Origin of the sequence: Chryseobacterium culicis (assembly GCF_002979755.1) — a bacterium.
GTDB lineage: Bacteria > Bacteroidota > Bacteroidia > Flavobacteriales > Weeksellaceae > Chryseobacterium > Chryseobacterium culicis_A.
The window spans coordinates 634,387-690,805 of sequence record NZ_PCPP01000002.1 but is presented as its reverse complement, the minus strand read 5'-3'; the positions used below and the strand labels follow the sequence as shown (position 1 = coordinate 690,805).

At 36.6% G+C, this 56,419-nt stretch carries 63 protein-coding genes (2 of these 63 running past the window's edge); 18 read left to right on the top strand and 45 right to left on the bottom strand.

Annotation, left to right across the window (positions count from 1 at the left end):
* The 23 genes from infA to CQ022_RS16105 form a co-directional block, all read right to left on the bottom strand.
* Nucleotides 1-86, bottom strand: the 5' end (the start) of a protein-coding gene (gene infA / locus CQ022_RS16215; protein ID WP_034684855.1) for a translation initiation factor IF-1. Its footprint begins 130 nt before the window's first position; only the first 86 of its 216 coding nucleotides appear in the window; it begins with the start codon at nucleotides 84-86; its stop codon lies beyond the left edge, outside the window.
* A gap of 3 nt (nucleotides 87-89) precedes the next feature.
* Nucleotides 90-1,469, bottom strand: coding sequence for a preprotein translocase subunit SecY (secY, locus tag CQ022_RS16210; protein ID WP_105683339.1), 1,380 nt, complete (start codon nucleotides 1,467-1,469; stop codon nucleotides 90-92).
* Nucleotides 1,470-1,478: 9 nt separating this feature from the next.
* On the bottom strand, nucleotides 1,479-1,928 hold the full coding sequence (rplO, locus tag CQ022_RS16205; RefSeq protein WP_105683338.1) for a 50S ribosomal protein L15: 450 nt from the start codon (nucleotides 1,926-1,928) through the stop codon (nucleotides 1,479-1,481).
* A gap of 21 nt (nucleotides 1,929-1,949) precedes the next feature.
* On the bottom strand, nucleotides 1,950-2,126 hold the full coding sequence (gene rpmD, locus CQ022_RS16200) for a 50S ribosomal protein L30 (protein ID WP_027371710.1): 177 nt from the start codon (nucleotides 2,124-2,126) through the stop codon (nucleotides 1,950-1,952).
* An 11-nt stretch (nucleotides 2,127-2,137) separates the two neighbouring features.
* Nucleotides 2,138-2,659, bottom strand: coding sequence for a 30S ribosomal protein S5 (gene rpsE, locus CQ022_RS16195; RefSeq protein ID WP_045491132.1), 522 nt, complete (start codon nucleotides 2,657-2,659; stop codon nucleotides 2,138-2,140).
* A 19-nt stretch (nucleotides 2,660-2,678) separates the two neighbouring features.
* The gene (rplR, locus tag CQ022_RS16190; RefSeq protein WP_034694689.1) at nucleotides 2,679-3,032 is read right to left on the bottom strand and encodes a 50S ribosomal protein L18; all 354 of its coding nucleotides are present in this window, start codon (nucleotides 3,030-3,032) and stop codon (nucleotides 2,679-2,681) included.
* 15 nt (nucleotides 3,033-3,047) lie between these two features.
* A complete protein-coding gene (gene rplF / locus CQ022_RS16185) occupies nucleotides 3,048-3,593 on the bottom strand; it encodes a 50S ribosomal protein L6 (RefSeq protein WP_105683337.1) in 546 nt (181 codons plus the stop codon).
* Between the two features lie 17 nt (nucleotides 3,594-3,610).
* Nucleotides 3,611-4,009: a 30S ribosomal protein S8 gene (gene rpsH / locus CQ022_RS16180; protein WP_047376575.1), complete on the bottom strand. Its 399-nt coding sequence runs from the start codon at nucleotides 4,007-4,009 to the stop codon at nucleotides 3,611-3,613.
* Nucleotides 4,010-4,154: 145 nt separating this feature from the next.
* Nucleotides 4,155-4,424 (bottom strand): 30S ribosomal protein S14, encoded by a 270-nt coding sequence (gene rpsN / locus CQ022_RS16175; RefSeq protein WP_002983233.1) that lies wholly within the window; start codon nucleotides 4,422-4,424, stop codon nucleotides 4,155-4,157.
* A 3-nt stretch (nucleotides 4,425-4,427) separates the two neighbouring features.
* Nucleotides 4,428-4,979, bottom strand: a complete 552-nt coding sequence (gene rplE / locus CQ022_RS16170) for a 50S ribosomal protein L5 (protein ID WP_105683336.1) — start codon at nucleotides 4,977-4,979, stop codon at nucleotides 4,428-4,430.
* Between the two features lie 11 nt (nucleotides 4,980-4,990).
* Entirely contained in the window at nucleotides 4,991-5,317 is a 327-nt protein-coding gene (gene rplX, locus CQ022_RS16165) for a 50S ribosomal protein L24 (RefSeq protein ID WP_105683335.1), read from the bottom strand.
* A 21-nt stretch (nucleotides 5,318-5,338) separates the two neighbouring features.
* Nucleotides 5,339-5,707 (bottom strand): 50S ribosomal protein L14, encoded by a 369-nt coding sequence (gene rplN, locus CQ022_RS16160; protein ID WP_002983226.1) that lies wholly within the window; start codon nucleotides 5,705-5,707, stop codon nucleotides 5,339-5,341.
* Nucleotides 5,708-5,709: 2 nt separating this feature from the next.
* Nucleotides 5,710-5,964 carry a 30S ribosomal protein S17 gene (gene rpsQ, locus CQ022_RS16155; RefSeq protein ID WP_027371715.1) on the bottom strand — a complete coding sequence of 85 codons (255 nt, stop codon included), beginning with the start codon at nucleotides 5,962-5,964 and terminating at the stop codon, nucleotides 5,710-5,712.
* A 12-nt stretch (nucleotides 5,965-5,976) separates the two neighbouring features.
* Nucleotides 5,977-6,162: a 50S ribosomal protein L29 gene (gene rpmC, locus CQ022_RS16150; RefSeq protein ID WP_034694678.1), complete on the bottom strand. Its 186-nt coding sequence runs from the start codon at nucleotides 6,160-6,162 to the stop codon at nucleotides 5,977-5,979.
* A 12-nt stretch (nucleotides 6,163-6,174) separates the two neighbouring features.
* Nucleotides 6,175-6,600 carry a 50S ribosomal protein L16 gene (rplP, locus tag CQ022_RS16145; protein ID WP_029297776.1) on the bottom strand — a complete coding sequence of 142 codons (426 nt, stop codon included), beginning with the start codon at nucleotides 6,598-6,600 and terminating at the stop codon, nucleotides 6,175-6,177.
* 98 nt (nucleotides 6,601-6,698) lie between these two features.
* The gene (rpsC, locus tag CQ022_RS16140) at nucleotides 6,699-7,448 is read right to left on the bottom strand and encodes a 30S ribosomal protein S3 (protein ID WP_034694675.1); all 750 of its coding nucleotides are present in this window, start codon (nucleotides 7,446-7,448) and stop codon (nucleotides 6,699-6,701) included.
* 7 nt (nucleotides 7,449-7,455) lie between these two features.
* Entirely contained in the window at nucleotides 7,456-7,854 is a 399-nt protein-coding gene (gene rplV, locus CQ022_RS16135) for a 50S ribosomal protein L22 (protein ID WP_047096818.1), read from the bottom strand.
* Between the two features lie 2 nt (nucleotides 7,855-7,856).
* Entirely contained in the window at nucleotides 7,857-8,135 is a 279-nt protein-coding gene (gene rpsS / locus CQ022_RS16130) for a 30S ribosomal protein S19 (RefSeq protein ID WP_034702850.1), read from the bottom strand.
* Between the two features lie 2 nt (nucleotides 8,136-8,137).
* Complete coding sequence (gene rplB / locus CQ022_RS16125) at nucleotides 8,138-8,959, bottom strand: 50S ribosomal protein L2 (protein WP_105683334.1); 822 nt, start codon at nucleotides 8,957-8,959, stop codon at nucleotides 8,138-8,140.
* A 22-nt stretch (nucleotides 8,960-8,981) separates the two neighbouring features.
* On the bottom strand, nucleotides 8,982-9,272 hold the full coding sequence (gene rplW / locus CQ022_RS16120) for a 50S ribosomal protein L23 (protein WP_105683333.1): 291 nt from the start codon (nucleotides 9,270-9,272) through the stop codon (nucleotides 8,982-8,984).
* Nucleotides 9,273-9,275: 3 nt separating this feature from the next.
* Entirely contained in the window at nucleotides 9,276-9,905 is a 630-nt protein-coding gene (rplD, locus tag CQ022_RS16115; RefSeq protein WP_105683332.1) for a 50S ribosomal protein L4, read from the bottom strand.
* Nucleotides 9,896-10,519, bottom strand: coding sequence for a 50S ribosomal protein L3 (gene rplC, locus CQ022_RS16110; RefSeq protein WP_105683331.1), 624 nt, complete (start codon nucleotides 10,517-10,519; stop codon nucleotides 9,896-9,898). Before rplC ends, rplD begins: the two co-directional genes overlap by 10 nt.
* A 249-nt stretch (nucleotides 10,520-10,768) precedes the next feature.
* Nucleotides 10,769-11,533, bottom strand: a complete 765-nt coding sequence (locus CQ022_RS16105; RefSeq protein WP_105683423.1) for a DeoR/GlpR family DNA-binding transcription regulator — start codon at nucleotides 11,531-11,533, stop codon at nucleotides 10,769-10,771.
* Between the two features lie 116 nt (nucleotides 11,534-11,649).
* Between CQ022_RS16105 and CQ022_RS16100 the strand changes: the two genes are divergently transcribed.
* The 7 genes from CQ022_RS16100 to CQ022_RS16070 all read left to right on the top strand — a co-directional run bounded on the left by CQ022_RS16100 (nucleotide 11,650) and on the right by CQ022_RS16070 (nucleotide 20,849).
* A complete protein-coding gene (locus CQ022_RS16100) occupies nucleotides 11,650-13,248 on the top strand; it encodes a glycerol-3-phosphate dehydrogenase/oxidase (protein WP_105683330.1) in 1,599 nt (532 codons plus the stop codon).
* Between the two features lie 10 nt (nucleotides 13,249-13,258).
* Nucleotides 13,259-14,755, top strand: coding sequence for a glycerol kinase GlpK (gene glpK / locus CQ022_RS16095; protein ID WP_105683329.1), 1,497 nt, complete (start codon nucleotides 13,259-13,261; stop codon nucleotides 14,753-14,755).
* A 5-nt stretch (nucleotides 14,756-14,760) separates the two neighbouring features.
* The gene (locus CQ022_RS16090) at nucleotides 14,761-15,510 is read left to right on the top strand and encodes an MIP/aquaporin family protein (RefSeq protein WP_262497586.1); all 750 of its coding nucleotides are present in this window, start codon (nucleotides 14,761-14,763) and stop codon (nucleotides 15,508-15,510) included.
* A gap of 6 nt (nucleotides 15,511-15,516) precedes the next feature.
* A complete protein-coding gene (locus CQ022_RS16085; protein WP_408914964.1) occupies nucleotides 15,517-16,329 on the top strand; it encodes a hypothetical protein in 813 nt (270 codons plus the stop codon).
* A gap of 191 nt (nucleotides 16,330-16,520) precedes the next feature.
* A complete protein-coding gene (locus CQ022_RS16080; protein WP_105683326.1) occupies nucleotides 16,521-16,943 on the top strand; it encodes a hypothetical protein in 423 nt (140 codons plus the stop codon).
* Nucleotides 16,944-17,074: 131 nt separating this feature from the next.
* The gene (locus CQ022_RS16075) at nucleotides 17,075-18,052 is read left to right on the top strand and encodes a hypothetical protein (RefSeq protein WP_105683325.1); all 978 of its coding nucleotides are present in this window, start codon (nucleotides 17,075-17,077) and stop codon (nucleotides 18,050-18,052) included.
* Between the two features lie 76 nt (nucleotides 18,053-18,128).
* Nucleotides 18,129-20,849: a hypothetical protein gene (locus CQ022_RS16070; RefSeq protein WP_105683324.1), complete on the top strand. Its 2,721-nt coding sequence runs from the start codon at nucleotides 18,129-18,131 to the stop codon at nucleotides 20,847-20,849.
* A 61-nt stretch (nucleotides 20,850-20,910) separates the two neighbouring features.
* Here CQ022_RS16070 and CQ022_RS16065 read toward each other — a convergent pair whose 3' ends face one another.
* The 9 genes from CQ022_RS16065 to rpsL all read right to left on the bottom strand — a co-directional run bounded on the left by CQ022_RS16065 (nucleotide 20,911) and on the right by rpsL (nucleotide 31,869).
* The gene (locus CQ022_RS16065) at nucleotides 20,911-23,163 is read right to left on the bottom strand and encodes a zinc-dependent metalloprotease (protein WP_105683323.1); all 2,253 of its coding nucleotides are present in this window, start codon (nucleotides 23,161-23,163) and stop codon (nucleotides 20,911-20,913) included.
* Between the two features lie 147 nt (nucleotides 23,164-23,310).
* Complete coding sequence (locus tag CQ022_RS16060; protein WP_105683322.1) at nucleotides 23,311-23,805, bottom strand: low affinity iron permease family protein; 495 nt, start codon at nucleotides 23,803-23,805, stop codon at nucleotides 23,311-23,313.
* A 106-nt stretch (nucleotides 23,806-23,911) separates the two neighbouring features.
* A complete protein-coding gene (locus CQ022_RS16055) occupies nucleotides 23,912-25,108 on the bottom strand; it encodes a PepSY-associated TM helix domain-containing protein (RefSeq protein ID WP_105683321.1) in 1,197 nt (398 codons plus the stop codon).
* A 272-nt stretch (nucleotides 25,109-25,380) separates the two neighbouring features.
* Nucleotides 25,381-25,998, bottom strand: a complete 618-nt coding sequence (locus CQ022_RS16050) for a hypothetical protein (protein ID WP_105683320.1) — start codon at nucleotides 25,996-25,998, stop codon at nucleotides 25,381-25,383.
* Between the two features lie 18 nt (nucleotides 25,999-26,016).
* Nucleotides 26,017-28,188 (bottom strand): TonB-dependent siderophore receptor, encoded by a 2,172-nt coding sequence (locus CQ022_RS16045; RefSeq protein WP_105683422.1) that lies wholly within the window; start codon nucleotides 28,186-28,188, stop codon nucleotides 26,017-26,019.
* Between the two features lie 321 nt (nucleotides 28,189-28,509).
* A complete protein-coding gene (gene rpsJ / locus CQ022_RS16040) occupies nucleotides 28,510-28,815 on the bottom strand; it encodes a 30S ribosomal protein S10 (protein WP_002661363.1) in 306 nt (101 codons plus the stop codon).
* 16 nt (nucleotides 28,816-28,831) lie between these two features.
* Nucleotides 28,832-30,949, bottom strand: a complete 2,118-nt coding sequence (gene fusA / locus CQ022_RS16035; protein WP_105683319.1) for an elongation factor G — start codon at nucleotides 30,947-30,949, stop codon at nucleotides 28,832-28,834.
* 6 nt (nucleotides 30,950-30,955) lie between these two features.
* Nucleotides 30,956-31,432, bottom strand: coding sequence for a 30S ribosomal protein S7 (gene rpsG, locus CQ022_RS16030; RefSeq protein WP_034694654.1), 477 nt, complete (start codon nucleotides 31,430-31,432; stop codon nucleotides 30,956-30,958).
* 23 nt (nucleotides 31,433-31,455) lie between these two features.
* Nucleotides 31,456-31,869, bottom strand: coding sequence for a 30S ribosomal protein S12 (gene rpsL, locus CQ022_RS16025; protein ID WP_002983146.1), 414 nt, complete (start codon nucleotides 31,867-31,869; stop codon nucleotides 31,456-31,458).
* A 458-nt stretch (nucleotides 31,870-32,327) separates the two neighbouring features.
* Between rpsL and CQ022_RS16020 the strand changes: the two genes are divergently transcribed.
* From CQ022_RS16020 to CQ022_RS16005, 4 genes are all read left to right on the top strand, one after another.
* Nucleotides 32,328-32,804 carry a Dps family protein gene (locus CQ022_RS16020; protein ID WP_105683318.1) on the top strand — a complete coding sequence of 159 codons (477 nt, stop codon included), beginning with the start codon at nucleotides 32,328-32,330 and terminating at the stop codon, nucleotides 32,802-32,804.
* Between the two features lie 96 nt (nucleotides 32,805-32,900).
* Complete coding sequence (gene pncB / locus CQ022_RS16015; protein WP_105683317.1) at nucleotides 32,901-34,079, top strand: nicotinate phosphoribosyltransferase; 1,179 nt, start codon at nucleotides 32,901-32,903, stop codon at nucleotides 34,077-34,079.
* Nucleotides 34,080-34,203: 124 nt separating this feature from the next.
* On the top strand, nucleotides 34,204-34,674 hold the full coding sequence (locus CQ022_RS16010; RefSeq protein WP_105683316.1) for a YciI family protein: 471 nt from the start codon (nucleotides 34,204-34,206) through the stop codon (nucleotides 34,672-34,674).
* Nucleotides 34,655-35,422, top strand: a complete 768-nt coding sequence (locus CQ022_RS16005; protein WP_123864450.1) for a hypothetical protein — start codon at nucleotides 34,655-34,657, stop codon at nucleotides 35,420-35,422. Before CQ022_RS16010 ends, CQ022_RS16005 begins: the two co-directional genes overlap by 20 nt.
* 37 nt (nucleotides 35,423-35,459) lie before the next feature.
* Here the strand turns inward: CQ022_RS16005 and CQ022_RS22995 are convergent, their stop codons facing one another.
* Nucleotides 35,460-35,627, bottom strand: a complete 168-nt coding sequence (locus CQ022_RS22995) for a bacteriocin-like protein (protein ID WP_165791672.1) — start codon at nucleotides 35,625-35,627, stop codon at nucleotides 35,460-35,462.
* Between the two features lie 259 nt (nucleotides 35,628-35,886).
* On the opposite strand from CQ022_RS22995, the gene CQ022_RS16000 reads away from it, so the two are divergent.
* Nucleotides 35,887-36,120, top strand: coding sequence for a hypothetical protein (locus CQ022_RS16000; protein WP_105683314.1), 234 nt, complete (start codon nucleotides 35,887-35,889; stop codon nucleotides 36,118-36,120).
* 66 nt (nucleotides 36,121-36,186) lie between these two features.
* On the opposite strand, the gene CQ022_RS15995 is transcribed toward CQ022_RS16000, so the two are convergent.
* Entirely contained in the window at nucleotides 36,187-37,587 is a 1,401-nt protein-coding gene (locus CQ022_RS15995; protein WP_105683313.1) for an MAC/perforin domain-containing protein, read from the bottom strand.
* A 141-nt stretch (nucleotides 37,588-37,728) separates the two neighbouring features.
* Between CQ022_RS15995 and CQ022_RS15990 the strand changes: the two genes are divergently transcribed.
* Nucleotides 37,729-38,484, top strand: a complete 756-nt coding sequence (locus tag CQ022_RS15990) for a DUF5995 family protein (RefSeq protein ID WP_105683312.1) — start codon at nucleotides 37,729-37,731, stop codon at nucleotides 38,482-38,484.
* 61 nt (nucleotides 38,485-38,545) lie between these two features.
* Here the strand turns inward: CQ022_RS15990 and CQ022_RS15985 are convergent, their stop codons facing one another.
* From CQ022_RS15985 to CQ022_RS15965, 5 genes are all read right to left on the bottom strand, one after another.
* Nucleotides 38,546-41,644, bottom strand: a complete 3,099-nt coding sequence (locus CQ022_RS15985) for an efflux RND transporter permease subunit (RefSeq protein ID WP_105683311.1) — start codon at nucleotides 41,642-41,644, stop codon at nucleotides 38,546-38,548.
* Nucleotides 41,644-42,759: an efflux RND transporter periplasmic adaptor subunit gene (locus tag CQ022_RS15980; RefSeq protein ID WP_105683310.1), complete on the bottom strand. Its 1,116-nt coding sequence runs from the start codon at nucleotides 42,757-42,759 to the stop codon at nucleotides 41,644-41,646. The genes CQ022_RS15985 and CQ022_RS15980 overlap by 1 nt, the downstream gene beginning before the upstream one ends.
* Nucleotides 42,760-42,762: 3 nt before the next feature.
* Complete coding sequence (locus tag CQ022_RS15975; RefSeq protein ID WP_165791671.1) at nucleotides 42,763-44,037, bottom strand: TolC family protein; 1,275 nt, start codon at nucleotides 44,035-44,037, stop codon at nucleotides 42,763-42,765.
* 307 nt (nucleotides 44,038-44,344) lie between these two features.
* The gene (locus tag CQ022_RS15970) at nucleotides 44,345-45,709 is read right to left on the bottom strand and encodes a sensor histidine kinase (protein WP_105683308.1); all 1,365 of its coding nucleotides are present in this window, start codon (nucleotides 45,707-45,709) and stop codon (nucleotides 44,345-44,347) included.
* Nucleotides 45,710-45,711: 2 nt separating this feature from the next.
* A complete protein-coding gene (locus CQ022_RS15965; RefSeq protein WP_105683307.1) occupies nucleotides 45,712-46,386 on the bottom strand; it encodes a response regulator transcription factor in 675 nt (224 codons plus the stop codon).
* Nucleotides 46,387-46,602: 216 nt separating this feature from the next.
* Between CQ022_RS15965 and rmuC the strand changes: the two genes are divergently transcribed.
* Nucleotides 46,603-48,108, top strand: a complete 1,506-nt coding sequence (rmuC, locus tag CQ022_RS15960) for a DNA recombination protein RmuC (RefSeq protein ID WP_105683306.1) — start codon at nucleotides 46,603-46,605, stop codon at nucleotides 48,106-48,108.
* A gap of 145 nt (nucleotides 48,109-48,253) precedes the next feature.
* Entirely contained in the window at nucleotides 48,254-49,021 is a 768-nt protein-coding gene (locus tag CQ022_RS15955) for a TrmH family RNA methyltransferase (RefSeq protein ID WP_105683305.1), read from the top strand.
* A gap of 118 nt (nucleotides 49,022-49,139) precedes the next feature.
* Here CQ022_RS15955 and CQ022_RS15950 read toward each other — a convergent pair whose 3' ends face one another.
* A complete protein-coding gene (locus CQ022_RS15950) occupies nucleotides 49,140-49,469 on the bottom strand; it encodes a hypothetical protein (RefSeq protein ID WP_034694620.1) in 330 nt (109 codons plus the stop codon).
* Between the two features lie 183 nt (nucleotides 49,470-49,652).
* On the opposite strand from CQ022_RS15950, the gene CQ022_RS15945 reads away from it, so the two are divergent.
* Together CQ022_RS15945 and CQ022_RS15940 are read left to right on the top strand one after the other, a co-directional pair.
* Complete coding sequence (locus tag CQ022_RS15945) at nucleotides 49,653-50,834, top strand: hypothetical protein (protein ID WP_105683304.1); 1,182 nt, start codon at nucleotides 49,653-49,655, stop codon at nucleotides 50,832-50,834.
* Nucleotides 50,818-51,399, top strand: coding sequence for a hypothetical protein (locus CQ022_RS15940; RefSeq protein ID WP_105683303.1), 582 nt, complete (start codon nucleotides 50,818-50,820; stop codon nucleotides 51,397-51,399). The genes CQ022_RS15945 and CQ022_RS15940 overlap by 17 nt, the downstream gene beginning before the upstream one ends.
* On the opposite strand, the gene CQ022_RS15935 is transcribed toward CQ022_RS15940, so the two are convergent.
* Both CQ022_RS15935 and CQ022_RS15930 read right to left on the bottom strand, forming a co-directional pair.
* On the bottom strand, nucleotides 51,348-51,923 hold the full coding sequence (locus tag CQ022_RS15935) for a 5-formyltetrahydrofolate cyclo-ligase (RefSeq protein WP_105683302.1): 576 nt from the start codon (nucleotides 51,921-51,923) through the stop codon (nucleotides 51,348-51,350). The two genes, CQ022_RS15940 and CQ022_RS15935, sit on opposite strands and share 52 nt — an antisense overlap.
* A gap of 71 nt (nucleotides 51,924-51,994) precedes the next feature.
* Entirely contained in the window at nucleotides 51,995-53,356 is a 1,362-nt protein-coding gene (locus tag CQ022_RS15930) for a rhodanese-related sulfurtransferase (RefSeq protein ID WP_105683301.1), read from the bottom strand.
* A gap of 362 nt (nucleotides 53,357-53,718) precedes the next feature.
* On the opposite strand from CQ022_RS15930, the gene CQ022_RS15925 reads away from it, so the two are divergent.
* Complete coding sequence (locus CQ022_RS15925) at nucleotides 53,719-55,248, top strand: trypsin-like peptidase domain-containing protein (protein ID WP_105683300.1); 1,530 nt, start codon at nucleotides 53,719-53,721, stop codon at nucleotides 55,246-55,248.
* Between the two features lie 67 nt (nucleotides 55,249-55,315).
* Here the strand turns inward: CQ022_RS15925 and CQ022_RS15920 are convergent, their stop codons facing one another.
* The 3 genes from CQ022_RS15920 to CQ022_RS15910 form a co-directional block, all read right to left on the bottom strand.
* Entirely contained in the window at nucleotides 55,316-55,771 is a 456-nt protein-coding gene (locus tag CQ022_RS15920) for a hypothetical protein (RefSeq protein WP_105683299.1), read from the bottom strand.
* Nucleotides 55,771-56,151, bottom strand: a complete 381-nt coding sequence (locus CQ022_RS15915) for a RidA family protein (RefSeq protein WP_034694591.1) — start codon at nucleotides 56,149-56,151, stop codon at nucleotides 55,771-55,773. The genes CQ022_RS15920 and CQ022_RS15915 overlap by 1 nt, the downstream gene beginning before the upstream one ends.
* Before the next feature lie 141 nt (nucleotides 56,152-56,292).
* Nucleotides 56,293-56,419: the 3' end of a putative LPS assembly protein LptD gene (locus CQ022_RS15910; RefSeq protein ID WP_105683298.1), read on the bottom strand. The gene runs 2,459 nt beyond the window's last position; the window shows 127 of its 2,586 coding nt (coding positions 2,460-2,586); its start codon lies off the right edge, out of view — the gene reads right to left on this strand; its stop codon occupies nucleotides 56,293-56,295.

Sequence of the window (56,419 nt, the reverse complement as noted above, 5' to 3'; positions counted from 1 at the left end):
CCATTTTCAAGTTCTACACGGAACTGAGCGTTCGAAAGTGCTTCCGTTATAACGCCGTCTTGTTCAATATGTTTTTGTTTTGCCATAAATTAATATCCAGTCGTTCTAGACAGTTTAGACTGCATTAAACCATCATAATGATGATTCAGCAGATAAGTATTAATCTGTTGAACTGTATCTAAAATTACACCTACCATAATTAATAGGGACGTTCCCCCGAAAAATAGGGCAAACGCATCTGTCTGAACAAAGCTTCCATGCACAATTGCCGGAAGGACTGCAAAGATAGATAAAAAAATTGCACCTGGCAAGGTAATTTTTGATAAAATATCATCTAAGTAATCTGCTGTCTCTTTACCGGGTCTTACTTTCGGTACTAAACCTCCATTTCTCTTCAAATCATCAGCCATCTGGTTTACCGGAATTGTAATTGCAGTATAGAAAAATGAGAAGATAATAATTAATAGCGCAAACAATACATTGTACTGCCAGCTAAAAACATTCTTGAAACCTGCAAGAAAAGTGTTAGACTCATCGAATTTTGTTAATAATCCTGGTACGAACATCAATGCCTGAGCAAAGATAATCGGCATTACACCAGCAGCATTTACTTTCAATGGAATCCATTGTCTCGCGCCCTGCATAAGATTTTTGTTTACACCTCCTCTTGCTTGAGCTCTGCTTACATACTGAATTGGAATTTTTCTAACAGCTACTGATAAGATTACTGCGAGAAGAACTACCACCATCCAGAATAATACTTCAATAAGGATCATGATAGATCCCATTCCTCCTTTACCGTTCTGCACGGCCATCTCCTGTACGAATGCCTCAGGTAATCTTGAAAGGATTCCCACCATAATAAGGATAGAAATACCATTTCCGATACCTTTATCGGTAATCTTTTCACCTAGCCACATTGCAAATACTGAACCGGCAACCAAAATAACGATACTTGGTAACCAGAACATGATTGAATTTGGCTCTACATAGTATGCAGACTGGAACTGAGCATATGGTAAGAATAATTGAGTAATAGAAGTTAAGTAAGAAGGTGCCTGTACCAGACAAACTCCAATCGTTAACCATCTTGTAATTTGGTTCAATGTATTTCTACCTGACTCTCCATCTTTCTGAAGCTTCTGAAGATAAGGAATAGCCATCCCCATCAACTGAACAATAATAGAAGCAGAAATATAAGGCATGATCCCTAACGCCATTACGGAAGCGTGGCTGAAAGCTCCCCCCGTAAACGACGAAAGCAAGCCAAGGAGACCTGCTCCTTGCTTGTTACCGCCTTGATTTTTATAATGCTCTAAGAGATCTCCCACTTCTGCAAGGTTAATTGCTGGAAGTGAGATATAAGATGCGAATCTATACACAAGGATAATACCTAAAGTGAAGAGAATTTTATCTCTCAATTCTTTAAGACTCCAAATATTTTTAAGTGTTTGTATAAATTCTTTCATTAGTAAGTATTATAAGGTAATTGCTTTTCCACCTGCCTTAGCAATAAGCTCTTCAGCAGATTTCGTGAATTTATCAGCAGAGATTGAAATCGCAGATTTCAATTCTCCTCTACCCATAATTTTCACTAATTCGTTTTTAGAAACGATCCCGTTTGCTACTAAAACTTCTTTCGTGATCTCTCCAGTGATGGATTTGTTCTCGATTAAAGTTTGGATAGTATCAAGGTTAACACCTCTAAACTCTTTTCTGTTTACGTTTTTGAATCCGAATTTAGGTAATCTTCTTTGTAAAGGCATCTGTCCACCTTCGAAACCGATCTTCTGAGAATAACCAGCTCTAGCTTTCTGACCTTTGTGTCCTTTTGTTGAAGTACCTCCTTTTCCTGTACCTTGACCTCTACCAATTCTTTTTGAGTTGAAAGTAGATCCTGCAGCAGGTTGTATGTTATTTAAATTCATTTTAATTTCTCTTTTATAAAATTATTTTTGAACTTCTAGTAAGTGACCTACAGCAGCTATCATTCCTAAGATAGAAGGAGTAGCTTCGTGCTCTACAACTTGGTGAAGTTTTTTTAATCCTAATGCTTCAAGCGTTCTCTTTTGGGTTTTTGTTCTACCAATAGCGCTTCTTACTTGCTTTACTTTAATTGTTGCCATTGTTTTTATTATTAACCGTTAAACACTTTACTTAGAGAAACTCCTCTCATTCTAGCGATCTCTTCAGGTCTTCTGATATCCAATAACGCTTTGAAAGTAGCTTTCACCACGTTGTGAGGGTTAGAAGATCCTTTAGATTTTGAAAGGATATCGTGAATACCAGCTGATTCCAATACCGCTCTTACCGCACCACCGGCGATAAGTCCTGTACCGTGAGAAGCAGGTCTTAAGAAGATATCTGCACCACCGTATCTAGCAGTAGTTTGGTGAGGAATAGTATGGTTCATTACAGGAACTTTCACAAGGTTTTTCTTAGCGTCTTCAACTGCTTTAGCAATTGCAGAAGCAACCTCTTTAGATTTTCCTAAACCGAAACCGATAATACCTTCTTCATTTCCTACTACAACAATAGCAGAAAATCCGAAAGCTCTACCCCCTTTAGTTACTTTTGTTACTCTGTTAACAGCTACGAGACGATCTTTTAATTCTAATCCTCCCGGTTTTACTCTTTCTATATTATCTAGTCCTAACATATTTTCCGAAATTTAATGATTAGAATTTAAGTCCTCCTTCTCTCGCACCATCAGCTAGAGCTTTTACTCTACCGTGATATACGAAACCGTTTCTGTCAAATACAATACTTTCGATTCCTGCAGCGATAGCTTTAGCAGCGATAGCTTTACCAACAGCAGCAGAAACTTCAGTCTTAGTACCTTTAGCGTCTACACCTTTCTCTCTTGAAGAAGCTGATGCTAAAGTTTTACCATTTTTATCGTCGATTAACTGAGCGTAAATTTCCTTATTACTTTTGTATACAGATAATCTTGGCAATTCAGAAGATCCAGAGATTTTCCCTCTTACTCTTCTTTTGATTCTTATTCTTTTTTCTAATTTACTTAATGCCATAATACTTATAATTTATTAAGCAGATTTACCAGCTTTACGTCTAACAATTTCTCCTACGAATCTTACACCTTTTCCTTTGTATGGCTCAGGCTTTCTGAAAGAACGGATCTTTGCAGCTACCATTCCTAGAAGTTGGTTGTCGTGAGACGTTAAAGTAATAATTGGGTTTTTACCTTTTTCAGTCAATGTATCAACTTTTACTTCGCTAGGAAGTTCTAATACGATACCGTGAGAGAATCCTAAAGCTAACTCAAGTTTTTGACCTGCGTGTGAAGCTCTATATCCTACCCCTACTAGTTCTAGTTTCTTTTCGAAACCTGTATTTACACCAACAATCATGTTGTTGATTAACGCTCTGTATAAACCGTGAAGCGCTTTGTGTTGTTTAGTATCAGATGGTCTGTTTACATTCAGTTCGCCATCTTTTTGTTCTACAGTAATTCCTGCTGTAAGCTCTTGAGAAAGTTCTCCTTTAGCTCCTTTTACAGTTACTACACCGTTGTTTTCAGTGATTGTAACTCCTGCTGGAATTGTTATAATTGCTTTACCAATTCTTGACATTTTCCTCTGATTAAAAATTAATAAACATAGCAGATTACTTCACCGCCTACTTTCTCTTCTCTAGCTTTCTTGTCAGTCATTACTCCTTTAGAAGTAGAGATGATAGAAATACCCAAACCGTTTAGTACTCTTGGAAGTTCAGTAGAACCTTTGTACTGTCTCAAACCTGGTCTAGAAGCTCTTTGAATAGACTTAATAGCAGGTTTGTTAGTTTGCTTATCGTACTTTAAAGCGATTTTGATCACTCCTTGAACAGCGTTATCTTCAAACTTGAAGTTTAAGATATACCCTTGATCAAATAGGATCTTAGTAATCTCCTTTTTGATTTTCGATGCAGGAATTTCCACCACTTTGTGGCCTGCGCTTTGTGCGTTCCTTACTCTTGTTAGGAAATCTGAAATTGGATCTGTTACCATTTTTCTTTTATAAATTATTGGTTAAAGAACAATCAGTATTGAAAAGACTTGAAGAGAAAAATATCAGACTTCAGAAAACTTCGGTCTGATATTTATTCTTTAGTATCTTGACAACTTAATTGTCCCGATTTTTAATTAGTAATTATTACCAACTAGCTTTTCTTACACCTGGGATAAGACCGTTGTTTGCCATTTCTCTGAAAGTTACTCTGGAAATACCAAACGTTCTCATGTATCCTCTTGGTCTACCTGTTAGTTTACATCTGTTGTGTAATCTTACAGGAGAAGCATTTTTAGGTAATTTTTGAAGTCCTTCGTAATCACCAGCTTCTTTAAGAGCTTGTCTTTTAGCAGCGTATTTAGCAACTAGTGCTTCTCTTTTGCGCTCACGCGCTTTCATTGATTCTTTAGCCATTTCTTAGTTCTTTTTAAATGGTAAACCGAAGTGAGTTAGTAATGCTTTAGCTTCTTTATCTGTTTTCGCAGTCGTAACGAAAGTGATGTCCATCCCTTGGATTTTTTTCACTTTGTCAATCACGATTTCAGGGAAGATAATCTGCTCAGTAATACCTAAGTTGTAGTTACCTCTACCATCAAAACCGTCAGCTTTGATTCCAGAGAAATCTCTGATACGAGGTAAAGCAGAAGCAGTAAGTCTGTCTAAGAACTCATACATTCTGTGAGCTCTCAACGTTACTTTTGCACCTACAGGCATACCTTTTCTAAGTTTGAATGCAGCCTCATCTTTCTTAGAGATAGTTCCTACTGCTTTCTGACCTGTAATGTTTGTCAATTCTTCTACAGCATAATCAATAATTTTCTTATCTGCAGTAGCATCTCCTAAACCTTGTGATACAACGATTTTCTCTAATCTAGGTACTTGCATGATTGACTTGTACCCAAATTCTTCCATCATTGCAGGAACAATTTGCTCTTTGTATATTTTTTTGGGTCTTGCTATAAATTCCATGTTAATTCAAATTATAAAGTTTCACCCGTTGCTTTGTTAACTCTCACTTTCTTATCTCCTTCGATTTTGTAACCGATTTTGATAGCTTTTCCGTCTTTACCAACTAAAGCTACGTTTGAGATATGAATAGAAGCTTCCTTTTCAGTAATTCCTCCTTGAGGATTTGAAGCTGAAGGCTTAACGTGTTTTTTAACGATGTTAAGTCCTGCAACGATTACTCTAGGGTCTTTTCCTTCTTTCTTGATCACTTCAATAACTTCACCAGTCTTACCTTTGATATCTTTCTTACCAGTAGTAATGATTACGTTATCTCCTCTTTTTATTTTTAACTTTGACATTTCTTTAAAAAATTTTAAAAATTAAAGTACTTCAGGAGCTAATGAAATGATTTTCATATATTCTTTGTCTCTCAACTCACGAGCAACTGGTCCGAAAACACGCGTTCCTCTCATTTCTCCCGCTGCGTTTAGTAATACACAAGCATTGTCGTCGAATTTGATGTATGAACCATCTTTTCTTCTTACTGCTTTTTTAGTTCTTACTACTACAGCTTTAGATACCTGACCTTTTTTAGCGTTTCCTGATGGTGTAGAATCCTTGATAGTAACAACGATTTTATCACCAACTGAAGCATATCTTCTTCTGGTTCCTCCCAGAACTCTAATAACTAGTACTTCTTTAGCACCTGTGTTATCAGCAACTTTTAATCTTGATTCTGTTTGTAACATTATTACTTAGCTTTTTCAATGATTCTTACTAATCTCCATCTCTTGCTCTTGCTCAAAGGTCTAGTTTCTTGGATAAGAACTGTATCACCTTCTGTGCATTCGTTGTTCTCGTCGTGTGCAGTATATTTTTTCGTTTTCAAAACGAATTTACCGTACATCGGGTGCTTTACTCTTGTAGTTTCACTAACAACAATAGTTTTTTCCATTTTATTGCTGGAAACCACTCCGATTCTTTCTTTTCTTAAATTTCTATCCATTGTAAAATGAAATTATTGTTTGTTAGTTAACTCAGTGTTTAGTCTTGCGATTGTCTTTCTCAAATCTCTGATTTGAATCGGGTTTTCAATTGGGCTGATTGCATGAGCCAATTTCAATTTAGAATATTGAGCTTTTGCTTCAGTTAATTGAGCTTGAATATCACCCGCGCTTAAATTTTTAATATCAGCATTTTTCATTGTATTCAAAGATTATAGAGGTTTAACAAAATCGTTAGCAACGATGAATTTAGTAACTACTGGTAATTTTTGTGCAGCAAGTCTTAAAGCTTCCTTAGCGATATCGTAAGGTACCCCTCCGATTTCGAACATAATTTTACCTGGTTTTACTACAGCTACCCAATATTCAACAGCACCCTTACCTTTACCCATACGTACTTCCGCTGGTTTTTTAGTAATTGGCTTATCTGGGAAGATTTTGATCCATAGTTGACCTTCTCTCTTCATGTATCTTGTTGCAGCGATACGAGCTGCTTCAATTTGTCTCGCAGTGATCCAAGCTCCTTCCGTTGCTTTGATCCCAAAAGTTCCGTAAGCAAGTTGACTACCTCTTTGGGCATTCCCCTTCATCTTCATCTTGTGAACTCTACGGAATTTGGTTCTTTTTGGTTGTAACATAATTTCTAAATTTTAGATTTTAGATTTTAGATTTTAGATTTTTTTTAATTTTAAAAAAGTAACGGTAATTTAAAATTCAAAATTTCTAATCTAAAATTTTAATTATTATTGTTATTGTTGTTGTTTTTTCTAGGTCTTCTGTTGTCTCTGTCTCCTCCTCTGTTTCCTCTGTCTGACTGACCTCCTTTTTTCTGTTGTCCCACTAGTGGAGAAAGTTCTCTTTTACCGTAAACTTCACCTTTCATGATCCAAACTTTTACCCCTAATCTACCGTAAGTAGTGTGAGCTTCTGCCCAGTGGTAATCGATATCAGCTCTGAAAGTTGACAATGGAATTCTTCCTTCTTTGAAAGATTCTGATCTTGCCATTTCAGCTCCGTTCAATCTACCAGAGATTTGAACTTTGATACCTTCAGCACCCATTCTCATAGTACTTGCCATTGCCATTTTAACAGCTCTTCTGTAAGAAATTCTGTTTTCAATTTGCTTAGAAATACTATCAGCAACTAGTACAGCATCTAATTCAGGTCTTTTGATTTCGAAAATATTGATTTGAATATCCTTACCTGTAAGTTTCTTCAATTCTTCTTTCAATTTATCAACTTCCTGACCTCCTTTACCGATGATAAGTCCCGGTCTAGCAGTAGTGATTGTAACTGTTACTAATTTAAGTGTTCTTTCAATATAGATTTTTGAAATACCACCTTTAGATAATCTAGCCTCAAGGTATCTTCTGATTTTGTAGTCTTCAGCGATTCTGTCTCCATAATCGTTTCCACCAAACCAGTTAGAATCCCATCCTCTGATGATACCTAATCTATTACCAATTGGATTTGTCTTCTGTCCCATACCTTGATTAATTTTCTTTATTACCTAAGATTAATGTAACGTGGTTAGATCTTTTTCTGATTCTATACCCTCTACCTTGTGGAGCTGGTCTTAGTCTCTTCAATTGTCTTGCGCTATCCACGAAGATTTCTTTAACGATAAGGTTAGCTTCTTCAATATCCGCACCTTCGTTTTTAGTCTGCCAGTTTGCCATAGCAGAAAGAAGTAATTTTTCTAACTTGTTAGAAGCATCCTTCTTAGAATATTTTAGGATATAAAGAGCTTTATCTACCTGCTCTCCTCTAATGATATCAGCAACTAATCTCATTTTTCTTGGAGAAGACGGGCAATTATTTAATGAAGCTTTTACAACGTCTTTGTTAGCTTCTTTTCTTGCGATTGAACTATCTTGTTTTCTTGATCCCATGATTATCTGCTTCCTTTGTTTTTGTTACCACCATGACCTCTGAAAGATCTTGTTGGAGAAAATTCGCCTAACTTGTGACCAACCATGTTTTCTGTAACATAAACAGGGATAAAAGATTTCCCGTTGTGTACAGCAATAGTTTGTCCTACGAAGTCCGGAGAGATCATCGATGCTCTAGACCAAGTTTTAATAACTGTCTTCTTACCAGACTCTATGTTTGTCTGAACCTTCTTATCTAAAGTATGATGAATGAATGGTCCTTTTTTAAGTGATCTTGCCATAATTATTTACGTTTAGATATGATATGACGGTTAGACGCTTTATTTTTCTTTCTGGTTTTGTAACCTTTAGCAGGCATACCATTTCTAGATCTTGGGTGACCTCCTGAAGAACGCCCTTCACCACCTCCCATTGGGTGATCTACTGGGTTCATTACAACCGCTCTTGTTCTTGGTCTTCTACCTAACCATCTGCTTCTACCAGCCTTACCTGATACAGTTAACTGGTGGTCAGAGTTAGAAACAGATCCAATCATTGCCATACATTCAGTAAGGATCATTCTAGATTCTCCTGAAGGTAACTTGATGATTGCATATTTTCCGTCTCTTGAAGTCAATTGAGCTGAAGAACCAGCACTTCTTGCTAAAATAGCACCTTGGCCAGGCTTCATTTCAACACAAGAAATCACAGTACCTAATGGAATGTTTTTCAACTTCATTGCGTTCCCTACATTTGGTTCTACGCTTTCACCAGAAATTACTTTCTGATCAACTTTGATACCGTTTGGAGCGATGATATATCTCTTCTCTCCATCAGCATACTCTAGTAAAGCGATAAATGCAGTTCTGTTTGGATCATACTCTACAGTTTTTACAGTTGCTTCAACGTTTGCTTTGTTTCTTTTGAAGTCAATAATTCTGTATTTCTTTTTGTGTCCACCTCCGGTGTAACGCATGGTCATTTTACCAGTTTGGTTACGTCCACCTGACTTACTAATACCAACTGTTAGAGATTTCTCTGGTTTGTTGGTAGTAATTTCTTCAAAATTGTTAACAATTCTGAATCTCTGTCCCGGGGTGATAGGTTTTAATTTTCTAACAGACATTACTATTATATATAATTAATAATTAATTTACAGCAAAAATATCGATAACCTCACCTTCAGCAAGTTTGATTACCGCTTTTTTCAATTTGTTTGTCTTTCCTACTTGAAGACCTTTTTTAGTGTATTTTGAAGAAACCTTCGGAGCATAAATCATTGTGTTAACGTCTGCTACTTTTACACCGTAAGCTGCTTCAACAGCCTTTTTAATCTGGATCTTATTCGACTTAGGGTTAACTAAGAAAGAATAAGTACCTCTTAAATCTGTAAGGTAGTTAGCCTTTTCTGAAATAACTGGTTTAATAATAACTGACATGACTTATTTCTTTAAATTTTCCTGGAATTTTTCAACTGCACCTTCGAAGAAAATGATCTCACCAGCATTTACTAAATCGTAAGAACTGATTTCGTTGAAGTTCATTACTTTAGTTTTAGGTAAGTTTCTTGAAGATAAATACACATTCTTGTTAGCTTCAGGAAGAACGAATAAAGATTTTTTACCGTTAAGTTCCAATGCATTTAATACATTGATGAAATCTTTAGTCTTAGGAGCATCAAAGCTCACATCTTCTAAAACTTTAATGCTGTTGTCTCTCATTTTCTGAGATAAAACAGATTTCTTAGCCAATCTCTTAAGAGCTTTGTTCAATTTGAATCTGTAGTCTCTTGGTTTTGGTCCGAATACTCTACCTCCACCTCTGAAAGTTGGAGATTTGATATCACCATATCTAGCAGATCCTGATCCTTTTTGCTTCTTAAGCTTTTTAGTAGAAGCAGTAATTTCGCTTCTTTCTTTTGCTTTATGAGTTCCTTGTCTTTGTGCAGCAAGGTACTGTTTAACTTCTAAGTAAACCGCGTGCTGATTTGGCTCAATTCCGAATACTGTTTCGTCTAGAGTTACTTTTCTTCCGGTCTCTTTTCCTGATGTATTTAATACTACTAGTTCCATTTTCTGATAATTACATAAGAATTTTTAGCTCCCGGAACAGCACCTTTTACTACTAAAAGATTTTGTTCTTGATCAACTTTTAACACTTGAAGGTTTTGAACAGTTACCTGCTCACCTCCCATTCTTCCAGCCATTCTCATCCCTTTGAATACTCTTGAAGGGTCTGAACCAGCACCGATAGAACCTGGAGCTCTAAGTCTGTTGTGCTGACCATGAGTTGCCTGCATTACACCTCCAAATCCGTGTCTTTTAACAACACCCTGGAAGCCTTTACCTTTTGAAGTTCCTGTTACGTCAACATACTCACCTTCGATGAATAAATCAACTTTTACTTCTTCTCCTACTTTCACATCAGCAAATCCATTGTGGAATTCTACTAATTTAGCTTTAGGAGCAGAACCAGCCTTTTTAAAATGGCCAGCTAACGCTTTACCAACGTTCTTCTCACTCTTGTCATCGAAACCTAACTGCACAGCTGTATAACCGTCGTTTTCTAAGGTTCTGACCTGTAAAACCGAGCATGGACCTGCTTGAATAACTGTACAAGGAATGTTTTTTCCTTCTTCGTTAAACAAAGATGTCATACCGATTTTTTTACCAATAATACCTGACATTGTTTATATTATAATAAAATTTATCCTTTATTTATCCCCATTTTTCGGAAGTCTGAAGTAATTTCTACTTTTGATATAGGCATACTACGCCCCTAAAATGAGTGTGCAAATGTATGAATAATTTTGTAACTGACAAATATTTTGACTAAAATATTTTGATTTTTAATCAATTAGATGATTTTAAAAAAATTCAGAACAAATTTCTCCAAGATTTATTTTGATTTTTAAAAAGAAATTAAGATGAAGACCTTACCGGGCAATCACTTTCACTCCTACTTCTTCCAGCTTAGCCCTGTCTTCAGCACAAATACCTGTATCTGTAATCAGATAATCCACCTGATCTAAATCCGCAATCTTTCCAAATCCTTTTTTATTCAATTTTGAGGAATCTGCGACAATAACCGTCTGATCCGCACATTCCATCATAATCTGATTCAAATGAGCTTCTGCAGCATTGGAAGTACTGATTCCAAATTCAGGATCAATCCCGTCCACTCCCATAAAAAGTTTATTACATGAAAACTGCTTGAGGATTCCTTCGGAAATAGATCCTACTATAGAAGTAGAGCTCTTTCGCACTTCTCCTCCTAATTGTATAATATTAATATTAGGATTATTACAAAGCTCAATGGCTACCCGTAAAGAAGATGTCAGTACAGTAAGCGGTCCAAAGTTCATCAGCATTCTGGCAAGATAATGCATTGTTGTTCCGGATGCCAGAATAATACAGTCGTTTTCCTGAATCAATGACAGTGCAGCTTTTGCAATAACCTGCTTGGCCTCCACATTGATATTTTCTTTTTCCCCAACATTTTTTTCATAAGCATATCTTACCTGCTTACTTGCTCCTCCATGATTTCTGAAAAGAAGCCCCAGACTTTCGAGATAGTTCAAATCCTTTCGGATCGTAACTGAAGATACATTGAGCCTTTCACACAGATCCTGCACAAGTACATGCCCTTTCTCGTCCAGCTCTTTAAGTATTTCATCCTGCCTTGGTAATAGCTTTTCCATTTTATTCGTTTCATCAAAAATACCGTTTTTTTTCGACATCTTAAAATTTCGTTTATTTTCTTTTTGCTTTCATTTTTAATTTATATATTTGGAAACGAAACATAAACGAAACATTTATGAAACGAAACGAAGAACTTAGTAAGTTAACCCATGTAAAAGAATGGGACTTTATTGTCATAGGAGGAGGAGCCAGTGGTTTAGGTTCAGCATTAGATGCTGTAAGCAGAGGATTCAAAACATTATTGCTTGAATCTCATGACTTTGCAAAAGCAACATCCAGCAGAAGTACCAAATTGGTACACGGTGGAGTTAGATATCTTGCCCAGGGAGATGTCGGATTGGTAAAAGAAGCATTGAAAGAAAGAGGACTCTTGGCAAAAAATGCAGCACATATTGTAAAAAATCAGTCTTTTATTATTCCCAACTATACATGGTGGGGAGGAATCTATTATAAGATAGGATTATCAATTTATGATTTTCTTGCCGGAAAACTGAGTTTAGGTAAAACCAAATACATCAGCAAATCAAAAACTGTTGAAAAGCTTCCTACCATTGAACAAAACCATTTGATGAGTGGTGTTGTTTATCAGGATGGACAATTTGATGATGCCCGACTTGCAATCAATCTTACCCAGACTATTATTGAAAAAGGCGGAAGCGCCGTTAATTATGTAAAAGTAGTTAACCTTCTGAAAGATGCTTCGGATAAGGTCATCGGTGTGGTTGCAGAAGATCAGTTTTCCAAACAGCAATATCAGATTCATGGTAAAGTAGTCATCAATGCTACAGGGGTATTTACCAATGATATTCTTAATATGAATAATCCTAAACATGGTAAACTGGTAGTACCAAGCCAGGGAATTCACCTTGTACTGGATAAATCCTTCCTGAAAAGTGATGATGCCATCATGATTCCGAAAACATCAGATGGCAGGGTTTTATTTGTTGTTCCATGGCATGACAGAGCTTTGGTAGGAACTACAGATACCCTTTTAAAAGATGAAAGTTTTGAACCGCGTGCCCTGGAAGAAGAAATCAACTTTGTTTTAAATACCGCAAGACAATATCTGGCAAAAAAACCAACACGTGAAGATGTAAAATCAGTTTTCGCAGGTCTTCGTCCGCTTGCTGCTCCTAAAGACGGAAGCAAAAGCACAAAAGAAGTTTCCCGAAGCCATAAAGTGATTACTTCAGAAACCGGATTAGTATCTATTATAGGAGGAAAGTGGACAACCTACCGTAAAATGGCAGAAGATACTGTAGACGAAGCGATGAAAGTTCACAGGTTGGGAAACAGCCCATCTAAAACTGAGCATCTTTCTATCCATGGAAATGTAAAACCAGAACAGGTAGACCGAACGAATCATCTCTATGTTTACGGATCTGATATTCCGGCTATCAAAGCATTGCAGGAAAGCAATTCGCGTTATGCTCAAAAGATCCACCCTGATCATCCTTTTACTGTAGCAGAAGTGGTATGGGCCGTAAGAGCTGAAATGGCAGAAACAATTGAAGATATTCTGGCAAGAAGAGTCCGTTTACTGTTCCTGGATGCAAGAGCAGCAATAGACAGTGCTCATAATATAGCGAGAATCATTGCTGAAGAAAAAGGATATTCTGAAGAATGGGCGCAGCAGCAGGAAAATGAATTCATTGAATTAGCAAGAGGGTATTTATTAACTCCTTATTCACCTAAAGTTATCAACCTAAATTAGCATTATATACATGAATGAAAAACTAATTCTCGCTCTTGATCAGGGAACAACTTCCTCCAGAGCGATTCTCTTCAACCATAGTGGAGAAATAGAATATGTATCTCAAAAGGATTTCAGACAAATATTTCCTACTCCGGGTTGGGTAGAACACGATCCCAATGAAATTTGGTCTTCACAGATCTCCGTAGCAGCGGAAATTATTGCGAAAGCAGGAATCTCCGGACTTGAAGTTGCAGCTATCGGAATTACCAATCAACGTGAAACGACAATCGTTTGGGATAAGGAAACCGGCGAGCCCATCTACAATGCAATTGTATGGCAGGACCGCAGAACTTCAAAATATTGCGATGAGCTGAAAGAACAGGGACATGCAGAAACGATCAAAGAAAAAACAGGACTTGTTCTGGATGCGTACTTTTCAGCAACCAAATTAAAATGGATTCTTGATCATGTAGAAGGAGCAAGACAAAAAGCTGAAGAAGGCAAATTATGTTTCGGAACCGTTGACACATGGCTTGTATGGAAGCTTACCCGTGGAAAAATGTTCATTACGGATGTTTCCAATGCCAGCAGAACAATGCTTTTAAACATTCATACACTAGAATGGGATAATGATTTATTAAAATTATTCGACATTCCTAGAAACATTCTTCCTGAAGTAAAACAGAGCAGTGAAATATATGGAGAAACTGCTACTACTCTATTCTCTACCAAAATTCCTATTGCCGGAATTGCCGGAGACCAGCAGGCTGCCTTATTCGGACAGATGTGCACCACTCCGGGAATGGTAAAAAACACCTATGGAACAGGATGCTTCTTATTAATGAACACAGGAACAGAAGCTGTTTCTTCTAAAAACAATCTTCTTACAACAGTAGCCTGGAAAATCAATGGAGAAGTCAACTATGCACTGGAAGGAAGTGTATTTGTAGGAGGAGCTGCCATTCAATGGCTAAGAGATGGACTTAAACTGATTCATTCCTCTGATGAAGTAAACAGACTTGCAGCCTCTGTAAAAGACAACGGTGGCGTTTATTTCGTTCCGGCACTTACAGGACTTGGTGCTCCTTACTGGGATCAGTATGCCCGTGGAACCATTGTAGGGATCACCCGCGGAACAACCGATGCCCACATAGCAAGAGCCACACTGGAAGGAATTGCATTTCAGGTTTATGATATTGTAAAAGCAATGGAAGCAGATTCAGGAAGAGAAAGTCTGGAACTGAGAGTAGATGGCGGAGCTTCGGCAAGTGATCTTTTGATGCAGATACAGTCTGACCTTTTCGGATTTAAAATCACAAGGCCAAAAACATTGGAAACCACTGCACTTGGAGCAGCTTATCTTGCCGGACTTGCAGTAGGATACTGGAAAAGTATAGACGAAATCCAGGAACAGTGGATTGTAGACAAAGACTTCCACCCTCAATTAGACAGAGAACAAGTGGATAAAATGACCCACTTCTGGAAGAAAGCGGTAAAAAGCGCTCAAAGCTGGATAGAAGATTAACTCACATATCAAAAAAAACTTATATGACCCCATTTATTGCAGAAGTTATCGGTACGATGCTTCTTATATTGTTAGGCAACGGTGTTGTAGCCAATGTTGTCTTAAAAGATACGAAAGGAAATAATTCCGGATGGATTGTGATTACTACCGCATGGGCATTAGCCGTATTTGTGGGAGTAACCGTTGCAGGGCCAATAAGTGGGGCCCATCTGAATCCGGCTGTAACGATTGGTCTTGCAGCTGCAGGGAAATTTTCATGGGATCTGGTTCCTTCTTATATCGCAGCCCAAATGATTGGAGGAATGTTGGGAGCTTTTCTGGTATGGCTGTTTAATAAAGATCATTTTGCTATTACAGAAGATGAAGGCGCGAAACTGGCTTGTTTCAGTACAAGCCCTGCCATCAGAAAACCCTCTTCTAATCTGATCAGTGAGATCATCGGAACATTCGTGCTGGTATTTGTTATTTTTCATTTTTCTGATCCGAGTATCTCTTTACAGGCAGACCCCACCGCCAAAGTAGGGTTAGGTACTGTGGGTGCTATTCCGGTTACGTTTCTGGTTTGGGTAATTGGTTTATCTCTGGGAGGCACTACAGGATATGCCATCAATCCGGCAAGAGATCTTGCGCCAAGAATCATGCATGCCATCCTGCCTGTAAAAGGGAGCAGTGATTGGGGATACGCATGGATTCCTGTAGTAGGTCCTATTACAGGAGCTATTATCGCAGCTGTTTTATATGGATTTCTAAAATAGTAACAGATGATGAGAAAAGTCTTACAAGGAATCTTCCTTCTTGCGATAGGCACAGGAAGGTTATTTTCACAGGAAAATGGCGAAACCAAGGAAACTAAAGAAGGGAGGCTTGACTTTACAGCCAACATTCAGAACAATCACCTATGGAGAGGCCTTATTATTACCGATAAACCGGTGGTAATGGGTAATCTGTCTTATGCCTTAGACGCAGAAAAGAAATGGAAAGTAGGAATCTGGGGAGCTTCTGCATTAGCGGATGATAAAGACAATACCCATTATAAAGAGATCAATTATTATGTTCAATATTCTGACGGACGTTTTTATATTGGATTATGGGATCTTTATAATTCCAGGAATATCAATACCGCAGTGGCCGCTGATGATATCTTCAGTTATTCGCAGAGAAGAACCGCTCATATCATTGATTTAAGAACAAACTACACTTTCGGACCTTCATTCCCGATTAATATTGAAGCTGATATTATGCTCTATGGAGGAGCTAATGCAGGAGAAGTTATCCTTGAAGCCGACGGAAGCTATAAGAAAAACAGATATTCTACCTACATTCAGGCAAGTTATCCTGTTATTAAAGGGCAGAAAGTAAATCTGGATGCATTTGTAGGAGCAGGATTTGCTCTCAACGACAAAACATTCCTGTATGGCAATGGTAAAAACAGTTTCGACATTGTAAATGTAGGTCTAAAGGCGGGAAAAGTGGTGAAGATCACTGATCATTACAGCCTTCCTGTATCGATGATGGCTATGTGGAATCCATCCAATAAGTATGCAAGAATTCAGCTTGCAGCAACTGTTTTTTAATTTGACTTTAACTCAATAGAAAGCCACTTCGTTTAGGAGTGGTTTTGTTTTTCAAAGTATCTCCCATCAGCTTATTAGATTTACCTCTTCAAAATAACCAATATGTACGGTACGTCTTTTACAGTTTACAATAACCGTATTTTTACGGTCGATGTTTTGCTTAAATATCTTTACTTTTGAAAAAAATATCTATGAAAAAGTTTTTCAGTTTAATGATTCTGTGCATCAGCATTTTTACATGGGCACAGCAGGCAGAGATTCCGTTTATTGGATACAGAGCTTTTGATATTATGAAAGGATATAGTGGCACTGGCACTCCTCATTATTATCTGGATGTAAAAAATAATGGAGATGTCCATTTTGGATATGTACAGGTGAATCAGGCTAGCGGAGAAGAAACAACAGAAGAAATCAATGCTGGTAAATACGCACCTAATAAGGTAATGAAAGTGGTTTTCAAAAAATTTGAAGAAACGTTTTTCGTGAAATTCGATAAAGAAAAAATTTACCTTACTGATGAAAAGGGAAATGTTAAAAACCTTGAAGGCTGCTGCTCATCGAGTGAGAGTCTCAATAAGGAAACATGTACATGTGAAAGCGAATTCTTCAAGTAGTAAAATCATATAGAGAGAGCCACTCCATTCGGGTGGTTTTCTTGTTGATCGGCTATCATTCTTTAATCACCGGGATTTTACGGTTTATATTCTGCCAAAATATCTTTAATTTTGAAGGGTGATTTACACCAATGAAAAATTTTAAATTATTATTTCTATTTCTCCTCCTTCTTATTGTATCATGCAACAGGAAAGAGCATCATTCTTACACATTTTATTACTGGAAAACCAAACTAAAGCTTGATCAAGAAGAGAAAAAAGTTCTGGATCAGGCAACTGTTCCTTATGTATATACAAGATTCTTCGATGTAGATAAAGTGAACGGAAAATTTCAGCCCGTTGCTGTTATCACCAAAGACCAAAGTTTTCAGACAGACAAGCAGATTGTTCCTACAGTTTTCATTACCAATCAGACGTTACTGGGTATTTCTGCAGAAGAGATCAAATTTCTGGCAGAAAGCATTCATCTATTGGTTCAAAAGAAAACAGAAGAATATCAACTGAAAACTTATCCTGAAATTCAAATCGACTGTGACTGGACTGCCGGAACACGGAACGATTATTTTAAATTTCTGAAAGAACTCAAAAAAGTTTCCGGAAAAGAAATTACCTGCACACTTCGTCTTCATCAGGTGAAGGATAAGAAACAAACCGGGATTCCTCCTGTGGAAAAAGTATATCTGATGTGCTACTCTACTTCTTCGCCATTGGAAAAGTCTGATAAGAATTCTATTCTGGATGTGAATATCTTAAAAAGTTATCTTTCAAAAATTGAGGAGTATCCTATCAAAAAAATTGAGGTTGCCCTTCCTATTTATTCATGGGGAATTGTCACCAACCATTTGGAAAAGCATAAACTCATCAATGCCTTATCGAAAAGAGATCTTGAAAATCCGAATTTCAAAAAGATATCCGACTATGAAATTGAGGTTCTGAAAGACGGATTCTACTTTGGAAGTTATTTAAACAAAGGCTTCAAAATAAAGGTAGAAGAAATATCTGAAGAACAGCTTGAAGAAGTAGTTTCCTTTTTGGAGAAAAAAATTCCACACTTTAATATTATTTATTATCAATTAGATAGTAAATTTGTGTTAGATCGGAAATTTTAAATCTCCCTGAGACAGAGACCTGCCAACTGCCAGAACCCAACCATACAATATTAAAACTAAAAACACTACACACCCTATGAAAAAGTATATTCTTTCACTTGCGGTTGTATCACTTTTCTATACACAATCTGATGCCTGTGCGTGGTCAGATCCTGATTATGATTACTTCAACCTTTTTACGCAAACCATTATCAAGGACAAAGCGTATCTTCCTTTTCTGCACAACTATTCAAGCAGATTTTATGGAGGTTACAACTCATCATTGATCCCTGATGACAATGTGGAAACATGGAAAAAGTTTTTTAATAATCAGCTCAGTTATTCTGAAACCCAGAATCTGGTGTACAAGATCAGCATGAACGACCTGAATGCTTTAAAGAACGGAAATCCCACAAATCCTCTTCTACAAAAGCTGGGTACAGGATTTTACTCAAAATATAAAGAGGCTATTGATTATTTAATTGAAGCCAAATATCTTGAGCCTTTTATGAGCATCAATTATGTTGAAAGTGAGAATTCATTTTATTACGACAGAGATGCCAGCAGAAAAAATGCAACAGCTCTTGATTATCATAAAACTATTGCCGCCTTAACTTCTTTGTACAATGCGGCAAGAAATCCCGAAATCAAACAACGTTACGGGTATCAGCTGGTTCGTCTGAATCATTATACAAGAAACTATGATTCTGCACTACAGGCTTTCAAAACTTATGTGGCTCCTATAAAATTAAAAGGATCGGTTTACTTCATGTCTCTGGATCAACTGGCAGGAGCACAAAGAGGATTGGAAATGAACGGTGATGCCAACTGGAACTTCTTTCAGGTATTCATGAATAGTAAAGACCGTAAGGAATCTGCATTTGTTTCTATGAAGCTTTCTGATACGGCATCTTTCAGCAATATCATGAAAAGAGCCCATACGAATGAAGAAAAGAATATGGCTTATTTCCTTTTAGGGTATGAAGACTTCAACAATCCTATTCCAATGATGGAAAAGATGTATGAAATCAATCCTGATTCTGAAATCCTGAAAGTAATGGCTGCCAGAAGTATCAATGAGCTGGAAAGAAGCTATCTGCCTACGTATTACTATACTTCGGAGGCTCAAAAGGTATCGGCAAAAGAAAACTCTACGGACAACGCTGCAAAAAACAATTCTACAGCTCAAACGAAACCTGAAGTAAAGGAAGAAAAACTTTCTTTCTGGCAGAAAATTGTAAGGTTCTTTAAAAATCTCTTCGGCGGTTCCAAATCTGAAAAAACAGGTGATAGTGCTAAAGCTGATCAAAGTGATGATGAGTTATTCAGTAATCCTGACCGAATTCCATTCTATAACAGAACAGGTTATTATTACGATGAAAAAACACAGGATTTCCTTGATGATCTGGAGAAATTCACTGATAAAACAAAAGAAAAATCCAAAGATGAATACTGGCAGATTGCCGATGCTTATCTCAAATTTTTAAAGAAAGATTACAAAGGAAGCTCTGAAATTCTGGACGACATCAAAACAGCTAACCCTGAATATATGGAGGAAATCAAAAGAATGAAAGTTCTGAATGATATTGTTTCTCAGCCTAAAATTGATGCAGAATATGAAGATCATCTGATGAAAGATTATGCGGAATATTTCGTAGAGAAAAAAGTAAAAAAAGATACCGCTGCTACAGATAATTTCGATTATTATGGTGACGTGCCTTCTACTGCAGATTTCCTTAAAGATGTTATTGCTAACCGTTATTTCCTTCAGGGAGAAGACGGAAAATCTTTCCTGATGAACAATAAGCTTTCTGATCTCCAGTACAATCCAAATTCCAACTTAGTGAAAAGTGTGGAAGAGTTTTACAGAAAGCCCAATAAAACTCAGTTTGAACAACAGATCATTGCCAAAAATATGGACAGCGTAGGCAATATTGATGCCTTCTTCAGTACCATTTATGGAGACAGAGCCATGAGGCTTGCCGATTTTGAAAAGGCAAAAGCTTATTATGGAAAAGCAAAAAACTTTGCCGGTATTCCAAGACAGAATTATGAATGGACAGAAAAGAATGGTCAGACCATCACTCCAAAACAATATGCACCTGCAGAGTATGACGGATTTAAAAACATTTCAAATCTGGTATTCGGACATAATGTTTGGGAAAGTTTCGGAAGCCCTGATGCTGAAAGTATGAAAGCCGAGAACTATACAGATTTCCCTTTCATCAAAACAAGTATGGATAAACTTGAACTGGCAGACGCACTGATTCAACTTAAAAAGATTGGAAACGGAACGGATGAAAAAGCAGCAAAAGCCAACCAGCTTATCGGAAACTTATTGTACAACACGTCCATTTTAGGCTATTACCGTCAATTGTTTGTTATGGATATTGACAATAGCAACGGAGGTAAATACGACTTCTGGAATACGGACAGAAAGAATCCTTATAAGTATTATTATAAAAACTTCCTTGATACTTCTTATATTGAACCTGACAATTTTGATCTGTCTATCAATTATTATCAAAAAGCGCTTAAGCTTTCCAATAATAAAGAAGAAAAAGCAAGAATCTTATTCCAGATGGCAAGTGCCGAACAGGGTAAATATTACCAGTATGAAGCGAAGGCTCCAAAAGATTTTGATTATTCAGATCCGAAATGGTCTGAAAAAGAAGAGGCCCGCCAAAAGGAAATGGACCAACTTAAAAACCAGAAATACAGAACTTACTTTGCTCAGCTGAAAGCTCAGTATTCTGACACTGAAACAACGAAAAGCCTTATGGGCAGCTGTAGTTATTTCAGTTATTTCATGAGATAATATCTTCCATAAAAAAACCTCTGAGTGATCAGAGGTTTTTATTTTTGGTATTTTTACCGTATTATTTTTTCACAAATTTAGTGGTGCTCTTCTCTTCTTTATTATTGATTGTAATAAAGTAGATTCCTTTCACAAGTGTTCTTACATTAATTTTACCCTCTCCAATGGTTCCTTTTGCAATCACCTGTCCCGGGGCATTGAAAATTTCATAAGAAGCGTTTGAAGAAACATTCATGACATTCAATACATCTTCTACCGGGTTCGGATAAATCTTAACCGATTGGGTACTTCCAGCTTCAGAAACAGCCAATAGGCTGGATACGGTAGCCTGCTTCGCTGCGTAGAAAACATTTCCGATAGCTGACACTCTCAGGTGAATGGTTTTTCCGGCTAAAGATGCAGGAATGAAAACACTTGCCGATCCGTTATTTGGTACTGATGCCGCCAGATCATTCCAGGTTACTCCACCATCTTCTGTATAATCAATTTTAACATTCGCTACATTATACGGAGAAGCCGTAGTTCCGGAAACCGTCCATGCAATAGTAGAGTTGGCATTAGGAGTCAATGATGTTGTATTAACGGTAAACGCAGCCGCATTCCCCACAACTACAGTCTGTGTAGTATGAGCGGTCTGAGCCTGCCCTCCCGGTTTATTATCTCTTACCGTTACACGGAAGTTTGTTGTTCTTGCTACTGTACTGGCAGCTTCAAAATCTGTTGTATTTTTTACAGCACCGCCAAGCACGGTAGCCAGTTTAGGAAAATATCTTGTAGGACTTGCAGTAGGTGCCCAGGATCTGAAATTCGCTCCTGAACTTGTATTTCCAATATTATTTTTGGTTACTCCATTGCCTAAACTGCTCGGATTTACCTGTTCCCAGCAATAGGTCAGTGCATCTCCATCCGGATCTGTAGCTGATGCCGTCAACACAAATGCTGTAGATTTTGGAATGGTATAAGTAGTAGGCATTGCTGTAACCACAGGTGGGTTATTGGTAATCGGAGTTTCAATATCTGCCGTTACAGACGCAAGATTGGTCTGTACCTGCTCAATACTTACATTATGAAAATATACGTCGGAATGCTTTTGTACATCTGTATTTGGACCTGTAATTCCTGCATATCCCATGATGGTAGATCCTGAACCTGGTTCTACTTCCTGATTCAGAAAATTCTCGTAGAAACTGTATGTATGGGAATCTCCCAATTGGTGCCCGATCTCATGTGCTACAAAATCAATATCAAAAGCGTCTCCACTTGGTGGTAATTGAGCAGTACTGTTTTGGTTCCATGTTCCACCAGCGTAATAATCAATGCCAGGGGAAGTATATCCACTTCCTTTATAATTGCCTGGAGAAGGTGAGTTTTGACAATTAGGATCAATACTTGTAGAGGTATCATTACTTCCGATACAACCGATACAACCGGCACTTCCACCGCCACCTGTTGCTCCAAATAAATGTCCTATATCAAAATCTGCATCTGTAACACCGTATGCTCCTCCATGTAATGTATTCATTAATTCATTATTCCATTTACACATAAGACTGGATTCGCTATAAGGATCATTGGCAGCATCTGTAAATATTAGGTTGGGAGCATTAATCGCATTAACATGTACATTAAATTCTTTTTCAAGTACACCATTCACTCTTGATAAAGTAGCATTTATTTGGGTAAGAGCACCTGCTGCCCCTCCAAAGAAAGCAGTATATTCCCCTGTTACGGACATTGCCAGTCTAAGGGTGTGGAATGTTTTATTATTTGATTTTGCTGTAGATCCGGAGTTCATAAGCTTCTGCATTCTGGCAACAGCTTCTTTATCTTCTTTTGTATTACACACAAATGCATGTCCGTTCTTATTAGTCTTCCCATGCACGGAATAATAAGCCTTATCAGAGGTTGCAGGTTCTATAAATTCATATTGCCCGTCGGCACCAATAATCATAGACTGGAAATCATTGGGAGCAACGCTGAAACGGATGTATTTGGTTGGATCATCAGTTCCAATCCCTACATAAGATCCTAACTGATATTTATTAGCCAAAGTTTCATCCATAACCGGAAAACTGTTGACGGTAAATTTTTCTATTTTTCCATTAAGAGTAGGAATATTGATAGTGATGGGAGAACCTTCACCCATTTTAGGAGCTCTTAGCAACTGCGTTCTTATCTGATCAATATCAAGCTGGTAGTAAACAGAACGATCACTCTTTTTTATTATTTTCTGTTGAGGCAACCCTGTACTCCATTGTGCATTTGCTGATATTGCGAACAATAATATCGGCAAGCAAAATAATTTTGTTTTCATATATTTTTTTTCAATAAATGTAGATATTTATCAAAAAAAACACGAAAAACCAGATAGAAAATCAAAAAAACACCCCAAAACCGTTATAACACCCACTAAAAAATTAAAAATAAACCACAATATTCAAAATATTAAGAAAATTTTTAATCAATTCTTTTTTTGTTCTTGTTTCTGCAACCATTCTTCATGTTTTCTTTTGAAGAATTCATATTTGTAATCCTGGTTTCTCTGTGCAGCATCTATGGAATGAGACGTATGAATATCGGCATCTTTTTTGGCAAGCTGCCCCAGTTTTTCATAATAGATATGGAGCTGATCGAGTTCTGCTTCCGTAAGATCTTCAATATCTACAATACGGTTGCTTGCTTTTTCATGAGCGGCAATCAGTTCATTCAGTTTGATCTGTATGGCTTTGGAGTCTTTGTTCTGAGCTTTCTGAATCAGAAATACCATCAGGAAGGTAATGATTGTTGTTCCGGTATTGATCACGAGCTGCCAGGTTTCAGAATAATCAAAGAAAGGACCGGAAACCGCCCATATTACAACGATGAGAAAAGCTCCCATAAAAGCATATGGACTCCCTGTAAATTTGACAGCCCAGTTTGAAAATTTTTCAAAAATATGATGATCCTTATGACCCATAGCCTCAGTTTTTAGAATAATAAATGTATAAAAAATTAATCTTAAAACAGGAAAAGATAAAGCATATGAGGTATCTAAATATTTCAGGGCAGGTTATTTCTACCTTTTATTTTATTTTCCTGAATCTGTGCCACCAGATCATAAATCCTGTTATCGGCAGAGAACAGCCAATCAGAGAAACTATAAAATAGAAAATAATACTTGGAAGTCCCATAATTTCTCCGGTATGTAAGGGTTTTGCCAACGCTGTAAACTGTTTGTTCAGGGGTTTGTCTGAGAACAGTTCTTTTGTTTTGAAAACTCCGGTTTTATCAAAAGTAACTTCATCAGGAAGCATCATTCCAAGGAAGTTCTGTGTGTTCGTTTTGATCACAACATACCGTGGGTTTTCTTTATTGGGCAGCTCTATACTCGTCACTGCATGGTAAGGTAAATGATGATCTGCCAGTTTTAAAATTTCACCCACTGAAGCTGAGGCAGCCTCTTTTAGATTTTTCTTTTCATCCTGCTTTTGGAGCATATCTTCCAGAAGCCCTCCGAAGGCATCGTCACCACTGTTTTTTTCTTTTGAAATATTGTGTATTGATGATCCTCCCAGACTTACAATAAGAGCATTCTTCACCCAAGGATAAGTGACATATAATCCGGTAACAGCTATAAAAAACAGCATCAGAAAAGTATAAAACCCAAGGGTATTGTGCAGGTCATAATTAACCCGCTGGAATTTTGCTTTGAACATAACGGTTAATCCCTGTTTCAAAAACTTCAGCTTTTTCGGAAGCCAGAGGATTAAACCTGAGATCAGCAGAATACAAAAGACTAAAACTGATGCTCCCACAATCTGTCTTCCTACATTTCCCATCATCAGATTCCTGTGAAGATCAAGAACTGTTTCAAAAAACTGAACGGAACCCACATTGGCCTGCCCCAGGACTTTTCCTGTATACTGGTTATAGTAAGTGCTTTTATCCAGATTATTCTCACGGTAACCAATCACAAAGCTTTTTCCTTTATCATCGGAAATGATCATAGAGGTAAGTTCTTTATTTTGTTTTAATAATTCTGCCCGGATAAGATCGGGATTCATAACTTTTCCTGAGCCCTGACTGATATAAATTTTATCTCTGTTGCTAAAATCTGTGATTTGATTTTTGAATGCATACAGACATCCGGTAAGACACATCACAAAAACAATGACACTTGATAAAAGGCCCAGCCAGAGATGAATAATCCACATCAGATATTTGGTAACTGATTCATTTTTTCTTCTTTTTCTGTAAAGGCTTTTGAATAATACTCTCATTGTTTAACAGCAAAAACATTAAGACAGTTTTACCGTCTTAATGTTTTAAATTAAAAATTGATATGAATAAATTAAAAAAAGTTAATACAAATTCGGGCAAGGAAGCATAAAGCTTATGATGGAAGTTATTTTAGTCTAAAAGATTACTGGTTTAACTTTAATCTACATTCACCAAATTGAATACGTTTTCTTAAAAGTCAGTAAGAACTTTTAGCCCAATATCATATCCATTTCCTCTTCCTGCTTCCAGCCCTTACTGGTATCAATGTCGTTTATTTTCTTCCTTTGAACTGAACTTCTTTCACGATTTCTTCAAACTTCGTATAGTGTTCAGGGCTCAAAGCTTTCTGAATAGCTGCTTTTCTCTGGGTATCAAATTTCTCCCAGTATTCTTTAGCCAAATCATTATTTCCGTGATAGACATCGTGAGCATCATTGAAGGCTTTTTCAAAAGCATCATTGGCTGCATTCACCATTTTGAATTCATCATCAGAAAGCTGAGCTTCGGTTTTGATTTTTTCCAATAATGCGTTGTCATATCTTGGTCTCTTTCTGGAATTTTCATCAACAAATTTGTTGAACTTTTCCATTTGAGGCGCATCTAAAACAGTAGCCATTTCGATAGACTGCTGTGCTCTCAGTTCTTCATTTTTGATTCCTAAGGCTACGCGGTCCATGTTACCACCCTGGGCTTTTGCTGCCTGAAAGTTCTGTTCCTGAAGCTGCTGATATTTTGCAGTGATTTCATTAAAGTTCTTTTCCTGTTCAGCTGTAAGCTTTACTTCTGTTTTAAACTCGTTATAGTCTATTCCTTTCTTTTTATCTCCGGAACAAGATGCAGCCGCAGCTCCAAGCGCCAATGCTAAGAATACCGTTTTGATACTTTTCATATTGAATAATTTTGTTGGTTAGAATTTATAGTTTACCTGTACAGCAAAGTTTCTAGGCTGAATCTGATCTATGTATCCTCCTCTGAAATAAGAATTATATCCTACTGAATCAAAGATGTTATTGAAGAATCCTCTTAATCCCAATCCATTTTTGAAGGAATATCCTATCTGGGCATCTACCGTAGTATATTGCGGCATGAAGAAAGGTTTTTCTCCTGGCTGAGTTCCATTCACATGGCCATTTTCTGTATTGGTATATTGTTGTTTATAGTCATCCACTGGTCTTTGCCCAACAAAATAGATTCCGGCTCCTACGTCAAGACCTGTTAACATCCCTGTATCGAATTTATAATTCAACCACGCATTAGCAGAATGTTTAGGGGTATTAATAGGTGCTGAACCATTCACAAATGAAGGGCTGTCTTCATATTGTGCATCCACATAAGCCCATCCCGTCATCACTTGTAGGTTTGGAAGAATTTTACCTATCAATTCAACTTCAACACCCTGTCTTTTTAAGTTACCGGCAAGAGCATATTTTCCGGTAGGGTTTCCGCCATTAAGAAGTTCATATGATAAATTATCTGTCTTGATATCAAAAAGAGTTACATTAAATCTTAATCTTTCATTCAGCCAGTCTGATTTAATTCCAGCCTCCCATTGTTTTGTAGTAGATGCTCCTACAGTTCCTCCGCTGAACAATACATTATTGGAACTTCTCAACGCTGTAGTGCTTGTATAGGAACCAAATATGTTCATATTTTCAATCGGAGAAATCATAATCCCCAATGAAGGATTCCAGGCGTAGTCTTTTTCTTTATCTGAGCCAATGAGTCTGCTGTAACGAACTCCTAAATGAGCTTTAACATACTTATTAAAAGTAATGACATCCTGTGCCATTAACCCCATTGTAGGTGCTACTGTATTAATAGCGTTAGCTGTTGATAAGTCTATATTAACTCCTGCAGGAAGAATATTGTTGATTTCATTCAGGACATTGATCTGGTCAACATCTTTAGCTTTATACGAAGTCGTTGTAACATTAGATTCTTTCCAGTCAAAACCTACCTGAAAAGTGTGTTTCATGAATCCTGTCATGACATCAGCTCCAATAAAATCGAATTGAAATACTTTATTTAAATCCTCTCTATCAGATCGGGTTAATGTTCTGTTACGGAACTCTGTCGGATTATCTCTCTTTAAAGGAGCCAGTGCTGCACCTACAATTTCAGTCTGATAAGATGAGCTCATATAAGCCGCTCTCAATCTCAATTTCTCAGTCAGCTTTCTTGTAACCGTTGTTGAGAAGTTGAATGTTTCAGTCTTTGCCTTATCTGTAGAAAATCCAAGGAATTTTCTTCCCGGCATTTTGTATATTGCTTCAGTATCTCCTTTGGCAAGGTTTACAGTTCCTCTATCCGGTGTTGTATTGTTATGCATATAATCCATTTCCACCACAATCTCAGTTTTATCGTCCGGGCGGATGGCAATGGATGGATTTACGTAAATACGCTCTGTATTAATAAATCTTCTGAAGCTATTATTATTTTGGTAAGCTGCATTGAGTCTGACAGCAACTTTCCCCTGAGAATCTAATACTCTCTGGAAGTCAACTGTTGGTCTATAGAAATCCCAGCTTCCGTATCTGAAACCAACATTAGTCTGATTGATAAATTTAGGAACTTTAGTGACCACATTAATCACTCCACCTGCAGAACCTAAACCGTCACCTATTCCCTGTGTTACAGCAGCAGATCCTTTAATTATCTGAATACTTTCTATTCCCTGCATATCGGTAAGCATTCCTGCAGTACGGAAATCAGAATCCATCTGAACTCCGTTCTTTAAAACCGGAACTCCTCTGTATCCTCTGATAGACATACTTTCTCTGGTTCCCCCGTAGCTACCGAATTGAGTTACTCCAGGAACATTCTTTGCAACGTCTGTAACCGTTAACCCTCCTAGATCCTCAATTACTTTATGGGAGATTACTGAAATACTCTGAATCTGATCTCTGGTTTTTAATGGCAATCTTGTGATTGTTTCCAAACCTTGCGGTTGCTTTTTTCTTTCACCGAATAATTCTACTTCGTCAATTTCCTTCGACTTTTTAATAGAATCATTAACTTTCTGTGCATTTACAAAAACCCCACCTAATACAAGCAGAGAAAAGGATACTACTTTATTCATCTGATAATTTTTTGCAAAATTATTATTTTTATTCATTCTAAATAAATAAACGAGAGTGACATATGTCACCTGAAAAAGAAGTATGAATATCAGATCATTAATCCTTCCGTGGGACTCTTTAAAATCCCTAAACAGATCCACTCTATCATTAAGGGTAATCTCCTTAACACTTTTTATGATTATAGAAAGTACAATGCAAAAAAAAGCAGATTTGACGGTTTTCAAATCTGCTTTTGATCGTTTTGATTCCGAAGCAATCCTAAAAAAAAATCCGTCCCTAAAAAGGAACGGATTGTATAATCATTGCAAAGTATGCATTTATCACACTTTAATTTCAACGTCTACACCTGAAGGAAGTTCTAATTTCATTAGAGCATCAACAGTTTTAGAAGAAGAAGAGTAGATATCCATTAGTCTCTTGTGAGCTGAAAGTTGGAACTGCTCTCTTGCTTTCTTGTTTACGTGCGGAGATCTCAATACTGTGAAGATTCTCTTATTCGTTGGCAATGGAATTGGACCGTTTACAACAGCACCAGTAGCCTTTACCGTTTTTACGATTTTCTCAGCAGACTTGTCTACCAAGTTGTAATCGTAAGATTTTAGTTTTATTCTGATTCTTTGTGACATTTCTTTAATTTAAAAATTAACCTTTTGCTTTAGCTATGATTTCTTCAGCAACGTTTTGTGGAGTAGCTTGGTACTTCTCTAATTCCATAGAAGAAGTAGCTCTTCCTGATGAAAGTGTTCTTAGAGTAGTTACATATCCAAACATTTCAGAAAGTGGAACAGAACCTTTGATTACAACAGCACCGTTTTTCTCTTCCTGACCACTGATAGTACCTCTTCTTTTGTTAAGGTCACCAATGATGTTACCCATATATTCTTCTGGAGTTACAACTTCCAGTTTCATAATAGGCTCCATAATTACTGGCTTAGCAGCACGTCCCGCTTCTTTAAATCCTAATTTAGCAGCCATTTCAAATGAAAGAGCATCAGAATCCACTGCGTGGAAAGATCCGTCTTTAAGAATAACTTTAATACCTTCAACTTCGAAACCAGCCAAAGGACCGTTTTTCATTGCAGCTTTAAAGCCTTTTTCAATTGCAGGAACAAATTCTCTAGGAACGTTACCACCTTTGATCTCATTGATGAATTCTAAACCAATTTTACCTTCTTCTGCAGGTCCTAGTTCAAATACAATGTCAGCAAATTTACCTTTACCACCAGATTGTTTTTTGTAAACTTCTCTGTGTTGAGCAACTTTTGTTAAGTTTTCTTTGTACTCTACCTGAGGTTGTCCTTGGTTTACTTCAACTTTGAACTCTCTCTTCATACGGTCAACAATGATATCTAAGTGAAGCTCACCCATACCAGAGATAATCGTTTGTCCAGAAGCTTCGTCAGTTCTAACCGTAAACGTTGGATCTTCTTCAGCCAATTTAGCTAAAGCGTTACCCATTTTATCCTGGTCAGCTTTAGTTTTAGGCTCAACAGCGATACCAATTACCGGATCAGGGAAAACCATCGATTCAAGAACGATTGGGTTTTTCTCGTCACACATTGTATCACCAGTTTTGATAGACTTGAATCCTACTGCTGCACCAATATCACCAGCTTCAATATATTCTACTGGGTTTTGCTTGTTAGCGTGCATCTGATAGATTCTAGAGATTCTTTCTTTATCTCCTGAACGAGTGTTCAAGATATAAGAACCAGCATCCAGTCTTCCAGAGTATGCTCTGAAGAATGCTAATCTTCCCACGAACGGGTCAGTAGCAATCTTAAATGCTAGAGCAGAGAAAGGCTCATCTACAGATGGCTTTCTTGTAATTTCAGCATCTGTTCTTGGGTCAGTACCTTTGATATCATCTTTATCCAATGGAGAAGGCAAGTATTTACATACTGCATCCAACATAAACTGTACTCCTTTGTTCTTGAATGAAGAACCACAAGTCATTGGGATAATAGATAAATCGATAGTAGCAGCTCTCAATGCAGCATTAATTTCTTCTTCTGTAATTGAATCCGGATCTTCGAAGAATTTCTCCATCAAAGTTTCGTCATATTCAGAAACAGCTTCTACTAATTTCTCTCTGTATTCAAGAACTTCATCTTTCATGTCTTCAGGAATTGGCACTACTTCGAAAGTAGCTCCTTGTCCTGCTTCATCCCAGATGATCGCTCTGTTTTTAATTAAGTCAACAACACCTTTGAAATCTTCTTCAGCACCGATTGGTAAAACGATTGGAACTGCATTAGATCCTAACATCTCTTTAACCTGGTTTACCACGTTAAGGAAGTCAGCACCTTGTCTGTCCATTTTGTTTACAAATCCCATTCTTGCAACTTTGTAGTTGTCAGCAAGTCTCCAGTTTGTTTCAGACTGAGGCTCTACTCCATCTACTGCAGAGAATAAGAATACCAATCCATCTAATACTCTTAAAGATCTGTTTACCTCTACTGTGAAGTCAACGTGTCCCGGTGTATCAATGATGTTGAAGTGGTAAGGTTTTGTATCAGCAACAGGTTTTCCTTGATCTGTTGGAAAGTTCCAAGAACAAGTGGTAGCTGCAGAAGTAATAGTAATACCTCTTTCTGCTTCCTGCTCCATCCAGTCCATTGTAGAAGCACCATCGTGAACTTCTCCAATTTTGTGGTTTACCCCTGTATAGAATAGAATCCTTTCTGTAGTGGTAGTCTTACCTGCATCAATGTGAGCAGCGATACCAATATTTCTTGTAAATTTAAGATCTCTTCCCATTTCAGATTAGAATTTGAAGTGTGAGAAAGCCTTGTTAGCTTCCGCCATTTTGTGAGTATCAGATTTCTTTTTGAAAGCAGCACCTTCTTCTCTTGAAGCAGCTACAACTTCGTTAGCTAATTTCAAAGCCATAGACTTATCATTTCTAGCTTTAGAATATTTGATTAACCATTTCATTGCCATAGAAATCTTTCTATCAGCTCTGATTGGCATAGGGATTTGGAAGTTAGCTCCACCTACTCTTCTAGAACGTACTTCTACGTGAGGCATTACATTTGTAAGTGCATCTTTCCAGATTTCAAGTGCAGTTTTTTCGTTATCTCCTTTTTTAGTTTCTACGATCTCTAGTGCATCATAGAAAATTTTGAATGCGATTGACTTCTTACCGTCAAGCATTAAGTTGTTTACGAATCTCGTTACCAATTGATCATTAAATTTCGGATCTGGTAACAACGGTCTTTTTTTCGCTTTTGTCTTTCTCATTGCTTTTGTACCTTATTTAATGATTATTTTTTCTTTCCTTTTGCAGGTGCAGCAGCTGCTTGTCCTGGTTTAGGTCTCTTAGCTCCGTACTTAGATCTTCTCTGAGTTCTTCCATTTACACCAGCGGTGTCTAATGCACCTCTTACGATGTGGTAACGTACTCCCGGTAGGTCTTTCACCCTTCCGCCTCTAACCAATACTATCGAGTGCTCTTGAAGATTATGTCCTTCGCCCGGGATATAGGCATTAACTTCTTTACCGTTAGAAAGTCTTACCCTTGCTACTTTTCTAAGTGCAGAGTTAGGTTTCTTAGGTGTAGTTGTATATACTCTCGTACATACACCACGTCTTTGTGGACAAGAATCAAGGGCAGCCGATTTGCTCTTCTTGGCAAGCGTGGCTCTTCCTTTTCTTACTAATTGTTGAATAGTAGGCATTTAATTGCTTTTTATTTTAGGGTGCAAAAATAGTAATATTTTTTTAATCTGCAAACACTTATATAAAAATTAAAATCAAATACTTACATCCCAAATCAATCCCATTTCATAAGTACCATTATGGAAGTACAATCTACATGCGGAAAAGAGACCGAAAAATTTATATTCCGGAGCTTTAAAAAATGGATATTAAATAATTATGAAATTTATCTTTTTAAAGATGATGTATAAAATTTTTCATTGTAAACAGATTCCGGACTCCTTCACCGATATATCCAAACTATATTAAAAAACTTTCTTATAGTTATCATCTATTAATAATTAGAGGAGTTCGGCACGATATTTCGTAAATTTGAAGTAGATAAAATGATAAACGATCCATCACATCAACAAAGCTTCTTCCTATACTTAATGGAAGCTGTGATGGTATAAGACCTTAAAAAAATAAATATATACATATGAAAAATGCAAGTATTATTGGCCTTAAAGAAGCCGACTGTAAAAACATTTCAGAAAAATTAAATGTACTGTTAGCGAACTATTCTGTATTCTATCAGAACACCAGAGGTTCTCACTGGAATATTAAAGGAGAACAGTTCTTCACCCTTCACCCAAAGTTTGAAGAATTGTATAACAGTCTGGTTTTAAAGATTGATGAAATCGCAGAAAGAATTCTTACCCTGGGCGCTACTCCTGCACATAATTATTCCGATTATTTAAAGGTAGCAACCATTAAAGAAAGTAAAGAAGTGACAGACGGTACTAAAAGTGTTGAGCAGATTCTAAATTCATTTAAAGTAGTCATTGATCTCCAGAGAGAACTTTTAGACATTACAGATAAAGCTGGAGATGAAGGGACCAACTCTCAGATGAGCGACTATATTACGGAACAGGAGAAAGAAGTTTGGATGTACAATTCTTATCTTGGAAAATAACTCCATCAAAAGCATGGAAATATTTCAAAAAAATCGCCTTACATTTAGGCGATTTTTATTTTTTATTTTTATATTTGCGTTAAAATGACACATATTATGAAGGACGTAAGATTAAACTCTATTCTCGATAATGATTTCTATAAAATAACCATGCAGAATGCGGTGGTAAAACTATTCCCGGGTTCTATTGTAAAATATGAATTTATCAACAGGGGAAAACACCACTTTCCGGATGGATTTGATGCAGCTTTAAGAGAAGCTGTTAATAAGATGGCCGAACTTAAGCTTACAAAAGACGAAAAAAAGTTCATGGCGAGAACCTGTCCTTATATCGATCTTCCTTATCTTGATTTTTTAGAAGGGTACCATTATGATCCATCTGAAGTAAAAATACACCAGGAAGGAGGCGATCTTTCCGTTACGGTGGAAGGTCTTTGGTACAGAACCATCCTTTGGGAAGTACCATTGCTTGCACTGATCAGCGAGCTTCATTATGAAATGAACCACATGGAAAGAGATTCTAATGAGGTCGTCATGAGCAAGACGATAGAAAAAGCAGATTCACTAGGCAGACTTGGAGTAACATTTGCAGAATTTGGAACCAGAAGAAGACATTCTTATAAGGTACAGAATCTGGTGATGGAAGCTTTGACCCAGAAAAAAGAATCAACTTTTATCGGAAGTTCAAATGTTCATTTTGCTATGAAGTATGGTGTAAAACCTATCGGAACACACGCACACGAGTGGTTTATGTTCCATGCTGCTGAATATGGATTCAAAATGGCCAATGAAATGGCACTGGAACATTGGGTAGATGTTTACAGAGGTGATCTTGGAGTTGCCTTGTCTGATACTTATACTACCGATGTTTTCTTCCAGCAGTTTGACAAAAAATTTGCAAAACTTTTTGATGGGGTACGTCATGACAGTGGTGATGCTTTAGAATTTGCAGACAAAACAATTGCACACTATCAAAGAAATGGCATCAATCCTATGTTTAAATATATTATTTTTTCTGATGCATTAAATCTTGAAAAAGTAGAAGAAATCACCAATTACTGCAGAGGAAAAATTGGGATCTCATTCGGAATCGGAACCAACCTTACCAATGATGTGGGATTAAAACCAATGAACATTGTGATGAAACTCATCGGTGTACAGGCTCCCAATAAAGAATGGATTCCTACTGTAAAACTTTCTGACGAACATGGTAAATACACAGGCGATCCAAAGATGATTGAACTGGCGAAAGAATTTTTAAGAATAAAAGATTAAAATAAACTCATCTGAACAATAAGATAAACCTCGTATCCATCGAGGTTTTTTTGTATCATATCATCATTTGAAATTCAATTTAGAAATCTTTAAGATTTTATTATATTTATCAAAATAAAACAAGATGAAATCAAGAACTTTACTCATCGCAGGTCTCCTCATATCAGCATTATCTTTTGCTCAGGAAAAGAAAGCAGATAAACCTAAATACAATCAGGAACTGGCAACCTCTTTAGGGGCTGACAAATATGGAATGAAACCTTATACTATTGTCATGCTGACAACAGGCACCGCTAAGATTGAAGATAAAGCCAAAATGGGTGAACTCATGAAAGGCCACATGACCAATATCGGGAAACTGGCAGATGAAGGTAAAATTGTTGTCGCCGGACCTTTCCTCGAAAAGAATAAAGAAAACTACCGCGGCATGTTTATTTTCAATACCAAATCTAAAGAAGAAGCCGAACAATGGGTAAAAACAGATCCTGCAGTTCAGGCTGGTGTTTTCAGTTATGAAATATTCTCCTGGTACGGTTCTGCTGCCCTGCCTTTGTATCTTAAACATCATGATGAAGTTGCAAAAGAAAATCCTTAAACAATATAAAGCACGAATTCCATTTGTGCTTTTCTTTTTATTATTAATGACAGGCTGTACAAAAGGGCCGTCCTTTTTCGAATTTACCACTGAAAAAGTTGACAGAGATATTGTTGAAGATTTAAAAAAAATAAAAAACTTACCTCATCCAAGATTACTCTACAGTGATACAATATATGAAGTATGGAAAACCTGTTCCGGAGAATGGGGAGGAACTGTTTATTTTAAAAATAAAAAAACAAACAAAATATATAACGCAAGAGCAACCTGTCCAGTTTCTGTAAATAGAATTAATAATAAGTATTATATCTCAAATTCTTTGTCACATCTTTCTGGAAGCTCTGATATCATGGAAGTTATCGATCCTGAAAAAATGGAACAGGCAACTAAAATTCCGGTTTATTATCCTGACATTATTACAAGGGAATATGAATCTCACTCATCAAAGGGAACAAAAAAACTGATAGAGTCCTTTGGGACTCTAATTATGTCAAGCTTTGTCTATAAGCAAAAATTATATTCAATTTTATTACATTACGATACTAATCAAGTTACAATTTCGGAACTCCGAGACAACAAATTCTATACGATACAGGAAATTGACAAAGATCTTTTTTCCGATGATCCTTTAATTATAAAAAAGTCAGAAAATTATCAGAAGATTTATCTTCAGCACCCCAATCCAAGGATTCTTGAAATTAATGAAAATAAAATCAGGTTTATTTCTTATACGAAGAGTAAAAAGTAAAAAGGCCGCCTTTAAAAGACGACCTTACTATTTCTTGTTAGTCAAGACAGATATACGGTTTTCTTGGTGGATAACAACAGTAAGGGTTGCTGCAGAAAATATATCCTGGCTGACATCCTCCATCTACAGGGGTTTCACAAGCTAATGCCGCACCACCCAAAACAGTTTTTAATTCTTTTCTGTTTAAACTTTTTAGATTTTTCATGATTAATTTAGTTTAATTTAGTTTCCTACTCTTGAAGATTTTCGGATTCCTCTTTTTATTTCTCTTTACGTTGAATTAAATATACAATTTATTTTTAAAATTTCTGAATTTCAGATCATTATCGTTAAAAAAATAATTGTTTTAAGAAATACCTCTTGTACCGATGAATTAATTTAATTATTTTAGCTCAAAAGCAATATAACTTACATAACTCACTGTAAACAAGTTATAAACCAACACCATAATTAAAAATTAAACCATGAAAAAGAACTTAACAAAACTTTTAAGAACAGATTTGAAAAATGTATTCGGAGGAACTCTTTATCCTGCAGAATGTCCTGGAGGATGCCACGGTGAAGGCATGATCAGATGTCCTGACGGCACCACTACTATGACTAATTTTATATGTATGGGAGGAACCTGTCAGCCGGCAGCCATGTGCAAACCATTGGTTCTTGAACCTTTTCCAGATCCGATTATCATCACCCCGTAATCTGATGAATAAAAAAAGAGACTGTTTTCTGACAGTCTCTTTTTTTTTTACAATTATAATTTTACATTAAAAAATATCGCTGCCGATGATATAACCATTGGTACCGTTTATCTTTTTAACCGCATTATTATTAAATCGATATTTATTATAGATACCAAGATTAGGAATATATCTTAAAGTATTACCTTCCCTCATATATATTTTATTGGTATAATTATCCTGTTTAAGATCATTATCAGGTGTTAAATCCGCCCCGCGCTCTACTGTTGACAAATTACTTGGACTCACAGTCGCGATTTCGCCGCTGGTAATATTAAACAATCCGTAAAGAGTCATAGGACTTTGAATATATCTCAGCTTATTTTCAAACATAAAAAATATCTGGTTGGTAGCAGGATTTCTAACAAAATTACCATTCACAAGGTTTGCAGTATTGGTATAATCCAGTCTCACCTGATTATCAATTAAATATTGATCTATATAAGCTTTTAACTGAGCTTTCTTTACAGGATCTTTAATAAATTCATAAAGAGGGATCAAACCATTACTTCCAAATTCTACCAACACTGCATTAGCTGGTGTTGAACTGTTTTGCCAGCTTGAAATATTAATTTTAGGATTTGACTGGTCAAGGTTTAGCTCTCCCACCAAACTCTTCGATGGATCTCCACCTCTGGTTTTATAGGATAATTTTCTAGAAAAGTTTTTACTTGATTCTGAAGTATCGATGTCATTATCAACATTGGCATCAAAAATACTCTTTACCCCAACTTTAACTCCAACTCTAGCTGCTTTTTCACGGCTTTGATTGGTAGTTTCAGATTGAAACATAACATCTAACTTAGCTCCGGTATAAATATCAACTGCAACGTGGGTTCCATAATCATTTACAATCTGCGCAGGGCTGTTATTCTGTAAATCACTGGAGAACTCCGGTGTCAAATAATCGGATAATAAGACAGGAGTAGCATTAAATCTAAATCTTCTTTGTTTAATTAAAAGATTATAACTCCCATAAATATACTTCGCATCAAATTTATTAGTAGTAGTGTTGCTAACTGCAGAACTAAAAGTAACCGAAATAAGTTTTTTAAATAAAGAAAATCCAGCTGAAGCTCCTACTTTCGTAGAGACCATTTTTGAGTAAGCTTCAGCATTTTCACCATATTCTTCAAGATATTCCTGAGAGAATACATTATCAGTGATCAACCTACCTGCCTGTTCGGTTTTAAATTTTTCAATATCAATCACCTGATATCCTGCAGAGTTAGAATTAGCATATTCCCCCGTGGCATTATAACCGTATCCTAAGACATCATAGATACCATCACCAGCGCTTTTAGCAAAATTTCTCCCTGAATTTTTTTTTGAGTTTTCATTTAGGTTAGGATTTTCAAGCTCATCAGTAGAGCAAGAAGCTGCAAACAGTAATATAATACTGGCAAACAAGAAACTTAGTTTTTTCATATTTTTATTTTAAGTCTGTAAACTTACCTCTTTGTACCCAAAGCCAAAATGACATAAATCATATATAAGGGAATTAATTAAAAAACATGCAATATTATACTGTAATAATAATTTCTCAATATCTTTAAATAAAAATCTACCATGAAAACCATTGAGGAAGTTCTGAAAAAACTGGATGAAATCATTATCTGGTGTAAAGAAAATCAAAGTCCGGCAGGATATTTTGCCTGTACCTACCGAATCATGACAGCCCAGGTTCTGAAAGGCATTCAGCAAAAAAAGTTTGAAGACAACCCCAGAATGACATTGCTCGACATTGCTTTTGCACAGAGATACCTTCAGGCATGGGAAAGCTACAGCAAAGGAAAAAGATGCACCAATTCATGGTACATTGCATTTGAAGCGGCTAAAAACAAAAATCTGTTGATTTTGCAGCATATTTTTTTGGGTATGAATGCTCACATCAATCTGGATCTGGGTATTTCTGCAGCGACCATAATGCCTTACCGGAAAATAAATCCTTTGAAAAAAGATTTTGAAAATATTAATAATGTCATTGCTTCTATTAATCAGAACGTGCAGAATTCTTTAAACAAAATCTGTTATCCCGTAGACCTTATTGACCAACTCTCTAACGGAAAGGATAATGTGGTACTTGATTTTGCAATTTCCAAAGCAAGAGACACCTCATGGGCAACAGCAGTCATTGCATGCAATACTCCAATTTTCTTGAGAGAATCTGTAACCGATATTGTAGATTATGCCGCAGCAAAAGTCGCTACACAAATTCTGAACCCGAAGATCCTCGCTCCTGTCCTTTTAAAAGAACTTAAAAAATGTGAAAGCAGTGATGTGGTGAAGAATATTGAGATTTTGGAGTCTACAAAGAATACTTAACAAAAAAAGGCCGGGATCTTCCTCACGGATCCCGGCCTCATAATGAACAAAATAAAAGAAACTATATTGCTCCTTTATGCTTTTTACGATAAGCATAATGGAAAATAATAGGTAGTATTGTAAAGGACAGCAGCATACAGACAATCAATCCTCCAACAATCATAATGGCTAAAGGTTTCTGAATTTCTGAACCCATTCCGTTTGACATCGCTGCGGGAAGAAGTCCCATAGATCCCATCAGGGCAATCATCACCACTGGACGAATTCTACTCTTCACTCCTTCTGCAATGGATTCTTTCAAGGACATTCTGTTTTGGAGATTTTCTTTCATCACTCCAATCAGAACGATACCATCTATCGTTGCAACACCAAAAAGGATGATGAAACCAATTCCCGCTGAAATTCCGAAGATGGTTCCCGTAAACCAAAGGGATAAAAATCCTCCGATAAACGCAAATGCCAATGTAATGGAAGAAATCAGTGTATCTTTTATGTTTCCAAAGTTGAAATACAACAGCATCAGAATAAGCACTAAAGAGATCGGCACTACCATTGCCAGCTGTTTTGCAGCTCTTTCTTTGCTTTCAAATTCTCCGGCCCAGGTCATTTTATGGTTTTTCGGAAGTTTTACTTCTTTCTCTACTTTTGCTTTTGCTTCTTTGATGGTACTTCCCAGGTCACGCCCTTCAATATTAAATCCAACTCCGATGTATCTGCTGTTTCCTTCGCGGTAAATAAATGACGGTCCTGTATAATAATCAATCGTTGCAATTTCTTTCAACGGAACTTTTTTATTATCCTGAGTCGGGATGAGAATATTCCCCATCTTTTCCGGAGTATCTCTGTAATCTTTTTCAAATCTCAGCATGACATCGAACATTCTTTCTTCTTCATAAAACTTAGTAGCAGCCTGCCCGCCAATCGTCATTTCGATAACCGCTTGTGCATCTGCTGTGGAAACTCCATACTTGGCCATTTTAGAATCATGAAGCTGTATTCTCAATTCCGGCAATCCAATATTTTTAAAAACATTCACATCGGATATTCCCGGAACTGTTCTGATGGAATTGGCAACTTTATTGGCATAATTTTCAAGTTCGAAAAGATCATTCCCAAAAATCTTAATCACCAGCGGGGCTTTTACTCCTGCTACATATTCTTCCACATTATCCTGTATTGGCTGGCTGAATCCAAAGTTGATACCAGGATACTTTTCAAGAGAAACTCTCATTTCTTCGAGGAGTTCTTCTTTGGATATTTTTTTCTTCCATTCATTTTCCGGCTTCAGCTGAATGTTGAATTCAATATTAAAAAATCCGGTGGGATCAGTTCCGTCATTGGGACGGCCTGTCTGGGTCATGACAAATTTCACTTCATCATATTTCATGAGAATCTCCTTCATTTCTTTGGTTAACCGTACAGATTCATCCAAGTTGACACTGTTGGGAAGAGTTGCTCTCACATAGATGGCTCCTTCGTTCAGTTTTGGTAAAAATTCAGATCCGTAATTTGAAAATCTCCATCCACAAATAGCAAGTAAAGCAACAAAGCCAATCATGAATCCTTTTTTGTGACGGTCGCTGAACTCATAGATTCTGTAGATATTGACTCTGAAGAATCTCGAGATAAAGTTTTCTTTCTCTTCAATATTTTTAGTCAGTAACAGTTTACACATTGCCGGAACGTAGGTTAAGCTTAAGATCAATGATCCTAACAACGCATATCCAAGCGTAAATGCTAACGGTGAGAACATTTTTCCTTCCACTTTCTGGAAAGAGAAAATCGGCATCAGGGCAACGATAAGAATCAACAGGGCAAAGAAAATATAACTTGCTACACTTCCGGCACTTTTCTTAATAATTCCCAGTTTCGAAATTTTGTTGAATCTCCGCAGGCCTATTTTTTTTGCTTTAAGCTCGAGGGCAACAAAGACATGTTCTACAATGACCAGCGTTCCTTCCAGAAGCAGTCCGAAATCCAGCGCTCCCATAGAAATCAGGTTAGCGGGAAGTCCCTGAATTTTCAACATAATAATTGCAAATAAGAAAGCCAAAGGAATTACCGATGCTACAATAAAAGTTGTTCTCCAGTTGTAAAGGAATATAAATACAATGATGGAAACCAGAATAACTCCTTCAATAAGGTTTTTGGAAACGGTATGAACAGTAGTATTTACCAATTCTGTACGGTCAATGATCGGAACAATCTGAACATCACCGGGAAGTTCTCCTCCGTTCAACTCTTCTATTCTGTCTTTCAGTCTCGCAATCACTTCGCTTGGATTTTCGCCACGAAGCATGATGACAATTCCTTCTACGACATCATTTTCTTTGTTATATCCTACCTGTCCTAATCTTGGTTTTGCCGAAATTTTTACTTCAGCAACATGCTTTACCAAAATAGGGGTAGAACCTTTTACCTCGATCTGAATATTCTCAATATCTTCTTTTTTCTCCAAAAGACCAATCCCCCGCACTACATAAGCCTGATCACCTTTTGCCACTACATCTCCTCCTACATTAATATTACTCTTCGAAACCGCTTCATACACATCCAGGGGGGAAAGGTCGTAATTGTGTAATTCCGTAGGATTAATTTTTATTTCATAGGTCTTTTCTTCACCACCAAAGCTTACCACATCAGCAACTCCGGGAACCGCCAGCAATTCTCGTTCTACCACCCAATCCTGGATAGCCGTCACTTCTTTGATGGGAAGTTTACTCTTGATAATATACCGGTAAATTTCACCGGTAGCTCCGGACGGAGGTTCAATACTATATTCTGCCCCGGCAGGAAGTTCTACATTTCCGAGTTTATTGGATGCATACTGCTGTGCATAAAAATCATTGACATGATCATCAAAAATAACAGTCACCACTGATAATCCAAATAGGGAAATAGACCGCACCGAAGTTTTATTCGGGATGGCATTCATTTCCTTGGAAATAGGTAAGGTGACAAATTTTTCTATTTCTTCAGCACTTCTTCCAGGCCATTGGGTAATGACTCTTACTCTGGTATTGGTAACATCCGGAAAAGCTTCAATGGGGGTATGTAAATAAGAATAGATTCCTCCGGCCAGCAACAGGAAAGTTCCCAGAAGAACAATCAATGAGTTTTTTAAAGAGAAGGAAACTATATTCTGTACAAATTTTCGCATTACTTCGTGGAGTTATTTAATTGGTTTTTCAGGTTTTCATAAATCAGCAATCCATTGGAAGCAATCACATTTTCACCTGGCTTTAAATTCCCTTCTACATAAATATACTGACTGTTGGAAGCTATTTCCGTCACGGGTCTTATCTCAAGTTCACAGTCCTTTTTGTAAACCACTACATAACTTTGGTTGTTATCAAAAATCAAAGCTTTTGCAGGAATAGCCAATGCACTTTTGTTTTGTGAGTTAACGGGCAATACAACATCTGCAGACATTCCTGGTCTTAGCTTCATTCCATTATTATCCATAATGATCTTGGCTTTGAGAACCCTTTCATTTTCGTTGAAAACCTGGGAAATATTATTGATCTTTCCTGAAAAGCTGTCATCCGGATAGGCCAGTGTTTTTACCACTACAGGCTGATCTACATAAACATGTCTCATATTGGTTGCGTATACATTAGCCATCACCCAGACTTTATCCAGATTCGAAATCGTAAACAGCTGATCTCCACCAGCAGTAACAGGCATCCCTTTAGCAATATTCTTTGAAATAACATAGCCGTCTGCCGGAGCTTTTATCTGAATGGTATTTCCTCCTGCAGAATACAACTGCATATTTTTCTGTGTCTTGGAAATATTAGATTGCAAAATGGCAACTTCGGAACGGGCTTCCTGTAAATCCTTCTGTGAAGCAATATCATCTTTATACATGGCTTCTACAGAGGATAGTTTTCTTTTGGCTACTGCCAACTGTGCCTGTAAGGTTTGGGTATCATCCTGCATTTCATTCACAGCCGTACTTTTTATACTTGCCAGGGTTTGTCCCTTTTTCACATAATCGCCAAGAGAGAAATAGGTATCAATCACCACTCCGTCCACAAGACTTACAAAGGGAACCGTTTTATCTGAATTACTTTCCACCTCTCCGGTAAGGGTAATACTTTCTTCTATGGGAAGCATTTCTGCTTTAACCAGCTTAATATCTTTTTTAAGTTCTTTGCTGATGCAGTAAACTTTATCAGCTTCTTTATTTTCTTCTTTTCCGGCGCAGCCTGTAAAAATCATGAGGGCAGACAGATAAGCTGCAGCAATGTATTGGGTAATATTTTTGTTCATATCTTATAAATCTTGTCCTACAACATACTGCAGGTTTTCGTAGTATTGATTAAGTTCTTTTTTAGTATCCAGAATGATCATTTTATTTCCGATATAGGTATCCAGAAAATCCATGTATTCCAGCATGCTGATATTTCGTAGTCTGAAATTTTTCTCATGACTTACCAGTAAGCCGTCCAGTGTAGATTCATAATTTCCATCAATTTCTTCTGAAACCTGTTGGGTACGGATATAGTTTCTGAAAACAGAGACAATTTCATTCTCAGACTTCAGCATGTTTTTGCGGGTTTCAAGTTTGCTTTTCTCAATTTCAAGCTTAGCTTCCTGAATATTTCCTTTGTTGCGGTCGAAAATGGGAAGATCCATAGAAACCCCTAATCCTATAAAATCTTTCATGATATTTCCTCCGCGGTCATAGCCAATAGAAACGGCGACATCGGGAGTTTTCATAGCATTTTGAATCTCCAGATTTTTAGCTGCATGCTTTTCTTTATTCCTTGAAATCATGATATCAGGACGGTTTTCTTTTGCTTTTTCCATCCATTGAGCAACCTCTAATTCAGAAAGTTGTTTTTCAGGCATCACAAATGAATCCGATATAACCAGATAAGACTGGGAAGGCAGCATCAATAAAGCTTTAAGCTCTGCCTGCTGATCTTCGATTTCCTGTTTTAATGAAATCAGCTTCTTTTTAAATTCAATTTCCTGTGCTTTTAGGCGGACATATTCAGCTTTACTGATGTTTCCCAAATTCAGTTGATTATTATAAGATTTTGTTAGCTTCTCAATGGAAGCAATCTGTCCCTGATAAATTTTCTGCTGTTCCTGATTGTACAGGATTTCTGTAATGGTATTTCTGAGTGTCTTTTTAAGCTCACGTAAAACTTCCTGCAGCTCGTACTTCTCGCCTTCCACTTCTATTTTCTGCAGCTCGATATTTTTTCGCCTTTTTCCTGCCGTCTGAATCACCTGCTCTATCTCAGCAGAGATTTGGGTATTCTTTCCCCAGTTTCCGATCAGTGCCGGCTGTTCTTCAATATCATAAGTTCTCCATAAGTTAACTTCACTGATACTTAATTTAGGATTAGGCCAGTATTTTGCCTGAACAGTACGGGCTTCAGCTTGGGAAATCTCAAGCTTCTGTGCAATCAAATCAAGGTTTTTAGCCAGAAAAATAGTTTCAGCTTCCTTTCTGCCGATTTTCAGGGTATCTGAAATCTGTGCTGAAAAGAAACTGAAACAATGAATATAAAATAGGGTAAAAAATAGCTTCTTCAAGATGTCTTATTTTAAGACCACAAAGCTATCCCGCTAATATTAGAGGGAATTCTAAACAAAATTAGAATTCGGTTAGTTCAACATTAGAGTTTGATTAGAATTTTTTTTATTCCTGGGAAGTGTGTTGAATTAATATGTTTTGGCTGAAGCCTAAGGATTTCGATTGTATTTTGTAAGCGGGTTAAAACCCGCTCCTATTGAATATTCAAATCTCTCACAGATTTCACGGATGAGACAAATTTTTAAGATTTAAAATGAATCTAAAATCATCAATTTGCGAGATCTGGGAAATCCGTGGGAGAAAAAATCAAGAATGAGCTGGAAATTCAAGAAGAACATTTGTTCCGACATTAACCTCGGAATCAATTTTCATTGCAATATGATGATGATCAAAAATACTTTTAGAAAGGGATAAACCAATTCCACTGCCTTTTACAGAATCTACATTTTTTCCCCTGTAAAAAGTCTCAGCTATTTTCATAAGATCATCTGGTGGGATTCCCCTTCCTTCATCTCTTACTTCAATATACAACTGGCTATATCTTTTTTCCGATAATATGATCACTATAGGTTTATCATAGGAATACTTGATCGCATTTTCAACAATATTATATAGGGCTAAATATAGCAGAGTTTCATTTCCTGGAAATTCCAGCAAAGTAGGTTTTGTTACCTGAAGCTGTATTTTAATGGATGAATTGTTTTCTTTTGCTTTCGGTTCTAATTTCTCATAGATTTTCCAGATCAACTCATCCACTCTCATCAGTTTATGAGAAGATTCCAGTTTAGACATTCCGGACATCAGCAGAAGATTGTTTAAAATATTTTCAATCTCGTAAACATGATCTAATGATTCTTTTGCCACTTCTCTATATTCTTCCGGAGTTCTATCCTTTTGAGCAAAAACTTCCAGGTTTCCGGAAATTGCTGCCAGCGGAGTTTTAAACTCATGAGAGACATAATTAATAAAATTCTGCTGTAAGAGAACATTTTCAGAAATCCTTCCCAACAGTTTATTGTAAGATTTTATAAGATCTTCAATTTCATCATTGGTATTGGTAGAAGTAATTGCTGTAGAAATATTATTGTAATCCACTTTATTAATACGTTCTACAACATTGGAAATAGGTTTATAAACCACCTTTGAAAGATACCTGCTCAGAAAATAAATCGCCAGCAAACCAACGACCAATACAGAAAGCATGATAATGGCAAGCCTCAATATCTGTGATTGAAAAGAATCGTTTGATGATTTTACAAAAACTACGAAATCCCCCTGATTATCCGGATAAAAAATTCCATAGTAGAATTGATTATCAGACATAAACTGGATTCCTTTATTATTTCGGACAGCCTGCAAATGAGAAAGCTTTATATTCTTATCATTCACATTATGTCCAAAGGTAACTTCGTTATTCTGATTGTAAACCGCTACCCTGTTATTCTGAATCAGGTGATTATATTCTTTTTTGATCTGGGCATGACGGTCTTTTGGAAGCTCATCTTTTTCAAGGTAATAAATAGCAGAAATAAGAGCCGTATTTCTAAGCTTTTCAAAATAAAAAATCTTGGTACTGTCATAATAAGCAAAGAATATCACCGCAGATGTGATGATAGAAACAATGCCGAACGAAAGGCTTGAAATAAGGGTAAACCTGTTTCTGAGAGTCATTTTCAGTCTTTAATCAAATAGCCGGTTCCTTTCACCGTATGGATTATTTTCTGTTCTGTTTCATCAATCTTATTACGTACGTAGGAAATATAAACATCTACTACATTCGTTGTATTATCAAAATCAATTCCCCACACCTTATGTAAGATCTGGGTTCTGCTCAGCACTTTATTTTTATTCTCCATCAGGAAAGTGAAAAGCTTGTATTCTGTAGGGGAAAACTCAATTTCCTTATCATTCTGGGTAACCTTATGAAGGTCTGTATCAATGGTGATATTTCCACATGACAGATACTGGTCTTCTTTCTGATAGCTCAGTTTATTGCGTCTTGTTAAAGCTTTAATCCTTGAAATCAGTTCTTCAAAATGGAAAGGTTTAGATAAATAATCATCAGCACCCATATCCAGCATTTTGATCTTGTCATCCGGACTGTTCAAGGCACTTAAAACTAAAATCGGAGTATAATTTCCTTTAAATCTAATAATCTGGGTAAGCTGCATCCCATCCAGTCCGGGAAGCATGATATCCATTAAAATAATATCGAAATCATAGGTATGAAGAAGTTCACGAGCCTTTTCCCCGGAATCTGCAAGCGTCATGTGATAGCCAGCCTCGGAAAGACCTTTTATCAGGAAATTGCTGATTCTTTGATCATCTTCTACCAACAAAATATTCATAAGTCTCTGAAATTTCCTATAAATATAAGTAATCTAATTAAGAAAGGAGGCTGGAAGCTGGAAGAGAGAGGTAATAGAATTGTATAAAACAATTGTTGCTCATTTTATTCACCTTTTAAAAACATTGAAATTAATTTAAAAAAAATAATCAGTTCTTCCTTGTCCAAAAGTGACTTCCAACATATTTCTTCCAGCCTTTTTTCATAATTTTGGAAGATGGAGATGATATATTTAATTATTGGGTTGGTTGCCGGTGGTGTACTGGGCGCTGTTATATTATATTTTGCACTGAAATCATCAATGGTTTCAAGGCGTTCTTATGACGAGCTGAATACCTTATCTATTAAAAACCAGTCTGATCTTGAAAATTCTAATCTTAAGATTCAGGAACTTAATCAAAATATCAATAAAGAGAAGGAAGCCAATATCCTTCAGCAGGACCATTTGGATGATTTGAAAAATGAATTTTCTAAAATTTCTGCCGAATATTCTTCTTTAAATACTCAGTTTCAGGAATTAAAACAAACCAATCAAAGACAAACCACACAGATAGAAACCCATATTCTTGAGAAGCAGTCTATTTTTGCAAAAAACTCAGAACTTTCGGCAAAGAATGAAGGTCTACAAAAATCTCTTGACACCCAGAAAGAAGAAATTATCAAGATCCAGGAGGATTCAAAACTTCAGTTTGAAAACCTTGCCAACAAAATTTTAGAAGAAAAAACAGAGAAATTCACCACTTTAAATCAGAATAATTTAAAAAACATTCTGGAACCTTTTCAGGAGAAAATTGCTGATTTAAAAAATAAAGTCAACGAGGCCTACGAAAAGGAAAATAAAGAACGTTTCTCCCTCGCAGAAAAAGTAAAGGAACTGGCAGAGCTGAACCAACAGATTTCTGATGATGCCAAAAAACTGACCAGAGCTCTGAAAGGAGAAAGCAAAACTCAGGGAAATTGGGGTGAGATGATCCTTGAAAGCATTCTTGAAAAATCCGGGCTGGTAAAAGGAAGAGAATATTTTCTGGAACATGAGCTACGTGATGAAGACAACAACGCTTTATTCTCCGAATTCTCCGGAAAAAAAATGCGCCCCGATGCAGTGATAAAATATCCGGATGAAAGAAATGTCATCATCGATTCCAAAGTATCCCTGACTGCCTTTACAGATTTGGTAGACGAAACCGATCCGGACGTGTATGCCATAAAGCTAAGCCAGCATCTTGGATCTATCAAAAACCACATTTCACAGCTAAGTCAAAAAGCTTATGACGACTACGACAAGTCTATGGATTTCGTCATGATGTTTATTCCTAGTGAACCAGCTTATATTGCAGCCATGCAGGCTGATCATAATCTATGGAACTATGCTTATGAAAAAAGAATACTTCTGCTTAATCCAAGCAATCTGATTACTTCTCTTAAACTGATCGCTGATCTTTGGAAACGTGAATATCAGAATAGAAATTCTATAGAAATTGCTGATCGCGGAGCAAGACTGTATGACAAATTTGTAGGTTTTGTGGAAAATCTGGAAAAAGTAGGGCGAAATCTGGATCAGGCAAAGAATGTATATAATGATGCCTACAAACAACTTCACACCGGAAATGACAATCTCATTACCCAAACTCAAAAGCTGAAGTCATTAGGAATCAAAAACAAAAAAGAGCTGCCTCAGAGTCTTATCGATAACAGTAATCTTATTGAACCGTCAGACAGCTAAACCTCATAAAGAAGTAGTTTACCACAGAAAGTTCAGATTTAAGTTTTGTTTAAAAAGAAAAATAAATTCCATTTGAAGTTAAATGGAAAAGGCTTTTTATGAAAACCAGGGAAGTTCAATCATAAATTTTGCATAATTTTGCGGAATGTTGATAGAAAGTTTTCAAAACGATAAAATAAAAAATGTCACTAAGCTCCTTACTGACAACAGGTTTCGTAAAAAATCAAAAGTTTTTGTAGTAGAAGGCCAACAGGAAAATGAAAGAGCCATGCAGTATGATTTTGAACCGATGGAGTTCTTTATCTGTGAAAATATTTTTAAAGGAACCCTTCCCGGTGGAAAAATTCATTATGTAAGTGAAAAAGTATATGAAAAAATAGCGTACAGAGGAAGTTCTGAAGGGATTATCGGGATCTACCATGCTAAAGAAACGCCACTTTCTTCATTTATTCCTAAAGAAAATTCTACAGTAATTATTGTGGAAGGAGTAGAAAAACCAGGAAATCTTGGTGCTATTTTAAGAAGCTGTGAAGCATTTAGCGTAGATGCATTGATTGTTGCTGACGGAAAAACCGATTTCTACAACCCTAATGTAATCAGATCCAGTGTAGGATGTCTTTTTGGAATGGAAGTATATCAGGCTGAAAATGAAGAAACATTGGAATTCCTGCAAAAGAATAGTTTCAATATCTACACTACGCTCATGGATGAAAGTGCTGAAGACCTTTATAAAAGAGATTTCAGACAACGTTCGGCAGTATTATTTGGTACAGAACATTCGGGATTAAGCGATTTCTGGATCGGAAAGGGAAAAAACACATTAATTCCGATGGCCGGAAGTATTGATTCTTTGAACCTGAGTAATGCTGTTGCTATTACCTGTTATGAGTCTTTGAAACAGAAGAAAGGATAAATAATAGTTTATCCTTTTTATAATATAAGATTGCTTCGCCTTCGGCTCGCAATGACTAGGCACAAAAAAACCGTTTCACTGGGTGAAACGGTTCTTTTATGTTAAGCGTATGCTAGAATTATTTCTTAGCAGCATCTTTAGCAGCATCAGCAGCTCCTTTAGCAGCATCAGCAGCTCCTTTAGCAGCGTCAGCAGCTCCTTTAGCAGCATCTTTAGCAACTTCAGCACCAGCAGCAGTAGTAGCAGCAGCAGCATCTTTAGTAGCTTCTACAGCAGTAGTTGCAGCAGAATCAACAACTTTAGCAGCTGAATCAGAAACTACAGCAGCAGAATCAGCTACAGTAGCAGCAGCAGAATCAGTTGTACCTTCAGTAGCAGTAGCTTCAGTTTTTTTACAAGCAACTAGAGAGATTGCAGCGATAGCAGCTACGAATAATGACTTTTTCATAATAAATTAAATTTAATTTTGTTAATATTGTTTTATAAAATTTTCTTCTGTTCTGTTATTTGAACAAGACAAAGGTAGAGCAGTTAGAAAATTTGTCTATGAAAAATAATTGTAATACCTTTGTAAAATAGTTTTACAAAAAAACATAGCTGATAATCAACAATTTAATTATTTTTTGAAAAATTGACAGATTTAGATCTATTACACTTTGAACAGCTAAAAAAGGAAGTTCAGGGTCAATACTTAAAAGAATATACCCCTTCACAGGATGATATCTCCAAGTGGAAAGGTATAGATATTATATATTTCCAGGAAGACCTGCGGAAAAAAGCAAAAGGTAACATCAGTGAAAAGTCATTTTACACCTATTTTAAAACTTCACCTGTTACTAAATTGCCTAGAATAGATATGCTCAATTTATTGAGTATTTATACGGGTTATGACTCTTGGTATGAATTCAAAAAACAACATCTTTTTGCCGGTGAATTATTACTGGAAAATGAAAATCTTGAGGAAGAAGAAATCAACGAACTAGAAAAAACAGTTTCTGCAGCGCCTGAACTTCCAAAAACAGAAATTCAGCCTAAAAAACCCGAAATAAACACCCCACAAAACACTGATTTACAAAAACCAAATACTGATAATCAAAACGTTACAAAAAACAACACAACAACTAATGAAATTGAAATTTCATCGGTTCCGCCTAAGAAAAATTTCTTCAAAAAGAATGCCTGGGCACTTGTTACTTCCGTTTTGATTACCATTACCGGTCTTTTAGGATTTAAGGATGTACTTTTTTCAAAAACTTACAAATATTGTTTCATTGATAAAGACAGAGGAGTTTCCGTCATCAATACATTGGAAATAATGGTAGTGAAAGAAAATGAGTCTCCGTTGATGTATAAAATAAAGCCGGGCGAGTGTTTTTATTATTCTACGAAGGATAAAAATTTAAAAATGCGAATCAGTGCTCCTTTCTATGAGCCTCTGGAGGTAAATCGAAATCTTGAAAATGCTCCGGAAGAAGAAAAAATCGAGCTAAAACCGGATGATTATAAGATGGCTGTCTATTATTTCTCTATAAAAGACATTAAAGGAGGAAATCCTGATGAACAGGTTGCTCTTATTAAGCAGAAAAGAAATCAGCTGGAAAACCTGATCAGTAATAACGCTGTAATCTACCAGGTTTATGACAATGATACGTATGGTATAGAAAGCCTGAATAAGCAGAAATATATCACATTGGTAACTACACCTACCACTTCTCTGAAAAACCTGAATGTAATAGAAATGAAAAAGGATAACAAAGGTAAGATTGTATCCATCAAATTTAAAATTGCTACCACAGATGAAAAGAATAAGTAATTTTTTAATTTTCACCGTGCTTCTGACATTATTTATTGCTTGTAATAATAAAACCTCAGAGGTAAGCGACCTCGATAAACTACGAAACAGCAACAATGAAAAAAGCTATCCTGCGGTACAAATGGACAGCATGCAGGCAATCAATTCCATTACTAAACAAAAAGTTCAGGAACTTTTGGACCTGTCTACCCTATACCTTAGTGGAAACAGAAATACAGAAATAGATACGGTTATTTACTCACAAATGGAAAGTTATTTCCATAAACCGGATTCTCTGACGTTTAAAAGGTTATTGAAGGAACTGGACAGCCTGAAAGCAAAATCAGCAAAAGTCAGCAACCTGAATGTGTATAAAGAATTCTATAAAAAGGACACCTTAGACTACGCCAAGTTCAATGTGGAGTACTTTGACAATAAAAACAAGTCTTTGGGAAGTTTTGAAAAGAACGCACAATACATCCTGCTTTCAACTTCCAAGCTTAAAAAAGAATTTAAGTTTTACTTTTTAGATTTTTATTCCAAACCGCTTAAGAATGACAGTACTTTAGTAGGAGTAACCAAATAGTCCAGGGAAATATCATTTTCCCAGACATCATCCACATATTCATCGGGGTCAAAATAATTGACTCCGATTTTTTTGGTCTCAGCGGATACATTTTGAAACAGTCCATCATAAAACCCTTTGCCATATCCTACCCTATTTCCTTTTTGGTCACAATATAACAAAGGGGTAATCACATAATCAAATGCATTCTCACCGGAATCTTCATTGGAAACAGGCTCAGAAATCCCCCAGTTATTGATCTCAAAGACCGTTTCTTCAAAAACTTCTATATTAATAAGCTGATCCCCTACAATTTTAGGCACATAAACACGGATATTATGAGCCAGAAAATAATGTATGAAGATTTGAGTATCAATTTCCTTTCTTACCGGAATTGGGACAAAAACATGTACTTTTTCCGATTCTTTCGGATTGAAATAATGAATGAAATTTTCGAAAATATTCTCTGATAACAAGAAAGCCTCATCAGGAGACAAGGCTTTTCTTTTTTGAGTGTATTTTTTTCTAAGCTCAGCTTTTAGCATAATTATTAAGTTATTTGAACTGAAATAATTTTTACCTGATAAGCTTTTGCAGCTTTATCGCTTATTCAGGATTATGCGTTTTGCACAATTCTGTACAGTTTATCAGATAAACGAACTCTAAATGGAAGCTCGAAGGTAATCTGATCTCCAATATTTGCCGTTTCACAAGGACCTCCGTTCGCATAGATTTCAGTAATAGTAACTTCCTGCTCACCAGTTGTAGGACCGGAAATTAATACTTTATCTCCTACTGACAGATCTTTATGTTCAATTAAAAATTGTGCAATTTTTGATTTTGAGAAGTAATGTTCCGCCTTCCCGATCAATTCTTTTTTAACAGCAATCTTTTGACGGATATTTTTCGTTTCAGCTTTCGCTAAAGGCTTATCAGTTAAATCCCCTGAATTTTTGAATTTCAAAGCATCCGATTTTCCTTTTCTGAATACTTTGTTTCCAACCTGCAGTCCTTTTCTTAATTTTAGCTGCTCATCCCAAGGTAAATGCACCGTATCCAGACATTCTGTAGAACAGCAGTTTTCCATGGCTGCTTTACAGTCATCACACTGGATAAACAATAGGTGGCAAGCATCATTCGCACAGTTGGTATGATTATCACAAGGTTTTCCACACTGGTGGCACTGGGCAATGATATCATCAGTAATCCTTTCTCCCAAACGGTGGTCAAATACAAAGTTTTTACCGATAAACTTACTTTCTATTCCTTCTTCTTTGATCTGGCGGGTATATTCAATAATTCCGCCTTCTAACTGATAAACATTTTTAAACCCTTGGTGTTTGAAGTAAGCACTGGCTTTTTCACAACGGATTCCTCCGGTACAGTACATCAACAGATTTTTATCTTCTTTAAAATCCTGTAACTGCTCGTTGATAATCGGTAAACTTTCTCTGAAGTTTTCCACATCCGGAGTAATAGCTCCTTCGAAATGTCCTACTTCACTTTCGTAGTGATTTCTGAAGTCTACTACGATCGTATTGGGATCTTCAAGGAGATCGTTGAATTCCTGAGCTTTTAAGTGAATACCTTTATTGGTAACATCAAAAGTCTCATCATTCAAACCGTCAGCAACAATTTTGTTTCTGACTTTTATGGTTAATTTTAAAAAAGAGTAATTGTCCTGGTCTACCGCTACGTTCAAACGGATTCCTTTCATGAAGTCATACACTTCCAGCGTATCTCGAAAAGCCTCAAACTGATCTGCAGGAACACTCATCTGAGCATTGATGCCTTCCGTAGCAACATAAATACGGCCAAGCGCATCAAGGGCATTCCAGGCTATAAATAATTCGTCGCGAAATTTTTTGGGGTCTTCGATTTTGGCATACGCATAGAAAGACAAAGTAAGACGGTCTTTACCGGCTTCATCAATAAGTTGAGCTCTTTCTTCTGCGCTTAAGGTGTTATACAGTTGCATGCTATAAACGTTTTAAGTGAGAATAAAATTTTTGCAAAGATAAGAATTTTAGAATTAAGTATATTAATGACAGAAATCACGAGTTGTGAACAATCAGTGATCAGAAGCAAACAATTTGTAATAAAAGAGTAAAAAAACAGCAGACTTTAGCCATCATTATGTCATATTATTCTTTAATTTTTTTTTAAGTTTTGTTAACTCTGGCATTAACAATTATGACATAAGACACAAATTGATATAATAGCCGTTAAATTTTAGTTAAAATTGAAACATAGCATACTAATTGCTTACTTATTTAACATTAAATTTGTTTACTCAAAAACATAAAAAAGAAATTAATTAATAAACAAGAAAGATATACAATGAAGAGTACTTTAAAAAAACTATTACCATTTGCAGTAGTTGGAGTCATTTCCGGAGCTACTACCGTTGGAGGTTTACAATATTTCGGACACAACTCCAGCAATGGAGATCAATCTTACTTTACAACCGCTGCACCTAATACTTCATTCGCAGGAATGAATACAGGAGCTGTAGGTGATGATTTTGTAAAAGCAGCGAAAACAACCGTTCCCGCTGTAGTTACCATTAAAAATTACCAGAGCAGAACAGCAAGCAGGGCTTCAGAACAGGACTTATTCGACTTTTTCTTCGGAGATCCTTTCGGAGGAAGAGGCCAGCAAAGACAGAAGCAACAGCAGGCTCCTGAAAATATGCCATCAGGAATGGGTTCTGGTGTAATCATCTCTCCGGACGGTTATATCATTTCCAACAACCACGTTGTAGCAGGTGCCAATAAGCTGGAAGTAGTGTTGAGCAACAAGAAATCATATATTGCAACATTGGTGGGAACAGACCCTAATACGGATATCTCTTTATTAAAGATTGAAGAAAAAGGTCTTCCTTATTTAAATTTTGCAAATTCAGACAATATTGATGTAGGACAATGGGTACTGGCAGTAGGAAATCCATTGGGATTAAATTCTACCGTAACCGCTGGTATTGTTTCTGCTAAAGGAAGAGGTATCGGAATTCTAGGAAGTCAGGGAAAAGCAACGAATCCTATTGAAAGTTTCATTCAAACGGATGCGGCCATCAACCCGGGTAACTCAGGAGGAGCTTTGGTGAATACGAATGGAGAGCTTATCGGGATCAACTCTGCGATTCAGTCTACTACAGGATATTACCAGGGATACGGATTTGCTGTCCCTGCCAATCTGGCAAGAAAAATTGTTGAGGATATCAAGAAATTCGGAATTGTACAGAGAGGATTCCTTGGAGTTCAGTCTTTAGATCTTTCAAATGATCAATTGGTAACTTCATATAACAAACAGTTTAAAACAACGCTAAAAGTAGGTTCAGGAATCTATATTACAGGATTTGGGGAAAACAGTGGTGCTGAAGATGCAGGATTGAAAAAAGGAGATGTAATTACCAAAGTAGACAACTACGACATTACAGATTTTGCTGACCTTTCAATGTCCATCGGAAGCAAGCGTCCCGGAGATAAAGTACAGGTGACTTATGTAAGAAATGGTAAAGAAGGAACTACTTCTGTAACTCTTAGAGACCAGAAAGGAGGAACTTCTACCAGAACGAAAGCCGACCTTAGTGTGACTGAAAAAATCGGAGCTGAATTTGATCCCCTTACAGAACGTTTCAAAACAGAATATGGACTGAACAGTGGTGTTGTAGCGAAAAACGTATCTGAAGGCAGCGAAATGGCTAAAATCGGAATCGTTGACAATTATATCATCATTGAAGTAAACGGCAAACCAGTAAATTCACAGAAAGATGTAGAAAAGACCCTGGAGAAATATCAGGGGAATGTACAGGTGAAATTTGTGGATGACTACGGAAGAATTTATACGAAAGGATTTAAAATGCCTTAATCAGAAAACAAATTGGTTTTCATATCAACAAAAAAACGCTGCAGAAATCTGCAGCGTTTTTTATATTTTATTTAGGCTTATTCATTTTTTCAGAAATTACTTTCTTCCTGTTCCGCTCATAGATAACTTCTACAATCTTACCTCCAATCCAGGAAAACGGAAAGAATGTAAGGAAAATAGAAATCTTATAAAATGTAGGATGATAAGGAAAAATAATAACATCCAGCATTGCGATAAAGAGCATAATAAATCCGATCAGAATAGCATAGGCTACTTTAGCATATTTTACGATAATAGCTGTTGCCACTCCTCCAATGGTAGTTCCTAGTCCGGAAATAAACAACAGGAAGCCGAAAAATGCCTTATCATCTTTCATGCTGAAAAGAAACCTTTGCCAGTGCTCAAACGGAGCAAAAGCCTCAAAAGTTATCCATTGCGGAAACACTCTTATACCAAGAGTAATAATAAGTCCTGCAATACCAAGACCTACCAGAACCGCAATTGTATTTCTTATAAAATTCATTAATCCTGATGTGCAATCATAGAAATTTCGATATCCACATTTTTAGGCAGGCAAGAAACCTGTACAGTTTCACGTGCCGGGTAGCTTTCTGAATCTAAGTAAGAAGCATAAATATCATTCATTACAGCAAAATCATCCATACTCTTAAGGAAGATGGTAGCTTTTACAACATTTTTAAAAGTCATACCGGCTTCAGTAAGGATCGCTTCAAGGTTTTTCATTACCTGGTGCGTTTCCTTTTCAATTCCTTCTACCAATTTACCAGTTGCAGGATCTACAGGAATCTGTCCGGAGATATATAAAACTCCATTTGCCATATTAGCTTGTGAATAAGGTCCGATAGCTGCAGGTGCATTAACTGTGTTGATTATTTGTTTCATATGTGGATATTATTTTTTCTAAAGTTATAAGTAGTCACATCTACGGTATTCATTAAAAAGAAAATCTCGTTAGCAGTGACTTCATTAGAATTTATTTTGCTTGCAAATATAAAATTTATATTCTCAAATGCCAATCTGATATTAGAAAGGTGCATTAGGCTGGGTAAAGCTTCTGTCTTTGTACTTCAATGCATCACTTAAGATGTTGGCTTTGATCCCGATAAAGAAGTCATATACTTTATACTGTCCGAAAGGAACCCAGTTGAAA

Bases quoted from the DNA above. Each gene is read 5' to 3' on its own strand.
- secY (WP_105683339.1), bottom strand. From the start codon at position 1,469: ATGAAAGAATTTATACAAACACTTAAAAATATTTGGAGTCTTAAAGAA.
- rplO (WP_105683338.1), bottom strand. From the start codon at position 1,928: ATGAATTTAAATAACATACAACCTGCTGCAGGATCTACTTTCAACTCA.
- rpmD (WP_027371710.1), bottom strand. From the start codon at position 2,126: ATGGCAACAATTAAAGTAAAGCAAGTAAGAAGCGCTATTGGTAGAACA.
- rpsE (WP_045491132.1), bottom strand. From the start codon at position 2,659: ATGTTAGGACTAGATAATATAGAAAGAGTAAAACCGGGAGGATTAGAA.
- rplR (WP_034694689.1), bottom strand. From the start codon at position 3,032: ATGGCATTAAGTAAATTAGAAAAAAGAATAAGAATCAAAAGAAGAGTA.
- rplF (WP_105683337.1), bottom strand. From the start codon at position 3,593: ATGTCAAGAATTGGTAAAGCAATTATAACAATTCCAGCAGGAGTTACA.
- rpsH (WP_047376575.1), bottom strand. From the start codon at position 4,009: ATGGTAACAGATCCAATTTCAGATTTCCTAACAAGAGTAAGGAACGCA.
- rpsN (WP_002983233.1), bottom strand. From the start codon at position 4,424: ATGGCTAAAGAATCAATGAAAGCGCGTGAGCGCAAAAGAGAAGCACTA.
- rplE (WP_105683336.1), bottom strand. From the start codon at position 4,979: ATGGAATTTATAGCAAGACCCAAAAAAATATACAAAGAGCAAATTGTT.
- rplX (WP_105683335.1), bottom strand. From the start codon at position 5,317: ATGTCAAAGTTAAAAATAAAAAGAGGAGATAACGTAATCATTACTACT.
- rplN (WP_002983226.1), bottom strand. From the start codon at position 5,707: ATGTTACAAACAGAATCAAGATTAAAAGTTGCTGATAACACAGGTGCT.
- rpsQ (WP_027371715.1), bottom strand. From the start codon at position 5,964: ATGGATAGAAATTTAAGAAAAGAAAGAATCGGAGTGGTTTCCAGCAAT.
- rpmC (WP_034694678.1), bottom strand. From the start codon at position 6,162: ATGAAAAATGCTGATATTAAAAATTTAAGCGCGGGTGATATTCAAGCT.
- rplP (WP_029297776.1), bottom strand. From the start codon at position 6,600: ATGTTACAACCAAAAAGAACCAAATTCCGTAGAGTTCACAAGATGAAG.
- rpsC (WP_034694675.1), bottom strand. From the start codon at position 7,448: ATGGGACAGAAGACAAATCCAATTGGTAATAGATTAGGTATCATCAGA.
- rplV (WP_047096818.1), bottom strand. From the start codon at position 7,854: ATGGGATCAAGAAAACAAGATAGTTCAATCGCAAGAAAAGAAGCTAAC.
- rpsS (WP_034702850.1), bottom strand. From the start codon at position 8,135: ATGGCAAGATCACTTAAAAAAGGACCATTCATTCATCATACTTTAGAT.
- rplB (WP_105683334.1), bottom strand. From the start codon at position 8,959: ATGTCTGTTAGAAAATTAAAACCTATCACCCCGGGACAGAGATTCAGA.
- rplW (WP_105683333.1), bottom strand. From the start codon at position 9,272: ATGTCAGTTATTATTAAACCAGTTATTTCAGAAAAGGCTAACTACCTT.
- rplD (WP_105683332.1), bottom strand. From the start codon at position 9,905: ATGGAACTAGTAGTATTAAATACATCAGGAAAAGAGACCGGAAGAAAA.
- rplC (WP_105683331.1), bottom strand. From the start codon at position 10,519: ATGTCAGGTATTATTGGTAAAAAAATCGGTATGACATCTTTGTTTAAC.
- CQ022_RS16105 (WP_105683423.1), bottom strand. From the start codon at position 11,533: ATGGAAAAGCTATTACCAAGGCAGGATGAAATACTTAAAGAGCTGGAC.
- CQ022_RS16100 (WP_105683330.1), top strand. From the start codon at position 11,650: ATGAAACGAAACGAAGAACTTAGTAAGTTAACCCATGTAAAAGAATGG.
- glpK (WP_105683329.1), top strand. From the start codon at position 13,259: ATGAATGAAAAACTAATTCTCGCTCTTGATCAGGGAACAACTTCCTCC.
- CQ022_RS16085 (WP_408914964.1), top strand. From the start codon at position 15,517: ATGATGAGAAAAGTCTTACAAGGAATCTTCCTTCTTGCGATAGGCACA.
- CQ022_RS16080 (WP_105683326.1), top strand. From the start codon at position 16,521: ATGAAAAAGTTTTTCAGTTTAATGATTCTGTGCATCAGCATTTTTACA.
- CQ022_RS16075 (WP_105683325.1), top strand. From the start codon at position 17,075: ATGAAAAATTTTAAATTATTATTTCTATTTCTCCTCCTTCTTATTGTA.
- CQ022_RS16070 (WP_105683324.1), top strand. From the start codon at position 18,129: ATGAAAAAGTATATTCTTTCACTTGCGGTTGTATCACTTTTCTATACA.
- CQ022_RS16065 (WP_105683323.1), bottom strand. From the start codon at position 23,163: ATGAAAACAAAATTATTTTGCTTGCCGATATTATTGTTCGCAATATCA.
- CQ022_RS16060 (WP_105683322.1), bottom strand. From the start codon at position 23,805: ATGGGTCATAAGGATCATCATATTTTTGAAAAATTTTCAAACTGGGCT.
- CQ022_RS16055 (WP_105683321.1), bottom strand. From the start codon at position 25,108: ATGAGAGTATTATTCAAAAGCCTTTACAGAAAAAGAAGAAAAAATGAA.
- CQ022_RS16050 (WP_105683320.1), bottom strand. From the start codon at position 25,998: ATGAAAAGTATCAAAACGGTATTCTTAGCATTGGCGCTTGGAGCTGCG.
- CQ022_RS16045 (WP_105683422.1), bottom strand. From the start codon at position 28,188: ATGAATAAAGTAGTATCCTTTTCTCTGCTTGTATTAGGTGGGGTTTTT.
- rpsJ (WP_002661363.1), bottom strand. From the start codon at position 28,815: ATGTCACAAAGAATCAGAATAAAACTAAAATCTTACGATTACAACTTG.
- fusA (WP_105683319.1), bottom strand. From the start codon at position 30,949: ATGGGAAGAGATCTTAAATTTACAAGAAATATTGGTATCGCTGCTCAC.
- rpsG (WP_034694654.1), bottom strand. From the start codon at position 31,432: ATGAGAAAGACAAAAGCGAAAAAAAGACCGTTGTTACCAGATCCGAAA.
- rpsL (WP_002983146.1), bottom strand. From the start codon at position 31,869: ATGCCTACTATTCAACAATTAGTAAGAAAAGGAAGAGCCACGCTTGCC.
- CQ022_RS16020 (WP_105683318.1), top strand. From the start codon at position 32,328: ATGAAAAATGCAAGTATTATTGGCCTTAAAGAAGCCGACTGTAAAAAC.
- pncB (WP_105683317.1), top strand. From the start codon at position 32,901: ATGAAGGACGTAAGATTAAACTCTATTCTCGATAATGATTTCTATAAA.
- CQ022_RS16010 (WP_105683316.1), top strand. From the start codon at position 34,204: ATGAAATCAAGAACTTTACTCATCGCAGGTCTCCTCATATCAGCATTA.
- CQ022_RS22995 (WP_165791672.1), bottom strand. From the start codon at position 35,627: ATGAAAAATCTAAAAAGTTTAAACAGAAAAGAATTAAAAACTGTTTTG.
- CQ022_RS16000 (WP_105683314.1), top strand. From the start codon at position 35,887: ATGAAAAAGAACTTAACAAAACTTTTAAGAACAGATTTGAAAAATGTA.
- CQ022_RS15995 (WP_105683313.1), bottom strand. From the start codon at position 37,587: ATGAAAAAACTAAGTTTCTTGTTTGCCAGTATTATATTACTGTTTGCA.
- CQ022_RS15990 (WP_105683312.1), top strand. From the start codon at position 37,729: ATGAAAACCATTGAGGAAGTTCTGAAAAAACTGGATGAAATCATTATC.
- CQ022_RS15985 (WP_105683311.1), bottom strand. From the start codon at position 41,644: ATGCGAAAATTTGTACAGAATATAGTTTCCTTCTCTTTAAAAAACTCA.
- CQ022_RS15980 (WP_105683310.1), bottom strand. From the start codon at position 42,759: ATGAACAAAAATATTACCCAATACATTGCTGCAGCTTATCTGTCTGCC.
- CQ022_RS15970 (WP_105683308.1), bottom strand. From the start codon at position 45,709: ATGACTCTCAGAAACAGGTTTACCCTTATTTCAAGCCTTTCGTTCGGC.
- CQ022_RS15965 (WP_105683307.1), bottom strand. From the start codon at position 46,386: ATGAATATTTTGTTGGTAGAAGATGATCAAAGAATCAGCAATTTCCTG.
- rmuC (WP_105683306.1), top strand. From the start codon at position 46,603: ATGGAGATGATATATTTAATTATTGGGTTGGTTGCCGGTGGTGTACTG.
- CQ022_RS15955 (WP_105683305.1), top strand. From the start codon at position 48,254: ATGTTGATAGAAAGTTTTCAAAACGATAAAATAAAAAATGTCACTAAG.
- CQ022_RS15950 (WP_034694620.1), bottom strand. From the start codon at position 49,469: ATGAAAAAGTCATTATTCGTAGCTGCTATCGCTGCAATCTCTCTAGTT.
- CQ022_RS15940 (WP_105683303.1), top strand. From the start codon at position 50,818: ATGAAAAGAATAAGTAATTTTTTAATTTTCACCGTGCTTCTGACATTA.
- CQ022_RS15935 (WP_105683302.1), bottom strand. From the start codon at position 51,923: ATGCTAAAAGCTGAGCTTAGAAAAAAATACACTCAAAAAAGAAAAGCC.
- CQ022_RS15930 (WP_105683301.1), bottom strand. From the start codon at position 53,356: ATGCAACTGTATAACACCTTAAGCGCAGAAGAAAGAGCTCAACTTATT.
- CQ022_RS15925 (WP_105683300.1), top strand. From the start codon at position 53,719: ATGAAGAGTACTTTAAAAAAACTATTACCATTTGCAGTAGTTGGAGTC.
- CQ022_RS15920 (WP_105683299.1), bottom strand. From the start codon at position 55,771: ATGAATTTTATAAGAAATACAATTGCGGTTCTGGTAGGTCTTGGTATT.
- CQ022_RS15915 (WP_034694591.1), bottom strand. From the start codon at position 56,151: ATGAAACAAATAATCAACACAGTTAATGCACCTGCAGCTATCGGACCT.